We start from the raw sequence: 57671 nt of genomic DNA on the forward strand, positions 1-57671 counted from the left end.
GTGACTTTAAATGGAACGGCTGTTTCAATGGGAAATCCGCACATCGTTTTTTATTTAGAGGACATTGAAAAGGCACCGCTTGATACAATTGGGCCAATCATCGAAAAACACGACATGTTCCCAGAAGGCGTCAATGTAGAATTTGTAGAAGTGGTCAGTGAAACAGAACTGCATTTTCGTGTGTGGGAAAGAGGGTCTGGCATTACTCAAGCCTGCGGAACGGGAGCTTGCGCTGCGGCTGTATCCACGATTGTGAATGGACAGGCGAAAAAAGAAACGGACATGACGGTTCACTTAGCAGGCGGAGATCTCATCATTTGCTGGAAAGACAACGACCATGTGCTCATGACAGGGCCTGCTGAAACGATTTGTGACGGCACATTTTATCTGTAAACCATTTATTTGAGAAAAGGCACCATCACGTTTATAATTGAAAAGAAACATCCAGTCAAAAGGAGGGATGATCATGAGTACACCAGTAACCATTACAGAAGCTGCTGCACTGCAGATTAAAGATATGATGAAAGAACATGAAGAAGAAAATGCGTTCCTACGAGTGGGCGTAAAAGGCGGCGGATGCAGCGGTCTTTCATACGGCATGGGCTTTGACCATGAAGTTTCAGAGAAAGACACGCAGTTCGAACAGCAAGGCATCCAGGTCCTTGTCGACTCCGAAAGCCTTGATATCATGAACGGCACCATCATTGATTTCAAACAATCACTAATGGGCGGCGGTTTCACCATCGACAATCCGAACGCCATTGCTTCATGCGGATGCGGTTCTTCTTTCAGAACAGCAACGAATACCGGTACGCCGGAAGAGTGTTAACAACTGATCATGGATTAAGATAAGCCTTCTTGTTCGTTTGTTTTTATAAACAACACGATCGAGGAGGCTTTTTTGATGAGGAAAATCAACCAAAAAAAGACACTCATTCAGTGTCTCTTTCTCATATTGCTTCTTCTATTTTCAACAGTTCTTTATCCAGGACATCCACCAACTCTTGGGTGCTAAACACTTTATTGCCATCTTCCACATGGACTTCAATCACAATTTTAATATTTGCGAGTTTTTCATGGTACCTCACTTCAAAAGTGCCCATTTTTTTCGTTTCATTGTTTTTATTCATTTTTTGAACTTTGGAGAGTATCTGTTTGATTTCTTCATCACTCAAACCAGAATCTAAAATTGAAGTGGGCACATGCTTTAAAAAAGGTCCTAGTTGATCAACATCAATATTCAATCCTGCTGCGAACTGAGCATAATGTTTGTTATAGTCTTTTGCAAACAGTTCTACTGAGCCACTAATCATCAGTAATAAGCTCAAACTGATCAATAAACGCTTTAACATCTTTCTACCTATCCTTCATATGATCTTCTTTATTTCCTATATCGGTTGATCAGATGAAACCTTCATTGATGCCATTATCTCTTCAACAATTTATAAATCGCTCAATTTTGTTACAGCTTGCTCTCACAACTGGCTATTTCCACTTGAAAAGAGTATCATGAGAACCAAACATAAACTGTAGGTAGAAAAGAGGTTGCTGAGGTTTGAGTGAACAAATCAATTGCAGGAACTGTCATGAACTGATTCCGTATCGTTCCAAAACGTGTCCAGCTTGCGGGATTGAGAAGCCGCTTCCGAAAAAGGAACGTGTGAAGGATCGGGTGATTTTGGTTGTGGCAGGGATTGTTGTGGTGCTGCTTGCTGCAATGGTACTTGGAATGGCGAATGCCTATATTGGGGTTTTTAAATAAACGAAAAAGGAGTTCCGCTAGTGGGAACTCCTTTTTTTGATCCGCTTTTATTTGTTTTCAAATAAGCTTGTGGAATGAAGAGGCTGTACACGGGCTTTCGGGTCCATGTAGGCTTTCGCATTGTTGACAGCCGTTGGTGCTTCACCAAATCCGCTGGCAATCAATTTGACTTTTCCTTCATACGTACAGATGTCTCCTGCCGCATAGAAGCCTTCAATGTTTGTTTCCATTGTGGATTTCACGACGATCGAGTTCTTTTCGATTTCAAGACCCCATTGCTTAATTGGTCCAAGGGAGGAAACAAAACCGAAGTTGACGATCACGTCGTCCACATCAAGCACTTGTTTTTTGTCGCCTTTGACTTCCTCCAGCACAATCTGTTCAATGCGGTCTTCACCAATGAGCTCAGTTGGGACAAATGGCGTCACTACATTGACTTTCGAATTGTGCAGGTTTTCTACACTGTGCTCATGGGCGCGGAATTTATCACGGCGGTGAATAATGGATACTTCTTTTGCGATAGGTTCAAGCATCAGAGCCCAGTCCACTGCAGAGTCTCCGCCGCCAAGAACGGCCACACGTCTGCCGGCAAATTGGTTCAAATCATTAATGAAGTAATGCAGGTTGCTTCCTTCAAATGATTCTGCTGCACCTAGCTCAAGCTTTCTCGGTTGGAATGCACCGTTACCAGCTGTGATGATGATCGTTTTAGAATAATGAATCTCTTGATTTGTCACAAGTTTAAAAATGCCATCTGCCTGCTTTTCAACCGTTTCAACTGCTTGCTCTAAGCAAATGGTTTGATCAAATTTATCCATTTGTTCCTTTAAGTTATCAACTAATTCTTGTGCGCGGATTTTTGGAAAACCAGCCACATCATAAATGTATTTTTCAGGGTAAAGAGCGGATAGTTGACCGCCGAGCTGAGGAAGGCTTTCAATGATTTTCACACTTGCCTGTCTCATGCCTCCGTAAAACGCAGTAAACAATCCAACTGGGCCGCCCCCGATAACGGTAATGTCATATACCTTAGAATCTTCTTGCATTCCTTTAATCCTCCCAAATGAAAATTGTTATCACTATATCATATCATACCACATATCGTCGTTTGACTTGTTTTGAAAAACTTGTCGTTTTTTGATGCCGAAGCTTTGAAAAAGAGGAAAAAGCGAGAAAGACCGTTTATCATAAGGATTTTCAGTTTAAAGCCTTGAAAATTGGAGCAGAACTCGCTATTATTGTTAAGGGAACTAAATATTAATTTTTTATGAATTTTTGTCGGATACGGTCAAATGCTTTCGTTTTATGTAGGTGAAAGTTCAGATTTTCACATACTTATTTTTTTGTTTAAATTTCATAAAATGCCGGAAAGCGGTTGAGAATAGCAATATGTAATTCTTTATCCGTTTTACAGCAAATTTAAAAAAGGTGGATGTGATTCCAGTGAATAAACCGAAAATCGTTGTATTAGGTGCAGGTTATGGCGGATTAATGACTGTAACAAGATTAACAAAACAGCTTGGCACAAATGATGCGGACATTACTCTTGTGAACAAGCATAATTATCATTACGAAACAACATGGTTACATGAAGCAAGTGCAGGTACACTTCATCATGACCGCTGTCGTTATCAAATCAAAGATGTGATTAACAGTTCCCGTGTCAACTTTGTACAAGCAACAGTTGAAAGCATTAATAAGGAAGCAAAGAAAGTTGTGACATCAGATGGCGAACTTTCTTACGACTACCTTGTTGTTGCACTTGGTGCTGTTCCTGAAACATTTGGTATTGCAGGACTGAAAGAATATGCATTCTCAATCTCTAATATCAACTCTGCTCGTCAGCTTCGTGAGCACATTGAGCTTCAATTTGCGACGTATAATACGGAAGCTGAAAAACGTCCAGAGCGCTTGACAATCGTTATCGGCGGTGCAGGCTTCACAGGTATTGAGTTCCTTGGTGAGCTTGGAAACCGTGTGCCTGAGCTTTGCAAAGAGTATGATATTGATCAAAAAGACGTACGTATCATCTGTGTAGAAGCTGCACCAACAGCTCTTCCAGGATTCGATCCTGAATTGATCGACTATGCAATGAACTACCTTCAAGGTAAAGGTGTTGAGTTCAAAATTGGTACAGCAATCAAAGAATGTACGCCTGAAGGCATCATTGTTGGAAAAGACGATGATACAGAAGAAATCAAAGCTGAAACTGTTGTTTGGGCTGCTGGTGTACGCGGTAACCCAATCGTTGAAGAAGCTGGATTTGAAAACATGCGCGGCCGCGTAAAAGTGTCTCCAGATCTTCGTGTACCAGAAAATGATGATGTATTCATCATCGGTGACTGTTCATTGATCATCAATGAAGAAATCAACCGTCCATACCCACCAACTGCACAAATCGCGATGCAGCAAGGTGAAACAGTAGCGAAAAACCTTGCAGCACTAGTTAAAGGTGGTTCTCTTGAAAGCTTTAAGCCAGACATCAAAGGAACAGTTGCTTCTCTTGGTGAACACGACGCTGTAGGTGTTGCGTTTGGTAAAAAACTTCAAGGAACAAAAGCTTCTGCAATGAAGAAAATCATCGACAACCGTTCTTTATTCATGGTTGGCGGCCCAGGACTTGTTCTGAAAAAAGGAAAATTCAAGTTCTTCTAAACCTTAATAGACAAAAACGTGTATCCTCGTGATACACGTTTTTTTTATGACGTATGGCATATTTTCTTACTTGGTCATCGGCAGCAAAGTATGTTATGATGAATTATCAGAAAATTTAGATTAAGGGAGTGAGCAATATGAATGCACAAACAAAAGAAAAAAAATCCACCTGTCAATATTGTTCGGGGAAAGGGTATTTTCAGCTATTGCTCGGCGGATCTGAAACATGTGAGGAATGTAAAGGGACAGGAAAGAAGCTTTAATCCATCTGCTTTTTCCATTGATTGACTTCATCTCTATTTCCAAGTTAAACTAATGATGGGATATTTGGGGGTGGAGATGAAGTGATCAGTTTACCAGTCGTTATCATTTCAGTTATTTTATTTTTCGTGTTATTCTTCGGCATTGGCTTTTTGCTCAATATGCTGCTGAGAATGTCATGGATTATGGCTATTTTATATCCAATTGTATGCCTTTTCATTATCAATAATCAAAAGATGATCGCTTATGTCAGAGAACCGGGCATTGCTTTTTCAGGGATAGGAGAACGCATTGTCTCTCTCGCTGCGGCAGATATCATTATCTTGTTAAGCGGTCTGATTGGTGCAATTGCATCAGGTTTTGTCATCAATGCACTTCGAAAAAGAGGGTATCAAATGTTTTAACTCACTTGTAGACATGCAAGTGGGTTTTTTTGTTTCTCCTTTGCATAGTTTCCATTTTGTTTGGAAACAAATAGATGGGTAGAGGAGTGACAAATAAAGATGAAAACATGGATGAAACGATTGTTCATGACAGCCCTTTTCATGCTTGCTCTCTTGACAAGCTTTACGGGCATATCTGGAGTTGAACCAAGTGATTTAGCTGTCTGGGTGAAAGAGACTGATCCTGTTAAGCAAGTATCTTCTTTTTTCCAACAGCAAAAAAGGGAAACGATGGCACTCAAAAGTGATGACTTGCGGGCTGTTTCTCTCGAAGAAGCGTTTAATTGGAACGATTACCCGAAGCAAAAGGTTGTCGCCACAGGTTATACAGCAGGTGTGGAATCAACAGGTAAAACGAAGGAACACCATGCATATGGCATTACATATTCAGGCGTCAAAGTGAAACGTGACTTATATTCAACTGTGGCAGCAGACCCATCAGTCTTTCCGATTGGAACCGTGCTGTTTATCCCAAACTATGGCTACGGAGTGGTCGCAGATACGGGAAAAGCCATTAAAGGTCATAAGCTTGATTTATACTATGAAACCGTAGATGATGTGTATAGAGAATGGGGTAAAAAAGTGCTTGATGTGTATATCATCAAAAAGGGCGAAGGGACGTTAACGGAAAAAGACTTAAACCAGCTCAATGAAGCAGAATCAATGCAAGTGTTCCGTCAGCAGTTTCAAGCCAATAAAGAATAAAAAAGCTTTGGACAAGTTTTAGGTCCAAAGCTTTTTTCGCTTCTACATGAAGTAATAATCTAAGATGAGTGTCAGTAAGATCCCTGTTAAGCCGCCAAAGAAGACTTCAATCGGCTTATGACCAAGAAGCTCTTTTAATTTCTTTTGCTTTTCTTTTTCTTCCGCACTCGGGAAATTCTTTGCTTCAGAAACAAATCGGTTAAAATCTGTCACCAGCTTGTTAAGTACAGTCGCCTGTTCTCCTGCCTGTCTGCGCACACCTGTCGCATCGAACATGGTAATAATGGCAAAGATGGCGGAAATGGCAAAGATAGATGTATCTAGCCCGTGCTCTAAAGCCACTGCTGTTGAGAGTGCTGTTACGGCTGCGGAGTGTGAACTTGGCATTCCGCCTGTGCTTGTAATGAGCGACCAATCTAGTCGTCTAGAAATGATAAATTGAATCGGTACTTTTACAAATTGAGCAAAAAAGATGGCTGCAAGGCTGGCAAGCAGCGGAAAATTCATCAGTACGCTCATGAACAAGAAACATCCTCTCTGTAAGAAAAAATATGGTGCGAAATGATGGACTGTGTACCCTAGTAAGATGAAAAAATGATAGCAGTATCAAATGCTGCCAAGTCCATGTTCAATTATAACATTAAAGAAAGTAGATGTGGAACGAGGAGAATGCAGGCGGGCTGCACAAGTTTTCATCGCTTTTTTCATGATGCCCTTCCGCGTGTGAAAATATAAATGTTCATTAAGTAAAGACAGACTGGCAATGATCGTATAGGCACGTAAATTTTGATATAATAGAAGTTCCAATGTGAAAAATGGAGTTCATTGAAGGAGCGTGTGATAAATATGTTTTTCTCGACAAATGAATTGCAGCATAAAGATACACTGGTGATCGGACTTTTTCAAAAGAGCCAATTATCAGGAAAAGCAAAAGAAATGGATGAATTACTTGAAGGAAGAATCACTGAATTATTAAAAGAAGGCGATATTTCATCTAAACGAAATCAGCTTTCGAAGTTTTTCCCATCCCCTGAGACAGGCATCAAACGCATTTATTTTGTCGGACTTGGGAAGGAATCAGATTACACGTTTGAAGAGGCAAAAGAAGGGTTTGCCCATTTATTTAAAAAGCTCCATCAAGATAAAAAGCAAGCGGTTTCGGTCTTGCTGGACACGTTTATTGGAAAGGATCTGCCTGCCCAAGATGCAGCCCATGCCCTTTCTGAAAGCTGCCTTTTAGCTACATATGAATTACAAGATTTTAAACATAAAACAAATGAACCGGATCGCTTTATCGAGTTTGTTTATGCGACGACGGAGCATGATACAGCTGAAATTCAGGCGAGTCTGAAAGTGGGCGAGGTCTACGGACAGTCCGTCAATTCGGCCCGTACTCTTGTGAATATGCCGCCGAACATGCTCACATCCTCTGATCTGGCTTCGTACGCGGCAGAGCTTGCGTATAAATACGAATTTGAGATTGAAATTTTAGATAAAGAACAGATGGAAGAGCTCGGAATGGGCGGTATTTTAGCCGTCAATAGAGGCTCAACCGAACCGCCAAAGCTCATCGTATTGAAATATCAAGGCAAGGAAGAATGGACAGACGTCATCGGGCTTGTCGGTAAAGGTATCACGTATGATACTGGTGGCTATTCTTTAAAGCCAAGAGCCAGTATGGTTGGGATGAAAACAGATATGGGCGGTTCAGCCTCTGTTTTAGGCGCCATGGAAATCATTGGTGAACTGCGCCCAGAGCAAAATGTCATTGCTGTCATTGCCTCGACAGACAATATGATCTCAGCTGACGCCATGAAACCGGATGACGTCATTGTGTCACTTAGCGGTAAAACAATCGAAGTGCTGAACACGGATGCAGAAGGCCGTCTTGTTTTAGCAGATGGGGTGACATATGCGAAGCAGCACGGTGCCTCTGTCCTTGTAGACGTGGCCACATTAACAGGCGGGGTCATTGTGGCACTTGGAAATGAGACAACAGGCGTCATGACGAATAACGATGAACTATATGCTCAGTTTAAAGAGGCATCAGAAGAATGCGGTGAAATGATTTGGCAGCTGCCAATCACTGAAAAAGATAAAAAGCGCGTACGAAACAGCAAAATGGCGGATCTCAATAACTCACCAGGCCGCGATGGTCATGCGATCATGGCAGGAGCATTCATTGGTGAATTCGCTGAGGATACGCCTTGGGTTCACTTAGATATTGCAGGAACAGCAACAACAGAAAAGCCTTCATGCTTTGGGCCAACAGGGGCGACAGGTGTGATGGTGAGATCATTGGCCACATTTGTGGAACGATTTGAAGGAAAGAAATAAAGGATCAGGCTCTGCCAAATGGCGGGGCTTTTTTTATGTAGGACATACGCCATTTGACGAAGAAAATTTTCTATGGTAACATACGTTGGTACTTTAATTATCTACTACATTAGTAAACTAAAGGATTTCGGAGGTTTCACCATGAATGCAGTTGTTTTAGCGGTTGTTTTAATGTTGATATTAAGCTTGCTGCGGGTCAATGTCGTGATTGCGCTGGCACTCGGTGCTTTAGCTGGCGGACTTGCAGGTGGATTAGGCCTGGGAGGAACAGTGGAAGCCTTTACTGACGGGCTCGGAGGAAATGCGACAGTTGCCATTAGCTATGCACTTTTAGGGGCATTTGCTGCGGCGCTGACAAAAACGGGTCTTCCAGATGCCATGGTTGAAGGAGCAGTGAAGCTTTTAGGAAAAGAAGGCGACTCAAGAAGAAAAACATTATCAAAAGTACTGATCATTCTTGTGATTTTGATCGTATCTTGTTTTTCACAAAACGTCGTTCCTGTTCACATTGCCTTTATTCCGGTCTTAATTCCGCCATTATTAAAAGTGTTTAACGAGCTTCAAATTGACCGCAGACTGCTAGCGTGTGTCATGACCTTCGGACTCACTGCACCATATATTTTACTTCCAGTCGGTTTTGGACAGATTTTCCACGGAATGCTCCGTGATAATATGAAGGATGCAGGTCTAGCTGTGAATTTAGCAGATATTCCATATGCAATGCTGATCCCTGTTGGGGGGATGGTCCTAGGATTGATCGTCTCCCTTTTCGTGTATCGTAAGCCAAAAGTATATGAAGATCGCGACATTACAGATGTAGAGAAATCAGCGTATACGAAAAAAAGTCTATTCTTTGCTGGTCTTGCCATCCTCGTGTCATTGATTGTCCAGCTTTATCTGTCTCAAAGCCTTGGCGTGGAAGGTATGATCTTCGGTGCACTTGCAGGACTGCTTGTCTTGTTTGTGACCGGAATGATGAAACGCGATGAAGCAGATCAACTGATTACATCTGGAATGAATATGATGGCATTTATCGGTTTTGTCATGCTTGTTGCGGCTGGATTTGCCAACGTTTTAACCAAAACAGGAGACATTGAAACGCTTGTTAAAGCATCTTCACAATTTATCGGCAACAGCCAGAGCCTCGCGGCAATTTTAATGCTGCTTGTGGGTCTGCTTGTTACAATGGGGATCGGATCATCATTTGCAACGATTCCAATTATTACGACCATCTTTGTTCCACTTTGTTTACACCTAGGGTTTAGCCCAATGGCGACAATTGCAATTATCGGTTCAGCTGCGGCTGTTGGGGATGCAGGTTCTCCTGCAAGTGACAGTACGCTTGGACCGACATCTGGATTGAATATGGATGGACAGCATCACCACATTTGGGGTACTTGTGTTCCAACATTCGTATTTTATAATGTACCGCTTGTCCTGTTCGGCTGGATTGCGGCAATTATTCTTTAACATAAAAAGCTTGTAGAAAAACGTTGTTTTTTCTATAAGCTTTTTTGTGATGTTTTCTCCATTTTTTTGCTGTCCAAAGATGAAAAAATAATTAGGACAAAAGTATGAATTAAATGAATCTTTCTTCCTCTTTCTTACGTATATATGCTGATAAAAATGAAAAGGGGAAGATGAGAGATGTCATTTTTTAAAAAGCTAGCGGCAAGTGCTGGGATTGGTGCAGCGAAGGTAGATACCATTTTGGAGAAAAACGCTTATTATCCAGGTCAAGAGGTAAGGGGAACTGTCCATGCAAAGGGCGGGAAAATCTCTCAGGACATCCGCTATATCGATGTCAAGATTCAAACGCAATATGTGATTGTGCAAGATGATGAAGAGCGTAGAAAATATGTGAACATCTATTCTTTACGGGTGACGGATTCTTTCATCATCCAGCCTGGCGAAAAGCATGAATTTCCGTTTTCATTTATTCTTCCTATTGATACCCCGATGACTATCGGAAAAGTAGAAATTGCAGTGATGACAGACCTTGATATCCAAGGCGGAATCGATAAATCTGACTATGACCGTATTTTTGTTGAAGCACATCCTTGGGTGAAAAATATACTGGAAGCCACTAGAAATCTAGGCTTCCACTTGAACGAAGCGGACTGTGAACAAGCACCTTACTTCCAGCGTCGTCTGCCATTTGTTCAAGAATTTGAGTTTATTCCGACATCAGACTACTATCGCTATATGCTTGATGAGTTAGAGCTGATTTTTCTGATAGATGAGAATGGATTAGACGTTATTTTCGAAGTCGACCGCAGAGCAAGAGGCCTGCGAGGGTGGCTGGAGGAAATGTATAATGACGGAGAACAGCTTGTACGCTACCGCTTCAGTCAATCAGATCTTGAAGATGTAGAAGCGCTTGAAGGAATGCTAGAAGAAATCATAGATCAATACGCTGAGTAATGATGAAAAAAGAGCTTGAATGAAGACAGGCTCTTTTTTCTATGATCCACTTGAAGATGATGTCTGCACTTATGACGCAGCTTGTTGTTTTCGAAAGGATGTGGCTTTTGATACAGAGCGATAAATTTTAGGTGCCAGCATCGCAAGTAATATGGTCAATGCGTAGTCTTTCACCATAAACCAGATCATAAAGAACCATGTGGTTTGATAGGAAATGGGTGCATTCAGCCACACATTTAATGCGAGGTACGTATAAGTCGTTCCGATCACATACATGACGGTCGTACCTGCAATAGCTGCAAGCAAAAAGCGGCCAAAGCCAGGATTTTTTCTTTTTTCTAAAATGAATCCAGCTAGCCAGGCAGCAGGAATATACGATAATACAAAACCACCGCTTTTGCCTAAAATAACCCCAAAGCCCGCTGAGAACTGTGCGAATACAGGTGCACCAGCAATTCCAACTAAGGCATATACAATCATAGCCAATGCGCCAAGCCGTCTGCCGAGCAAGAGACCAGCAAGTACACAAAAAAACGGCTGCATTGTAAGTGGAATTCCGCCGACCTGCAAAAACGGCACAATGGATGTGATATTGGCTCCAATAGCCATGAGTGCAGCAAACATTCCGACTAGCACAAAATCAGCGGTTCTTGTTTTCTGTTGCATGATGTTTCCCCCTGTCTTATCTTACAAATAGATTAAGGGGATGAGAAGTATTTGTCAACCTGTTTTTATTATTGGTTAACAAAAAACCCACCCATGAAAAGGGCGGGTCTGTATTAAGCTTCTGTCATAGAAGACGCATCGATCGCTTGATGAACAGGCACATAATCATAGCCGAGATCACGAGCGACGGCTTCATATGTGATATGTCCGTTCATGACATTGACACCTTCTGCGATGGCTTTGTTTTCTTGAATGGCTTTTGCAGCGCTTTTATTAGCAATTTGCAGTGCGTAGGGAACGGTGACATTCGTTAAAGCAACAGTTGATGTCCGTGGAACTGCTCCAGGCATATTGGCAACTGCATAATGTAAAATACCGTGTTTTTCATAAGTAGGCTGATCATGTGTTGTGATATGATCTATTGTTTCGACAATGCCGCCTTGGTCAATCGCTACGTCTACTATGACGGAACCAGGCTTCATTTGCTTCACCATTTCTTCCGTCACAAGCGTTGGTGCTTTGGCACCTGGGATCAGCACCGCACAAATGAGAAGGTCTGCCTCACTGACTGAATCAGCAATGTTTACTGGGTTAGACATTAACGTTTTCATTTGATGACCAAATTGATCGTCCAGCTGACGCAAGCGTTCTGCGTTTACGTCAATAAGAGTGACATCTGCGCCAAGCCCAATCGCCATTTTCGCTGCGTTTGTTCCAACAACACCGCCGCCTATAATTGTGACCTTCCCTCTTGATACCCCTGGTACGCCTGCGAGCAAGATGCCTTTACCGCCTTTTGGCTTTTCTAAAAATTGTGCACCGATTTGAGCGGACATTCTGCCCGCCACTTCAGACATAGGTGTTAAGAGAGGGAGTGATGTTCCGTCCGTTACTGTTTCATAAGCAATAGCTGTGACGCCTTTTTGTTTTAATGCTTCAGCCAAGGAGGGCTCTGCGGCAAGATGCAGGTACGTAAATAAGATGAGTCCTTCTCTGAAATATGAATATTCCTCAGGTAATGGTTCTTTTACCTTCATGATCATATCAGAAGATGCCCACACATCTTTCGCTTGATCAAGAATTTCTGCACCAACAGACACATAATCGTCATCAGTGAATCCGCTTCCAAAACCAGCGTTTGTTTCAATTAAAATCTGATGTCCAGCTGAAAGTAATTGAGAAGCTGCTCCTGGTGTTAATGCCACTCGGTTTTCATTGTTCTTAATCTCTTTCGGAATGCCGATGATCATGTTTATTCCTCCCATGCTTATCTATTCATATTGTATGTCTAGTGTATCCTGAATGTTTAAAAAATGCTTCGGTTGAAATAAAAAATAAAAAAACGCCTCTTTGTGAAATTTCACAAATGGACGTTTTTTAGCTTCATATCAAGGTATATGGTCATTTTCTCATTCATGTTTTTTAAATCTATTTCTGCAATGTCTGTAATACGTTTTAATCTGTAATTCAATGTATTGATGTGGATGTTTAATTGCTTTGCGGCAATATTGGCATTGCTGTCACAGTCAATAAATCGTTCAAGGGTTTCGACTAGGTTGGAATGATGCCTCAGGTCGTAATCTTCCAGCTTTGATAAAGAATAACTGGAGTAAGATGAGCCCCTTCGTTTTTCAGCGAGGACATCTAAATATTGATAAATACCAAGTTCAGAAAAACTGTGTAAACGTTCGGTTTCAACAGGAAAGCGCTCTTTTGTTTTTAATACAGCCAGTGCTTCTTTATAGGAAGGCTGAATATAAGAGATGTTATCGTAAATTCCACCAATCGCTGCTTGAACGTGATGGATATGATACCGGTCAGACAGCTGCTGCAGCATGCCGCTCGTGAATTGTTTAATATCGTGCAGCGGGTGTTCCGTTTTGGGTGAGACAAGAATAATGAATTCGTGAAAATCAACAGTTGTTAACAGCACTTGGACTTGCTGCGTTGTTTCAAGCAGGTAAGATAGCTTTTTTTCTGTGTCTTCTGTGAGTTCGTCACGAAGGCGGAAGATGATGATGGCATACGTGTCTGGACATCTGATGCCAAGTCTTAAAAATAGGTCTAGCATCTCATCCTTTTCATGAATATGACCTGTGAGCATCTTCCAGAAAAGCTCCTGATTGCGTTCTTCTGTTTTCGTTTTGCGAATTTGTAAGTTAAGTAATTTGTTTTTAACAGCATGTGCTGCCATCTTCAGAAGGTCCATTTCTTCTTCTGAAAAAGGCTGTGTGGACTCAATCGCCCAGATAAAACCGAGTACTTCTTTGTCCTTCCAGATTGAAATGGCAACCCTGCTAGATAAACCCACCTCTGCAATTTGAGGGACACGAAGCGGTTCGTCTGTTTTAAGGAGTGTAGGAATGATACCGTCCTTCCAAAGCCGATTAATGACTTTTTCCGGTACACGGCGGGAGATAATGGTTGAAGTTCTGGCGGGATCAGTAAAATCATTATGAGTGCTATAGGCCAACAATCGATGATGCGTATCTTCTATAGTAATAGGGCAATTGAGCACATCACTAATTTGGTCTGCCACATCCTCTAAACGATCAAGACTATACTTGAATGGATCTGTCTTTTTTGTCATAAAAACCCCTGCTTTTTCGAATATTTCACGTACTTACATTATGAAGAGAAAGAGGTACGTAAATCAATAACAAAATGCCATAAATTTAAAAAAAGAGAAAGCCCAGAGAAGCAAGCACATCGATGCTGAATGAAGGCGAAAAAGAAATAGTACAATAATAACGTAGTAAAAAATCAATAGGCGGAAAGATTCAGTGAAGTGTGTCTACACTTATTAAGAATATATGACCAAAAAAATGTTAAATACTAGATAAAAAGCGAAAAAACAGTAATTCTATAGACTCATTTTGTAAAATAAAAACAGATTTGTTTGACTGTGTATCATTTCTGTTTTTATAATAATAACGTCAAAAAATAAGTGGATTAGCCCATTATATGGCGGCTATGCACGGGAGGTAATGAGGAATATGTCAGGAATTATTCGCGTAACCCCAGAAGAACTAAGAGCGACCGCTAAGCAATATGGTGTTGAAAGTCAAGAAGTGTTAAACCAAGTTGATCGTCTAAATAGAATGATCTCTGATTTAAAAGGAATGTGGGAAGGTGCTTCTAGTGAAGCATTTGCTGATCAATACGAGCAGTTAAAGCCTTCATTCATCAAAATGTCTGATCTACTAACAGATGTCAGCAATCAGCTTGATCAAACGGCAAATACACTTGAAAGCACTGACCAAGACATCGCAAGCCAAATCCGCGGCTAATCAAAGGGATTTCCTTTCTAAGTGTGAAAAGCAGAAAAAGCGCCGAGTGTGTCAATGGATGCCGGCGCTCTTTCTATTTTGTGAGGTGGAAATTTGTGTATATCGATATTACCATCGACTTAAAAAATTATGATGGCAGTGTGTTTGATTTGAGACTATCAAATTATTTACATATTAAACAAGTCATCCATATCGCCTGGCAGGCAAAACAAATCTCACTTCCTAAGCGAGAAGGCGGCTGGGTGCGAGTAGTCAATAAGAAAGCTGTGTTTTCAGGCGAATATAAGCTGTCAGACTGTGGAATCACCACAGGAGACAGGCTGGAAATACTATGAAAGGACTTTTGTAAATGGCAGATAAAAAGAGTTCCTATTTAGAAGAACAATTAGAAGCAGTTATGAAAAAAGAGGGTGGCGCCTACAGCTTCATTTTTCAAAGAGAGACAATTAAACTCTTAGACGGTTTAGAAGCGGCACCGATCAAAGACATCAATCCTTCATTCAAAAAAGAGATTCAATTAACTGAAGATGAGGTCATCATTTCTATTCAACCGCCTCCTGCCTATCAGGAATTTCGTTTCATCCATGCAAAGGATGAAAAAAGCAAATGGATTTTTTCATACCAGCTTGTCGATGCAGTTTGCAAACATGACGTGAAGCGGCTGCATCCTATTGTTTCTCCTGAAAACATTGTTTTTCATCAAGGCTTAGCTCCTGCATTTTTGCATTACGGGGTCAAAGAAAGCATCCCGCCATATGAAACGGATGACCATCGTTTATTAAAAGAAGTCAAAGCCGTCATTCTTCGAGTGGTGGACCATGAATATCAGTTTCAGGAATATGTGGCATACAGTGAGACGCTGAAATTATCTGAACTGGCAAAAGAAATCGTTGAAACGCAGTCGCTGGAAGAATTGTCTGCCCTCACTCAGCAAAAAATCGAAGCGATTGAAACGAAAGAGAAAACGCTATTAACCATTCCGAAAAAGAAATGGAAGATCGAACGATATATCGGGCTAGGTCTGCTTGTCCTATTAATCCCTGCTTTGGTGTACACCATATACACCTTCTTTTTTGCGATGCCGAAACACGAAGCGTATGTCGAGGCAAACAAATATTATCTCAACAAACAGTACAGCCAAGTGGTGGATACGTTAGAAAAATATTCAGCCAATCAAATGCCGGTCTCTCTTCAATATGAACTGGCCATTTCGTATGTACAAACGAATCAAGGCAACCTGTTACTCGATCAGCATAAAAAAGAAATCACAGATACATACACATTACAGACTGATCCTCAATATTTCCTTTTCTGGATTCATATTGGACAAGGCAATAGCAAGGAAGCACTTGATATTGCACGTGTACTTGGAGACGACCGGTACATATTCACGGCACTCGTCGCCTACCGCAATGACATTCAAAACGATGACAGTCTTACTGCAGAAGAAAAACAAAAACAGCTAGACCCGATTATTAAGGAAATGGCGAAATATGAAGAAAAAGAAACAACGGAGACAAGCACCAACGACTCCTCGGGCGCAAGCCAAACAGATGAAACAGCTGAACAAAAAGAGCAGTCAAAAGCCGATCAAGAGAAAAAAGAGAAAGAATCTGAAGCGAAAAAGAAAACCTCTCAGACGAAAAAAGATGAGAAAAAATAATTCTTTCGATACAACTGACAGTTGCTGCTGTCCCATGAGGAGGTGGAGCGTTTGAGTCTTCTTTGGGTTTTTTATGAGGAGGATTATCAAACCGTCCGTTTAGACGAGCAGTTCAATCGAGAAGCTGTGATTGGACCTGAAATAGAGCATACGGTGACAATCCCTACACTTTCGTTTGATGAAGGGGTCATCCGTTTATCTCCCGATGAACCGAATGATGGCTTTTCCATTTATCAGGGTGAAGGGAAGAAAGGCACATTACTTCTACATGAACCATATAAACTTGGATCACTTACACTTATGTTAATGGAAGCACATCATGACCAACACATTTATTACCTAGGAAATAGAGTCGAGCTGTCTTTTTCACGTGAGAACAAAGATGAGATCGATGTGTGGAAAGAACAAGCGCATTCCATGTTTCAAGATGCGAGCCAGTTTACTTTGGAGAAGATCGAAGGAACTTGGTATGTCATGCCTCAGGACGAGACGATTTATGTGAACGGGAAAAAAATCCATGGTCCAGAGAAGGTTTATACTGGAGATGAACTGTTCTGGAACTTTCTAACGGTGACATTGAAAGATGATGATTTATTGCAGGTGACTGCATATGAACCATTTCAAACACGTTTGGAAAAAACAAGAGCACCAAGCACAGAAACAAAACAAAAATATCCTTTATATAGACGAACACCTCGTTTAATTTATGACCTGCCAGATGACCGGGTATCCTTTAGCTTTCCTTCGCAGGAGAGTGAAAATAACAGCAGAGGGCTTTGGCTTGTTGTCCTTCCGCCGCTTGTGATGCTTCTTGTGATGGGGATTGTCGCTCTTGTCCAGCCACGCGGGATCTTTATCGTCGTGTCGATGGCGATGTTTATCATGACATTAATCACATCGTCCGTTCAATACTTTAAAGAGAAATCACAACGCAAAAGACGGGAAGAAAAACGGCAGCGAGTCTATTCTCTATACTTAGAAAATAAACGAAAAGAGCTGCAAGAGCTCTACGACCGCCAGCAATATATTTTGACGTATCATTATCCGTCATTTGAACAAATGAAGTACTTAACGTCAGAAATTAGCGGCCGAATTTGGGAAAAAACACTTGTGAGTGACGATTTCTTGCAGCTGCGTCTTGGGACGGGTGCAGTCCCATCAAGCTATGAATTATCGATGAGCGGCGGCGATATGGCCAATCGTGACATGGATGACTTAATGGAACAAACGCAGCACATGCAAAAGGTCTATCGTGAAGTGAAGGATGTACCCATTACATTTGGTCTTGCAGATGGCCCAACAGGCTTGATTGGAAAGCCAGCGATTGTGAAAAAGGAGCTTCATCAGCTTGTTGGACAGCTTGCTTTCTCGCACAGCTATCACGATTTGAGATTTGTCTTTATCTTTCATGAGCAGGAGTATGAGAATTGGGAATGGATGAAGTGGCTTCCGCATTTCCAGCTGCCTCATACATACGGCAAAGGGTTTATTTACAACGAACAAACACGCGATCAGCTGTTGTCCTCGATTTATGAAATTTTACGTGAACGTGATTTAGAAGAAGAAAAAGAGAAAAAAATCTTTACGCCTCACTTTGTGTTTATCGTGACAAATCACGAGCTTATTGCTGAACATGTGATTTTAGAATATTTAGAAGGCAGCCGGACAGACCTTGGCATCTCAATTATTTTTGCTGCTGAAACAAAGGAAAGCTTAGCTGAAAATATCTCGACGCTTGTCCGTTATATTAACGAAGAAGAAGGAGACATTCTCATTCAGCACAAGAAAGCCGTCCGAATTCCATTTCAGCTTGATACACATGAGCGCGGGGACAATGAGCTGTTTGCCAGAACGCTGAGAACATTAGATCATCAAGTTGGCATGACCAATTCGATTCCTGAAACGGTCTCCTTCCTTGACCTTTTTCATGCCAAACAGGTAGACGAGATTGGTATTCGTGAAAAATGGCTCACATCAGAAACGGCCAAATCACTATCTGTGCCAATCGGTTATAAAGGGAAAAATGACATTGTGGATCTGAATCTGCATGAAAAAGCACACGGTCCGCACGGCCTGTTGGCGGGAACAACAGGATCAGGGAAAAGTGAATTTTTACAGACGTACATTTTATCGCTCGCTGTACACTTTCACCCGCATGAAGTCGCTTTCCTGCTGATTGACTATAAAGGAGGCGGAATGGCGCAGCCGTTCCGAAATATTCCTCATTTACTTGGCACCATCACCAATATTGAAGGCAGCAAAAACTTTAGTGAAAGAGCGCTTGCCTCAATTAAAAGTGAATTGAAGAAAAGACAACGGTTGTTTGATCAATATCATGTGAATCACATCAATGATTATACGAAGCTCTATAAGGAGAAAAAGGCTGAACAGGCAATGCCTCATTTATTCTTAATCTCTGATGAGTTTGCTGAATTAAAAAGTGAAGAGCCGGACTTTATCAGGGAGCTTGTCAGTGCTGCACGTATCGGCCGAAGCCTCGGGGTCCATCTCATTTTGGCTACCCAAAAGCCAGGCGGGGTCATCGATGATCAGATTTGGAGTAACTCCCGCTTTAAGGTCGCACTAAAAGTACAAGATGCGTCAGACAGTAAGGAAATATTGAAAAATAGTGATGCGGCGTCCATTACCGTTACAGGCCGCGGCTACTTACAAGTGGGAAACAATGAAATTTATGAATTGTTCCAATCAGCTTGGAGCGGTGCGCCATATATGGAAGATGGCTACGGATCAGAAGATGACATTGCCATTGTGACAGATACTGGACTCATTCCGTTATCAGGGGTAAGTACAGAGCCGGCAGTGAAGAAAGAGACAGTATCGGAGATTTCTGCTGTTGTGGATGAAATTGAACGTATGCAGCAGGAGCTTGGGATTGAGAAGCTTCCAAGTCCATGGCTTCCACCGCTTGAAGAACGGATTCCAAAAACACGTTATGCGTCGAGTGAAGAGCATGTCTTCCATTTTGCGCTTGTCGATGAGCCAGATCAGCAAAGCCAGCATCCACTTTCTTATCAAATGATGGAAGATGGGAACATTGGCATCTTCGGTTCCTCCGGCTACGGCAAATCACTTGCTGCGACAACACTGCTCATGAGCTTTGCGGAGAGATATTCACCTGAAGAATGGCATGCGTATATTTATGACTTCGGAAACGGGACATTGCTTCCGTTAGCCAAGCTGCCGCACACGGCGGATTATTTCTTAATGGATCAAATGAGAAAGATTCAAAAGTCAATGACGCGTTTGCGGGAAGAGGTTGAATACCGCAAGCGGTTATTCAGGCAGCAAGAAATGAGTCATATCAAAATGTACAACGCCTTAAATGAGAAAAAGCTCCCGTTCATTTTCATCGTGATCGACAACTTTGACATTGTCAAAGACGAAATGCATGAACTTGAATCTGAATTTATCCAGCTGAGCCGTGATGGACAATCATTAGGAATTTACTTCTTGATTACAGCGACTCGGGTAAACGCAGTCCGCCAATCTCTTATGAATAACCTGAAAACAAAGGTTGTTCATTACTTAATGGATCAAGGAGAGGCGTATTCGATTATTGGCAGACCGAAATTCAGCTTAGAACCGATTCCAGGACGAGTCATTATCAATAAAGAAGAGCTTTACTTTGCGCAAATGTTCCTGCCAGTTGAAGGAGAGAACGATCTCGAACTGTTTGAGCATTTGAAAGAAGAGATACAGCTTCTTCATGATCGCTTTGAATCAGCTGAAAAACCAAAGCCTGTGCCAATGCTTCCTGATAAACTGACCATTTGGGAGCTGGAGAGTCGTTTAGAAGAACAAAAACAGCCGTATGACATTCCAGTCGGACTAGATGAGGAATCTGTTGCACCTGTTTACTTTGACTTGAAAAAGAATAAACACTGCCTCATCATCGGTCAAACGCAGCGAGGGAAAACAAATGTGACAAAACTGATTCTTGATCAGCTTTTAGCAGCAAGACCTGAGAAGCTGGCCGTGTTTGATTCGATTGATCGGGGTCTTTCCCATTATGCAAAGGAAGAGAATATCGATTACCTTGAAACAAAAGATGATATCACTGAATGGGCAGAGGAAATAGACCGTTTATTCAAGGTGCGGGAAGAGATGTACGTCGAAGCTGTACGCAGGGGAGAGACCGATCAGTTGTCGTTCCCTCAAATTGTGCTTGTGATTGATGGCATTACGCGTTTTCAGCAGACGATCGATCCGCGTCTTCAAGATCAATTGGCTGATTTCATGAAGTCATATGCACACCTAGGCTTTAGCCTGATCGCATCAGGGAATCATACCGAATTCAGTAAAGGCTATGATGCACTCACAAACGAAATTAAACAAGTTCGTCATGCCATGTTACTCATGAAAAAATCAGAGCAAAACATCATACCGCTTCCATATGCAAGACAAGAACCAGATATTCAGCCAGGGTTCGGGTATTTGGTTGAAAACGGGAAAGAGAAGAAAATCCAGGTTCCTTTATGTGCGGTAGAAAGGAAGAGTGTTCAATGACAGAGCAGCAAAAAAGCTCCATCAAAATCGTATCGACCATGATATTGATTCTTGTTCTGCCGGTTTTATTTTTCCACCTCATTGGAGATGACCCGGCAAAACAGAAAAAGAATGCCACACGTAATATTGCTGTGGTCAATGAAGATATGGGAGCGAGCGAAAGTGAAAACACCGCTCGTTTCGGACAGGATGTCGTGGCAGCATTATCAGAGCGTCCAGATTATACATGGACCGTAGTGAATCGCAGTGCGGCGGAAAATGGACTGAAAAACAGAAAGTATGACGCTGTCCTCTATATTCCGTCTGATTTCTCTAAAAATGTGCTCAGCTATGATAAAGACCACCCTGAAAAGGCATCCATTCAATTTTCTATTCAAGACCAGCTCAATTCAGTCAATAAAGAGAAAGTGCAAAGAGAGCTGGAAAATGCGCAAAAGAAAATGAATGAACAGATGTCAACGTTATACTGGAGTTTTGTATCACAGGAAATCGGCAATGTTAGAGAAGAGTTTGAGCATATTGTCGGCAAAGAAGTCGAATTCCAAAACACAATGTATAATTTCTATAAGCCGAACTCAAACAAACTATCAGATGCCGTTCAGCAGCAGAAGAAACAAATAGAAGAATTAAAAAATGCGATGACCGACTCACAGAAGCAGTATAAAGACGGTTTGAGTACAACAGAAGAAGCTAAGAACCAGTTAAAGGACTTTGTGAAAGCAGTCGATCAATACCAGCAGTATCAAGACAAACAAAAGGACCTCTTGATCAAAGCGCAATCGACAAGCAAAAAACAAATCCAGCAAGGGCTTAAACAGCTCGCTGATATTCAAAACCAAAATGCCCGCAGCTTTAGTGATCAAATGGGCGGGCTCAAAACAGACATCAACGGGGTACAAAGTCAGCTAAACACAACGGACAGCGCCATCCAATCTGTTCAAAAGTCAAGAGAGGACGCTATTCCTAAGCAATCAACGGGATTAACGGAACTTGTGAAGGCATCTCAGAAGGAACTGATTAAAAACTATGAAAAGCAGTACCTGGAATACTATAAAAATAAGATGGAAGCCTTGCAAAATAATTTAAAAGAAAAAAGGGAGCAGATTTTAGCTGAAACTGAAAAGCCAGAGGACTCCAGTAAGGATGGACCATCAGATCAAGATAATGAAAACCCTGAAGAGATTGGGATTAATTTAGATGAAGAGACAAATGAACTCTCGCAAATTTCAACAGAAATGAACGATCTCGCGGATCAATTAGCAGATCAGGAGACGCCGCCTACTACTGAAAATGGCAAAGAAGGTGGAGAGGGCGAAAATCCTGTTCAGCCAGATTCCGGCAGCACGAATTCATCTAAGGATGACCTTAAAGCACTCTCTACTCGTTTAGAAGAAGTGAAAAAGAAGATTCAAGAAAAAGCTGCCGCTCATAATGACGAATTGAAAGACAAAGTGAGTCAGATGAGTAAGGAGCTTAAGGACCTTTCTGATAAAATAGGTAAACTTGAAAAAAAGTTTCTATGGTTACAAGATCGATATAACGTCATTCCGAATGAAATCCAAAATCAAGAATCATCCATTGTAAGTAAAGTAAAAGAGCTGAAGCGCAGAAACTCACCAATTGGTGGAGCCTTTGCTGATGATCTTTTTGAGGAAAAGTTTGATACAAAATCAACAGACACTAAAAAGTTAATGGAGTATTCCAATCAACTCTCCCAACTAGATATGATGCTTGATGATTTTTACGAATCAACAAATAACTCTTCTCTACTAGACACAAAAGAAGAGAAAATCCAGTCCATCCTCTCCATCAAAAAAGAGGAAACAGAAAACTGGGATACGCTCAAAAAACAAATGCTGACGTCAAACGATGATGTGTCTACTTTTATTGATGAGATGCAGAAGTTTTCAGATGGCTATGCAGAATACATTTCGACTCAGCAGGCAAGCATGGAACAGGAATTAAATACAATCTCTGAAAGTGCGGACAATGTTGCGGAGCAAATGGCTGATCAAGGAGATGCAGTGTATACGGCAGACCTTGCAGGCAGTTCAATTGTTGTCAGTGCACAGGATTCAATTGGACAGGAAGTGCTTCGTCTTTCTGAAAATATGAGTTCGTTAACCGACCGCCAAAAAGGGGTGGCGGATTATACGAATAACATTGAAGAGAGTGTGACAACAGTTCAAGAAAAAGCGGATACGCTGAATGAAAACTGGAGTAAGAATGTCAACTCTACGAAGCTTGTTCAGCAAGATTTGAAAGGTATTTTAGGAAACACATTGAGTGATCAAGGCAACAGCAACTATGTGTATAACCACTTAGCCAATCCGCTGAAAATTAGCGGTGATGTGCCGGAAGAAAAAACGCAGACGGTACCGCCAGTGGTCATTTTGGTCATTGTGATGATCAGTAGTTTGTTAATTGGCTTTTTCAGCTCGTATTATGCGGCAGCTCCGATGCTGGTGAAAGGTGCACTGTTTGGCATCTTAAATCTATTAGTCGGACTCATGATCAGCTTGTTTGGACTGAACATTTACAAGCTTGCAGATGATCAAGCGATTCAGTGGTCCATTTTCACGATTTTACTATTAGTGGCTTGTTCCGCCTTTATTCGCACGGCGTTCCTTTTCGGCTCTATTGCCGGATGGATGGCAGCAACGGCGCTTATTTTCTTCTTTGTCGCACCATTAATTGATTTGGTGATGCCGAATTTCCATTTCACAAATCCAGTGACAGACGTGTACCTGTCCATCCAATATGGAAATGGAGATCACTTTGGAATGGGTGTTATAGGATTAGTGATTTTAACTGTCCTCTTCATGGCCATCCCGCTTGTGACAAAGCTATGGAAAGATAAAACGGAGGAACGTGATGTGACTCATGAGGCTTAATCTGTTCGTGAAAGGGGGGGCACTTGGTGTCATGTCCCTTTTTCTCCTCATTCCTGCTGCTTTCGCTGCTGGTGAAGATACGGATACAAATGTCAAGCCGAATGAATATCAGGAAAAAGAACTCAATATTAACTCAAGTATATTGAGGGATCAAACGAAATACGAACAAAGCAAAAAGACATCAACAGTCAAAACAGACATTCATTTTGCTGAACCGCCTAAAACTCCGGGAGGGTCTCTTTCTCCGCAGCTTTTCAGTGATCTAAAAGAGAACCCGCCCAAAACATCAGCTCACATGATGGAAGAGATGAATATCTCTTTTCGTGATGCCGCTGTATCAGCACCTTCTGGCGATGATCACAAGAAGCAGACATCAGCACTGCTTCCGATCATCTTTGGTTTCTTAATCGTCTTTGGCATTGTCGTGATGTTCATTCTGATTCCTAAGGTGAATGTGAAGGCTGAAAAGAAATAGCCTGTCTCTTTGAAAAGAGGCAGGCTTTTCTTATGCAGATTGCTTGATGTCATACCGTTCCACTACGTAAAATAGTGTTATCAAGGGAGGAGATTGTCATTCGAATTTCAATCGTTACAGGCGGATCAAAAGGATTTGGTCTAGCACTTGTGAACCGGCTGCTTTCACGCGGGGACCATGTGTATACGGCAGCAAGAAGTGCATCGCCGATTTACCATCCGGAGCTCACACATACACAGGTCGACCTGACAGATGAGAAAGCAGCAGCCAAATGGCTTCAAGATAGTCTCACGCCGCAAACACTGGCAGCTGCTGATGACATCTTATTCGTCAATAATGCAGGCATGGTGACACCTATCAAACGTGTGGGGCAAGGCGGACAGGATACGCTTCATCAGCATTATACGTTGAATCTTGTCATCCCTGTTTTGCTGAGCCATGTTTTTACCAAGCAGACTCAATCATATAGCGGAAAGAAAACGATCGTTCACCTTTCTTCTGGAGCGGCGAAAAACCCTTATAAAGGCTGGAGTGCGTATTGCAGCTCAAAGGCAGGACTTGATATGTTTATGAGGACTTTGCATGAGGAACAGCAGGACGAGGCGTATCCAATCAACACGTTTTCATTTTCCCCCGGCACCATTGATACAGATATGCAGGGGGAGATTCGGAAGTCATCAAAACAGGACTTCGAACAAATTGACCGTTTTCAGCAATTATATGAAACAGGCACGCTGAAGAGTCCAGATGAAGTCGCAGGTATTTTGCTCGATCTTTTAGCGGATGATCCAGCTGGCGGATGCGTATACGATGCACGTGAGTATGTGAAAAAGCAGTCATAACGACTGTAGCAGCGTGAAGACAAACCCTCGCATTCGGTGTCAGTCCTGCATGCCGGTGCTCACGAATCTCAAATTCGCTCCGCGCCAGCTAGACTTCAAGGGTTTTCATATCACACTGTAAAGAAGAAAAAAGCAGTCATCACGACTGCTTTTTTTCGTCTTGTACAAGCAAAACCAGCTGATTTGACATAAGCTAATCTTGAGACTCATAGAAAATATAACAGAACATTTGAGTTTCTTTTCAGAATATGTTAGGATGCTAAAAATATAGATAAGGAGGGGTTTCCATGAGAAAGGTTACATTAATGGATGTTTACACCCATCCAGTTGCTCAAAAGTATTTAAATCGTTCAGGAAAAGCCCATGCGATTGCTTGTGCTTATCACGCATTCAAGCTGGCGATGCAGGCGGGAATTAACCCAGATCTGGCTGTGAAAGCAGCACTCTTGCATGATATCGGCCACTATGAATGGTATACAGCCGGCGGAGAATGGGATTACGAGACATATAGAAGAAATGATATTCATGCCATTAAAGGTGCAGAGCGGGCACACAAACTGCTCATACGGCTCGGGGAGGAACCAAAAGCAGCCAAAGATATTGCACTTGCGATTCTGCTTCATACGGATTCATATTTGCCAGAGGGCGACCTCCATAAGGACACACTCCAGCAAATTGTGAAGAAAGCAGATGAAATGGATGAAGAGCCTGGCGGACACCACCATTACAGACAAATAGACGAATCATTGGCAATGAAAAAGATTGCCGATTTGGATCAGAAAGTGCAGCAGGCACTCCAGCCCATGAAACGCTCTGTTTAGTATGGAATGTCTCCATGAATCGTTCCGTGCTGATCGACATACAACGTGCGAATAACGGTACGGTTAAACGCAGATGTTCCTGACGTAGTGAGTCCGGTGTAATGCACCGTGACGGAATAAGCACCTTCTTTTTTCAATTGAATGGCTGATGAGGTACTTGTTTTCAGTGGATGATCCTTTTGTGCATCTTTAAAGTAATTGGTTTCCACTGATTTGCTTAACCGTTTAATCAGACCGCTTGAATGGGTTGATGCATCCCCTGACTTCGATGCAGCTGCTTTAATTTCTTCATTTAATGGTGAATCAAAGGATACAAGCAGCAGATAAGGAGCCTTTTTTCCTGAATTCGATCGAATCGTCCATTTTCCAGGAACGGGCTTATTGATTTGCACATGGTGTGAATATGCGCCTTCATATGGGAAAGATGCTTCCGATGTCTTAAGGTTTGTTAAGACGTCTCCATTTGGGGCGATGATTTCTGGCCGCGTCTCCTGCCTTTCATTTAACCACTGAATCGATAAGCCATTCGTTCCTTCCTCTACATAGAACGCTTCTGTTTTATCCTTTTCACTTTCTCCACCTTTCACATAAACATCTGTATTCAGCTCAGCAGAAACGGGCTCTTGTTCCTCTTTATTTTCATTTTCAGCGCTTGCGACATTTGCCAGAAGCTGATGCTGGAACACAGGAAACATACTTGTGCCGTTTTTGATTGAATGATGATCCCATTTTCCTGTTAAAATATTGTTTGCATACGATAGTCTTGTGCTGTTTACCGTGACGGCGCCATCATTTGCACCAAAGCTCTTTAAATACATGCCGCCTAAATACAGCACACCGCCAAATGTTCCCCATTCCGAGCCAGAGTAGGTGACATATTTATTGGGAAACGCCTCCAGCTGGTCGGTTTCACTTCGAAAAGCCGCCATCAGACCGGTTTGCAAAGAATAAAGCGCGTCGCTTTTTTGTCCAAGAATTTGCGCGAGCCAGCTTCCGCCCTTGCTATACGCTAGATCCGCAAGCGGTGTCCCGTTATGAGGAGAGCCGAGAGTAATGACCTTTTCCACATAGGGATGGGCTTTGAAATACACCAGTGCGGACTGTGTATCGACCCCGCCTTTACTATGACCAATCACAATGAGTTTTCTATCAAACGCATCATAGATTTCTTTGAGCTTTTCTGCTAATAGTTTGCCGTTCTTTTTCATGTCCTGATCTGGATGCAAATCTATGAATGCGCTTTCGTATCCGTTCAGAACAGCCTGCTTTGCCATATCGTTTCGATCGGACCAAGTGGAGGAGGAGCTGTTAATGCCATGAACAAAAACAAGTGGTGGTTTTGATTCGTCTTTTTGAACGGGCTCTTCTCCTTTAAACCACTTCCCCGGCGTCCCAGGTGGATCTCCAATTGTGCCTGCATACGCATAACTTGCAGAGGATAGAAAGAGCATGACAGCAACAATACAGATGAGTTTTTTCAAGACAATTCACCTCTTCGAATGATTTAAATTGTTGGCAGCACCAATCTATTATACTTCTAAAAAATGTAAAAACGCACTATTTGTAAAAATATGGTATTAATGTTGTGGGTTTGCCCTGAGTGACATTCACATGGGTTCATGCATACGCTGTGGGTAAATACACAAGTAAAGGGGCAGGTAGGATGGCACAACAAGGAAGTCCACAGCTTGTTTCATTAGTTGATCCATATGTTTATCAAACATTGCAGAAAGTGGTCGGTATGAGATTAATTGTGCAAACAGTGAAAGATACGGTGCGTGGGAAATTGAAGGAAGTTATGCCGGATCATATTGTGATTGAAGCGGGGGCGAAATCAGTTTTTTATGTGCGGATCCAGCAAATCGTGTCGGTGATGCCTGATCACAGTGAAAGAGTGTAACAAGCAGACGCATAGATGTCTGCTTTTTTTTCATGCTTATAGAATGTATATCTGGAAAAAGTGCATGATATACCAATTGTTCTTTTTTTTTCAAAAAATGAGGTTCTAAAACAAGAAGCAGTTGACAGAAGGTGGGTTGAATAGTAGTTTTTTAATAAGATCAATACGTAACAGGAGGAGCATCTTTGTTAAAATCTAAAGTTCATTTTTGGACATTCCAAATATTACTTGTTTTACTCATTGTCTATGTATCAACAAAGGTTTCGTTTTTATTTCAGCCGATTATTTTATTTGCATCAACACTGTTTGTCCCCATCTTACTGGCGGGTATTCTCTTTTTCATCTTTAATCCAATTGTTCGATTTTTGTCCAAGAAAATTCCTAGGACACTCGCTATCCTGATCATTTATCTCTTGTTCATTGGACTCATCACGTTCATCGTCAATGCTGCTGGACCGGTGATTGTCTCGCAGGTCGGTGGACTTGTCAAAAGCTTCCCTGGTTATGTGACGGACATGCAGAAGTTTATCAATGACTTTTCGCATTCTAAAACATTTACTTGGATGATGAACCAAGATTATGTGTCTGTCTCAAAATTTGAACAGACGATCGTTTCGACATTAAAAGATTTGCCGGAAAATATCGCTTCAAGTATGTCTGCTGTGTTTGGCGTGATTGCCAATATCGCCTTAGCCGTCATCACAGTTCCGTTCATTTTGTTTTATATGCTGAAAGACGGGCATAAGTTTCCGGACAAGCTCGTTCAATTTTTGCCAATGCCTTACCGTAAGGAAGGATTGAAGATTTTTAAAGAATTAAACGACACACTTGCGGCTTACATACAGGGGCAGATTGTTGTCTGTTTATTTGTTGGAGTGGCTTGTTTTATCGGATACTTATTAATTGGTGTGAAATATGCGCTTATTCTTGGCATTATCATTGCGGTCACAAATGTGATTCCGTACCTTGGACCATATCTTGGCGCGGCACCAGCTGTGCTGATTGCCTTTCTTGATTCGCCTGGAAAAGCAGTGGTGACAGTGATTGTGATTCTTGTCGTTCAGCAAATTGACGGAAATGTCATTTCTCCATTGATCATTGGGAAACGCCTTAACACACACCCTTTGACCATTATCCTGCTGTTAATTGGTGCAGGAAGCTTTGGGGGAATCCTTGGCATGATCTTTGCAGTCCCTGTCTATGCACTGCTCAAAGCGATCACCCTAAATATTGTCAGATTGGTTCAGCTGCGTCAGCGGTCTCGTAAAGAACAGCATTTAAACGTATAGGGCAGATGCACAACTTTTCCCTTTTTGCATAAGATGGTTGACATAAGCAGATAGGGGGAGATTCTGATGCCTGCAATCGTTGGACCTATTCATATCGAGTCATTAGGAGGAAACGGTGCAGCTACTTTCGGTGATGTACTGGCCATTGCCCCTTTGGCTGTAAACCACTCCACTGGCGGGGCGGGAGCCTTTAATTCAGGTGATTATATGTCTCTTACAAGTGATCCTAATGCGACGATGCTTTGGGACTTCACATTGTTTGACCAGCCTCAATCATTTAATGCATAGAAAGACAGCTGGTGATCAAATATCAGCTGTCTTTTTTTATTTGTGATACACGTATTGTTGAGCTGGGCAAATGATGTGGATAGAAAAGGTGGTGGACAATGCCAGCGATTGTTGGACCTATTCATATAGATCGTGTGTACGGAAATGGGGCGGCACATTTCGGCGGTGTTTTTCCCATTTCGCCAAAAAGTGTTGATTACTCCGCCGGTGGTTCAGGTACCTATCATGCAGGGGACCTCGTCCAATTTTTTAACAGTCCAAACGTCACATTTGTTTGGGATTTAAATCTTATTAGTCAGCAAAAGAGCTTCAATGCGTAGCCAGCTTTGAAAGGGATTTCCTTTTCAGAAGCTGTCTTTTTTTATGGTACAATGGATATGGATGTAAGAAGAAAAAAGAGGTGTGAACAGAGTCAAATGAAAATTAGAAAAGCACACATCACAAGCCGGCAACCAAAGACCTACAATGTATATTTACATGAAAATAAAAAAGAATATAAAACGCTTGTTGCCGTACCTGACATTGAATGGAGTATATCCATTGCGTACGAGGACGAAAAAGAGCAGCTGATCCATACGCTCGAGCAATCCTTAATGGAAAGAGCAGAAACAGACGAAGCCCGTGAGCTTGCACTAAAGATTGTGCACTGGGTCACAGAAATGTAAATTTTAAAACCAGGAGTGAAAACAGCGATGAAAGAAGAATCCGTAGACTTTTATTTGCAGCAAGGAATATTTGGACATGCTGAAACAAAACCCGATGAACGAAGAATGTTTCTCGGTTCATTAAGGGAACGAGCGCTTCTCGCCCTGACAAAGGGACAGGTATTACGAAATAAACCGTATCAAGAGGTCGAACAAGTATTAAAGTCCAACCGTCAGGCCACTGTTCTTTTAAATGGTGAGTTGTCCTATGCATCTTATTCTCAATATGTGAAAATGGCTAATGCCGCTGGATGTTCCTTTAAAGTGGTGAATCATTATGAGGCGCATTCTCCTTTTGGTCTTGTGATAGAGCTATCAAATGCGGTCAATCAAGAGCACATCTATATAGAAGATGAGCTGTTTCAGAAGGCTTTTTCTCACGAATCTGTTGAATAGGTTTCCCTAGTGAAATGAATAGGCTATAATGAGTCAAAAGAGCATATGGGAGAGATGCGGATGGGCAAAGCATTGGTTTGTATTGATTATACCGTTGATTTTGTTGCAGACGATGGAAAATTGACATGCGGAAAGCCTGGACAGGCGATTGAGCCTAAGATCACAGAGATCACTTCTTCGTTTATTGATGAAGGACACTTTGTCGTCTTTGCAGTCGATCATCATGAAGAGCAAGACCCTTATCATCCAGAGACAAAGTTATTTCCGCCCCATAATATTCGCGGGACAAAGGGAATTGAACTTTATGGCAAACTAAGTTCACTATTTCACACGTCAAAACATTTAAAACATGTCTACTATATGGAAAAAACAAGATACTCTGCTTTTGCAGGCACTCAATTAGAAATGAAACTGCGCGAACGCGGCATCACTGAACTTCATTTAGCCGGCGTATGTACCGATATTTGTGTACTTCATACAGCTGTTGATGCGTACAATAAAGGCTTCGAACTTGTGATTCACCAGAATGCTGTAGCGAGTTTTAATGAAGCGGGGCACGAGTGGGCACTTTCTCACTTTGAGCAGTCGCTTGGTGCGAAAGTGGTTAAGTAAGGGAAGGAGAATGGAAGTTGGAGCATCGGTTTATTGACGACAGTTTATCACTACATACAGATCTTTATCAAATTAACATGGCAGAAACGTATTGGAGAGACGGCATTCATGAGAAGAAGGCAGTTTTTGAACTCTTCTTCAGAAAGCTTCCATTTGACAATGGCTTCGCTGTATTTGCTGGTTTAGAGAAAGCGATTGAATATTTATCGGACTTCTCCTTCACCGAAAGTGATCTAGCGTATTTAAAAGATGAACTCGGTTATAAAAGCGATTTCATTGATTATTTAAGCGGGTTGTCCTTTACAGGAACACTTCATTCAATGCGGGAAGGCGAAATTGTCTTTGCAAATGAACCGATTATGCGCATCGAGGCAACGCTTGTAGAAGCGCAGCTAATCGAAACAGCCTTGCTGAATATCGTGAATTTCCAAACACTGATCGCAACAAAGGCGGCTCGGATTAAAGGAATCATTGAAGATGAGACAGCACTAGAATTCGGAACAAGACGTGCGCATGAAATGGATGCAGCGATGTGGGGAGCAAGAGCGGCACTCATCGGCGGCTTCCAGGCGACAAGTAATGTTCGTGCTGGGAAGCGCTTCAACATTCCAGTGTCAGGAACTCATGCCCATGCGCTTGTACAAGCATACCGCGATGAATATACGGCATTTAAAAAATATGCTGAAACCCATACAGACTGTGTCTTTTTAGTCGATACGTATGATACCGTGAGATCCGGTATTCCGAATGCCATTAAGGTAGCGAAAGAATTCGGAGACAAAATCAACTTTATTGGTGTCAGACTTGATAGCGGTGACCTTGCATACTTGTCTAAAAAAGCTAGAACGATGCTGGATGATGCAGGATTCCATGATGCAAAAGTCATTGCATCGAGCGATCTTGATGAACATACCATCATGAATTTAAAAGCACAGGGTGCCAAAATTGATGTGTGGGGTGTTGGGACAAAGCTGATCACAGCATTTGATCAGCCAGCTCTTGGTGCAGTGTATAAACTCGTATCTATTGAAGAAAATGGAAAAATGAACGATACCATTAAAATTTCGTCTAACCCAGAGAAAGTGACAACACCAGGACGTAAACGTGTGTACCGCATCATCAATCAATTGAATCATCATTCTGAGGGTGACTACATTGCGCTCGAAGAGGAAGATGTTCATAGTGAGGATAAACTGAAAATGTTCCACCCTGTGCATACATTTATCAGCAAATTTGTTACAAACTTTGTGGCTAAGGATCTTCATGTCCCTATTTTCGAACAAGGAAAACTTGTATATGACAATCCGGATATTCAAACGATTCAAGCCTATGTGCAGGATAGCCTCGGACTTTTCTGGGAGGAATATAAACGAATCAGCAAACCAGAAGAATATCCAGTCGATTTGAGTCAAAAATGCTGGGATAACAAGATGCAGTTTATCCATGACGTGAAAAATAAAATTAAAAAAGAGCTTTATGAAAGCTAATTGGAAGAAAAGGAGATCATCAAGCCGGGTGATCTCTTTTTTTATTTTTTGACCGATTCAAAGTGAACCATAAGCACAATCATTTGGTATACTGAAAGCACATCTTGTTTGTCATTGCATAAAGGAGGATTGGAGCAGTTGAGGGTGTTTGTTGCGAGACAGCCTATTTTTAACAGAAAAGAACAAGTCGTATCATATGAGCTGCTTTATAGAGATAGTGAAACCAATACATATAGCGCTGAAGACGGTGACCAAGCGACAACGGACCTCATTATAAATAGCTTTTTAAATATCGGTATCGAAACATTGACAGAGGGCAAACGATGCTACATTAATTTCACCGAAAGCTTACTTTCGTCTGATCTGCTCACCTATTTTGATCCGCATCAGCTTGTGATCGAGATATTAGAAAATGTACCGATTACCCCGGCACTTATTATGAGATGTAAGCAGTTAAAAAAATGGGGATATACGATTGCACTTGATGATTTTTTTCTAAGCGGAACACATTTTAGTGACAAGTTGCTTGACGAACTCCTCTATTGCATTGATATTTTAAAAATTGACTTTCTGAAGACCACATCGGAAGAACGAAGAAATATTCTACATACGTATAAAAAATATCGACTTCGCTTCCTTGCAGAAAAGGTGGAAACGCGAAGAGAGTATGAAGAAGCGCTAGAAGCCGGCTTCCATTTGTTTCAAGGGTATTTCTTTAGCGAGCCTCGTGTCATATCAGGACGAGCATTATCGACCAGCTTCCATGCGTACCACCAGCTCTTAAATGAGCTGAGCAAGGAACAGCCGAATATCCAGGTCGTGACCCATTTTATTGAAAGTGACCTTTCGCTGTCATATCAATTATTAAAAATGCTGAATTCAGGCGGCATGAGACGTCTTTATCAAATCAAAAGTATCCGGCAGGCGATTATCCTGCTTGGGTTTAATGAAATTCGGCGCTGGATCTTTATTCTTTCATTTAAAGAACTGAATGTCCAAGCCAACTCAAGCCAAAAAGAAATTATCAAAATGTCATTCATTCGGGCGAAAACGTGTGAACTGATTGCGAGTCGTACTGAACGAGAGCACCCAGCCTCTTATATGCTGACAGGTATGTTTTCTCTCATTGATACGCTTGTCAGGGCAGATATTACAGAACTTGTGAAAGAGCTGCCGCTTTCTGATGAAGTTGGCGAGGCACTGCTTGGCTATGAAAATGATTATTCATTTGTGCTAGATGTAGCCAAACGGATTGAACGAAATGAATGGGATGATGAGATGTTAAATGGGGAACTCCCGAAGCAAGAAGCCTACGGCTGTTATATAGAAGCCATTGAATGGTGTCATAAAATGTTTGAATCTTAAGAAAAGCCGCTCACGTCAGAGCGGCTTTTTTTGTTATGCCCACTGTAAAAGAAGAAAAAGTCTGCTAGAGGCGAGAGACAAGTAGATACGAATGCCTTCTGGACTAAAGCGGATGTCAATGCCACTTTTCACACCGATTTGCTTCAGCATTCGGATGACACTTGTCGAATCAGAGCGCTCAGCAGCCTCCATGATGCGCTGTGCAAATGAAAGCGAGCTGGAAATCTGCTGTGTAATGAGTGAAGCATCAGCAACAAGTCGGGCTGATTCTTTTGCGGCTCGTTGAAACGAGTGGGCATCTACTGGAGGAAAAGTCATAGGTGTGCGCGGGGATGCATGGCTCATTGCGGGGACCTGCAAAGCAGGATAAGGAACATAGTAAAACATATGGTCACCTCTTCTCTCATTGACGTGAAATTGGACGGATATCTGTTTTAAATGTATGTAGAAAATCAGAATAAAGAATCAAAATGATCTTTCTATCTTTATAAATCCAACATAAAAATAGGTACTTTTGCGGTCAATTTCGGTGAATGTCGCCAAAAAATTGCGGTGTCCACAATAGGGTCTGTCGTCTGACCTATAACACGCAAAACCGAGGATATGGAAGGGATCATACGTTCTGATGTGAGAAAAGTGTGACGAATGATGCCTATTCTTGTCGCAAAAATGACGCAGTTCCTTTGAAATTGAGATAAAAGTATGATTTGAAAAGTCAGAAAATGATGAAAAAAGACCTATTGAATTTTGCGGTATCACGCACACATTTTGTGCATACTTTTCGGTGAAAAAATACTCAATTACATTTACACTGTTAGTAGCAGATCAAATACTTATGACCCAATCACCATACACAAATACATTGATCTTCCAAAAAAGGAGAGTGGAATCGATGGAAAAGTATGAAATCGAAGAACTTAAACAATTATTATGGAAACTTGAAAACGAAATTAGAGAAACAACGGCTTCTCTTCATAACATTAACAAAAGCATTGATCAATACGACAAATATGAATATGTGAAAATTTCTTAAAGACTTGATAATCATCAAGTCTTTTTTTTATCCAAATACATACAAAAAAAGGATATATTATTATATAATTGTTAAATAGTGATGTCAGTGGACATTTGCTCATGTCTTTTTAGTAAAATAAAAGGCGGAAGGGTGAGGTACAAGAGCGAGTATGCTAAACTATCTAGAGAATACAAAAATCAAGCAGAATATGTCTGATTTTATTCAACATGCAGTCAGGCAGAAGGATTTACAACAACTGCTTCTAGAATTTACAGATAGAAAGAATGAATTTCCCTTTGGGCAATTGGCTTACAAGCATTATGAGGCATTTGGCGGACAAGACAAGCAAGCGATTACACAATTGTCAGCAGGGATTGAACTTCTCATCTTATCAGCCGATATATTAGATGATATTGAAGATCAGGACAATGATTCGTATCCTTGGATGAACGTCGACCAAGGAGTGGCCATCAATGCTTCTACGTATTTGTATACGCTGAGTACCCAATTCATCATATCAATAGGTGAAAATGATTCTCAACTAATTGAGAAACTGTTCCAACTCATCAAATGGTCAATGGAAGGACAACATGAGGATTTGCGTCATATGCATGAAACAGAAGAAGAGTGTGTAGAGGTGTTAAGGAAAAAATCAGGATCATTAACAGCTCTTTCTAGTGTACTGGGTGTTTATTTAGCGACGAGAAAAATCAACTCAACTGTGGAATCATATTCAATATGTTATGGTGTTGCTGAACAGATCAGTAACGATTTTTTTGCGTTATTTTCGAAAACAAACGGAGATTTTCTAAAAAAACAAACGCTGGCATTTAGCTATTTACAAAGAGGTTTTAACGATGCCAGTCAAGAGCTTCTTACGTTCTTTTCCGGTCGTTTAGATGAGTCAGAACAAAAGTCATTTCAGCTGAAGCAGAAATTACTTGAAGCTGGTTTGACTCAGTACATGGTATCAATGAGAGAGATTATGCTGTTAAAAATGAGGCAAGGGATTGAACAACTTGATTTACCTAAAACAAATAAGGAACAATTGTATGCATTTATGACAAAGGAGGGCAATGATTGAACATTCAAAATATCATTGCATATCTAATAAAAAACCCAGGTGTGGTCGATGAATTGATATCTGGAAATGCAAGCTTAATTCATGCTGATGCACAAACAACTGCAGCCATTATACAGGGGGTAAAAAAAGAATACATGAATGCAAAATACATCTGGGAGTATTAATTTAAAGTTCAAACCTGTATGATGATTTAATGATCTTTCTTAAGGATGTTTTAAAAATGAAGCTTACCTATACAAAATTGTCCACGTTTCTTGTATTTTTATCTTTTTTATTTGTGATCTATATTTCATATATCTATGTATTTGATATTTTTAATGGTGCACGTGTAGAAAAGAATGAAAACGGTCAAACGGAAGTTGTTGACGTTGAATATCTTTCTTTAGCTTATTCGTCGGGGTTAAAAGAAGGAGATATTATACTAAAGATAAACGGACAATCTAATTTAATTCAAGACCACATGATCAATGGTAAGCTTAGAAATGTACAAAGAATTGATATACAAAGAGGCAACCAAATCATATCACTTAAAAATAAGACGTTGATTGGTCGCGAAAGCTTATTTGTCTATTTAATCCCTCTTCTTCTATATTCAATATGCTTATTCTGTATCTTTTTTATTATTAAAATTAACAAAGAACCGCAACGAAAATCTGCATTTTTATTAATTTTATTCTTATTGTCAATTTGTATTGGGTATCTGAGTGCAGGTACGTCAGGAATTGGTGATAGATTTAGCCATTATGTTCTCTTATTGTGTTTATCAAGTGTGTCTATCTTATATATTCATTTTATCTATCAATATTTCAAGGAATTTGATGTGCATTTAACGAATCCAAAGCTCATCAGGTACTTATATTTGATCCCTATTTTTAACCTTGCCGTACATAGCGGGGTTTCGGTGTCATCTGAATTGAGAAAATATGTTCCTAGTATCAGTTTGCTGTTTTTTTTCGGAACAGTTTTAGTAGCTCTTTATTTAATAGTCAGAGGAATGAAGAAATATAAAAAAACAGCACATGGTTCAGTTTTAAAGTTTTTTGCCATTATGAATGTTTTGTCGTTCAGTCCATTCATTCTCTTTTTTGTTATTCCCTATGTGTTTTTTGATAAGTATTTGATTGATCCTTTTATTCTGACATCAATCGTTTTGTTAATTCCTTTTTCTCTCGTCTACCAATTCATGACGAACAAACTTTACAATATGGATTTTTTGATTAGCAGACTGAGGTACTATGGCTTTCTAGCCATCACACCGACCATTTTTGTTGTTGTCACGTTTTATATTCTGCAAAAACCAGAAGATTTGAAGTACACACTGAAGCTCGCATTAATCACCTACGCGCTCATGCTGGCTGTTTTCTATTTCAAAGAAATTCTAGATTTCCGTTTTCGTCTGAAGCGTTTTTCAGAGAAGCATAATTACCAGGACAGCGTGTTTAAATTTACGCAGCTTATTCGTGAGGCGTCATCACTTCATCAAGTGCTGTATCATTTGAAATACACCATTTTAGAAGTGCTTGTTGTTAATAAAGCCTTTGTGCTTGAAGTGAAGCCAGATGGACAGATTGAAGAGATTGATGAATCTTCAGGTGATAGCAATCTATGGAAAGAGTATGTGGATCAATTTCAGGATATTTTAGGGGAAGTCGGGAAAATCATTGAGCTTGATAAAGGGTTTATGATGAAAATTGGCGAGCGGGGCGGTCACTCGTTTATGATTTGCTGTTTATCCAATTTACAGACACCGAAATTGACGCGTGATGAGATTTCTTGGCTGAAAACATTGGCTTTTTATACAAGTGTCAGTTTAGAAAATGTCGTCAAGATCGAAGAATTGATGGAGCATCTTGAAGATTTGAAGCAGCGTGAAGCGAATCCTGCTTGGCTGAAAAAAGTCATGTTTGCGATGGAAGAAAAACAGCGCTCCGATTTAGCGAGGGATCTTCATGATTCCGTGCTGCAGGATTTGATATCGCTGAAAAGACAGTCAGAGATGTTTTTAACGAATTTCCAAAACGATCAATGCCCAACGTCTATTGAACAATCGCTTATCTCATGGAATGAACAAATGTCTAAGGTGATTCAAACCACGAGAGAAACATGTCATGAACTTCGGCCGCAGCTGCTGTACGATTTAGGTTTAGTCAAGGCGATGTCGAAGCTGACTTCTCAAATTCAGGAGGAAGCACCGTTTCATATCCGGCTGAATACAACACGCTTTGATAAAGAACTGGACATTGATATTGATTCACAGCTGAATATTTACCGAATTGTTCAGGAGCTGTTATCCAATGCCCTGAAGCACTCCCAAGCCACTCAAGTGTTAGTGATGCTGATTTGTATTAAAGATCAGGTTGTTCTTCACTACGAGGATGATGGAGTCGGTTTTGATGCAAGCCATCTTGATCAGCACACCATGAGCATGGGCCTCTCGGGAATCAGAGAACGAGTCAAGGCGTTAAATGGGAAGCTTCACATTCACACAGCCCCAGAAAAAGGACTGAAGGTGAAAATTGAAATGGAATTGTAACGATTTATTAAGGAATAAGACTTGGCATCTGCCAAGTCTTTTATATAAAATGGAAGTGAGTGATTTAAAGGGAGGAAGACATGAAGAAGATATTGGTCATTGATGATCATCCGGCTGTCATGGAAGGGACAAAAAGCATATTAGAATCAGATCAGCAGCTATCAGTCGATTGTTTAAGTCCTGATGCAGAAGCCGCCTTTTTAAAGACGCATGACTTTTCCATCTATGATGTGATTTTGATGGATTTAAATCTCGGGGATATCAATGGAATGGACATTGCGAAACAAATTCTAGAAACCAACCAGCAAGTGAAAATTATCATTTATACAGGGTATGAAGTAGATGATTATTTTGAAGAGGCCATTCGGGCTGGATTGCACGGTGCAATTAGTAAAACAGAGACAAAAGACAAAATTATTGAATACATACACCGCACATTGCAAGGAGAAGTTGTCATTCAGCTATCCTATTTAAAGAAATTAATTTCACAGCAGCAAGAAAAGCCAGAACAGGCGCAGCAGACCGATCATGAGCTGTTAACAGAGCGAGAGTGTTTGATCCTCAGAGAAGTGGAAAAAGGATACACGAACCAAGAGATTGCCGATGTGCTTCATTTGAGCAAACGCTCGATTGAATACAGCTTGACGTCCATCTTTAATAAGCTGAATGTTGGCTCTCGAACCGAAGCGGTGTTAATTGCAAAATCTGAAAGTGTGCTGTAAAAGTGTGAAGGGAGAGAACCCTGATGGAAGTGAGTGGATCAAATACACTGCTTGAGGCACTTGGGATTGAGATTGTAGAGTGTAATAAGTCACGATGCGTGGCGACAATGCCAGTCGATCACAGAACAAAACAGCCATTTGGACTGCTGCACGGAGGAGCATCTGCTGCTCTAGCAGAAACAGTGGCAAGCATGGGGGCTGCGGCTCATTTAGACTTAACTCAGCAAGTTTGCTCAGGGATTGAAATCAATGCCAATCATTTAAAATCTGTACGTGATGGAGTAGTGACAGCGACGGCTGTTCCTGTACATGTAGGGCGCCGTACAATGGTATTTCAAATTGATATTAAAGATGATCGGGACCGGCACATCTGTACGTCAAGATGCACACTTGCTGTCATTGATCGCATATAAAAAAGCTCCCGGTGCAGCGGAAGCTTTTTTTAGGTTGGATTGATCCATAAAATGTTTTTTTATAGAAATAAAAGAAGGACCTCACATGTGAGGTCCTTCTTTCGGTTTATAAGTACGAGTCTTCTTTTCGTTTAATCACGAAGTTACGAAAACCACCATAATCATCTTGTACACTTCGTTTGTCCATCTTGACTCCAGTATTGTAGGCGGCTCTTCCGATCAAGTGTGCACCGACCGGAGCTGTTAAAAAGATAAAGACAATCCCAAGTAGAATCTTCGCAGAAATAATGCCTGCAAGAAACCATTCGTGAAAGAATACCCCAACTAATATGAGGACAACACCAAGTGTCGATGCTTTTGATGCAGCATGCATTCGTGTATAAACATCTGGCAGGCGAAGAACGCCAATGGCTGAAATGAGACAAAGGATGGCGCCAAGCAGGATAAAGAAAATGACAATAGCTTTAGCGATGACGATCATTTTCAATCACTTCCCCTTTCTCAAGGAATTTGGAAAAAGCGACAGTGCCGATAAAGGCAAGGATACCGAGCAGTAAAATAATTTCAAAGAACGTTGTCGTTTTCAGCAAAATGGAAACGATGGCTGTCATCCCAATTAAATTGATTCCTATCGCATCAAGTGCACTTACACGATCAGGAATAGAGGGACCTTTGATAACCCGTATAACAAAAAGAAGGGTGGACAGTGCAAGAATGCCAAGTGACATTTGTAATATGAGCTCCATTACTTACCACTCACCTCCTGAATCGCTTTTTCAAATGAAACCCGGATATCGTGAATGGCTTTTTCTGCATCTTCAATATCCATCGCATGAATGTACAAAATTGAACGATCATCAGAAATATCAATGACGAGTGTACCTGGTGTCAATGTAATCATGTTAGCCAGTATGGTGATTTCCCAATCCGTTTTCAAGTCCGTACGAAAGGCGAAAATACCGGGCTTAATTGTGAGCTTTGGAGATAATACGGTCTTTAATACACTTAAATTGGCAAGAAGCAGCTCCCGAATAAAAATCAATACGAGCTTGAAAATCGCAAAAAGGGCATAGCCGTAAAAACGCTGCGGGAAAAATCGCCGAAACATAAAAATGGCGACCATCCCTAGTACAAAGCCTGATACAAAGTCTGCGGCTCTGTAAGTATCATTCATAAACATCCATGTAAAGGCGAGGAGAGCGTTTAGTAATATTTGAAAGGCCATGTTCATCTACTCCTTCAGCACAGCTTGAATATATTTTTCTGGTGTTGATAGCATTTCCGCTGCTTGATTGATATAAGGGGCAATGAACTCTGTCCCTAACCCAATGGCAAGCGACAAGATCACAAGCAGTACGCCAGGGTACACCATTCCTTTAATCGACGGTTTCCTTCTTCGCATATCTTGTTCCTCGCCCCAAAATGCGAGCATGAAGATTCTCATAATCGAATAAAGGACAAGAAGGCTGGACAGTAAGACAAGGATAGAAAAGGTCATGAGTCCAGCAGAAAAACCACCTTCTACAATCTTTAGCTTTCCAACAAAACCACTCAGCGGCGGAATTCCTGCCAGTGATAAAGCCGAAATGAAAAACATCCACCCTAGTAAAGGCTGAGATTGAATCAGCCCGCCCATCTTTTTCAAGTGGTTTGTGCCAGCGTACACGAAGAGTGCACCTGCCAGCATAAATAAAGCGCCTTTAATCACCATGTCATGAATGAGATAATAAATGGCCCCTTGGAGTGAGGCAGGTGTATTGGCTGCAATCCCAAACAAAATGACCCCCACGGCTGTGACAATGTTATAGATCACGATCTTTTGCACATCAGAATAAGCAATAGAGCCAATCACACCGAATATCACTGTTAGAGCGGCAAACCAAGCCATGAGTGTATGTGTAAACCCTGTATCATGTATAAAAATTAACGTAAAGACTCTGGCAATCGCATATAAGCCAACCTTTGTCAGCAGTGCGCCAAATAGAGCAGAAATAGCCGCTGGCGGTGCATGATATGATCCTGGCAGCCAGAAATAAAGCGGGAAGATCCCAGCTTTTAAGCCAAATACAATGAGGAACAGAATGGAAATGACAGTGATTAATCCTGTTTGCCCTGATTCAGCGATCTTCACACTTAAATCAGCCATATTCAGTGTACCAGTGACTGCATATAAACAAGCGACGCCGACGATAAATAAAGCCGATGAGATGATGTTAAACACAATGTATTTGAGTGATTCACGAAGCTGAGGCTTTGAACCGCCTAACACAATGAGCATGTAAGACGCCATTAGCAGTAACTCAAAAAATACAAACAGGTTGAAAATATCGCCTGTTAAAAAGGCCCCACTTACGCCAGCTAACAAAAACTGCACGCCAGAGTAATAGAACAGCCGCTCCTTTTCCTTCCCAATCGTTTGAAAGGAGAAAAGAACTGTCACTAGCCCAACGACGGAAGCGGTCAGCACAAGGAGCGCAGCAAACTGATCGGCCACAAGGGCAATCCCAAATGGTGCTTTCCAGCCTCCTAAATAGAGGGTTTGAATCCCATTTGTAAAAATGGTTTGGACTAAATACACATTACAGACAATGGCTGAGAGCGAAGCAAACACACTAAAGCCTCTTGACAGCATGATGTTCTTATTCATAAAGATCAATAGTGTAGCAGCTAATAATGGAATTAAAATAGGCAGGATCACGAGATTATTCATGCTGATCATTTCCTCTCATTTGATCCATGTCATCTGTTCGCAGCTCTTGGAAGGCACGGAAGGCCATGACAAGTAAAAAGGATGTCACACCAAAAGCAATGACAATGGCTGTTAAAATTAATGCTTGTGGTAATGGATCTACATAGGATGTGAGCCCCTCTTTTAAAATAGGAGGAGCTCCTTTTTTTAAGCCGCCCATTGTTAAAAGAAGCAAATGGACGCCGTGACTCAAAACAGCAGTACCGACGATGACCCGCAGAAGGCTTTTTGAAAGCATTAAATAGGTCGCCGCCATAAAAATTATACCGACGATAATAGACATTAGAAATTCCATTATTCCTTCTCTCCAATCGTTTGAATAATGGTCATGGTGACACCGACAACAACCAAATACACACCGATATCAAACAGTACGGCTGTCGCCAGTTCTGTTTTCCCTAAAAACGGCAGTTGGAAATAATCAAATGCATGGGATAGAAAAGGTGCACCGAATAGAAATGATCCCATACCCGTCAGGATCGCGACGAGCAGCCCGGTCGCTGCAACATAAATAAAGTTAAAGGGCAGAATACGTCTCACTGTTTTCAGATCATAGGCTAAAAGCAGAAGAACGACAGCCCCAGCACTCATCAGGCCGCCAATGAACCCCCCGCCAGGATTGTTATGTCCCGCAAGAAATAAGTGAAGGGAAAAAAGCAGGATGATGAATGCTGTGATTTTTGTTGTGACTTGTAAGAGCATATCATTCGTATCAATCTTCCTCATCGCCGCACGCCTCTCTTCCGTTTTCCTTGTGCCTTTAATAATCCATAAATACCGAGTGCCGCAATGGCAAGTACGGTAATTTCAAAGAGTGTATCAAAGCCCCTAAAATCAACAAGGATGACATTGACAATGTTGTCTCCGCCTGCAAGCTTGTAGCTGTTTTCAATAAAGTAAGACGCAATCGTATCAAGTGACTGATTGCTTGTTGAAGCGAAAGCAAGGCATGTCACAATGACACCAACACCTACTGAAATAATGAGATTGGTCATTTTAAATTTCCTTGTTTTTTGCTTCATGCTCAGCTTTGGCAAGTGATAGAAGCAAAGTAAAAACAGTGCCACAGAAATTGTTTCAATAATTAACTGGGTGAGGGCAAGGTCAGGTGCCCTGAAAATAACAAAAAATAGTGACAGCGTATACCCCATGACACCTAGCCCGATAATGGCTGTTAAGCGAGAACGAGCAAACACAGTCGTGAGGGTTGCTGCTATCATCACTAATGACAGAATGACCTCGTACGTGCCGATTGGAGCAGCATGCTCCATATTAAATGAGAAGGCATTCTGATAAAACATGACACTCCCAAGCACGATAATCATGAACCCAAACACATAGACAAGGTAATCACGAAGGAAACCGGTCATATAACTGTTCGTCAGGCGATTGGAGCCTTTTTCTAAACCGATTAGAGAACGATCGTATAAAGTGTTAAATGACCATTTTTCCTTAAATATGTTGTACATTGGACGCCATTTCGACAACGTCAAATATCCGATAATCCCTAAAGCTACAACACCTATTGTCATATAAAGCTCTGGCTGAAAGCCGTGCCATGCTTCAATTTTGACAACAAACCGTTTTCCTGGATCAATCGCATCGGGAATAATGGCTGCAATCGCAGGTTCAATGACAGAATAAGCTAGAATATTTGGGAAGAAGAAAAAGGTGACCACAAGTGCAGCAAGGATAATTGGCGGGATGAGCATACCAATCGGTGCTTCATGCGGCTTTTTTTCTAATTGATCTAACTGAAGATTGCCTCTAAATGTTTTAAAGAGAAGCATCATACTGTAAATGAACGTAAAAACACTAGCGAGCCAAGCAATCGCTGGGAAAATAGCGCCCCATGTCGAAATATCTGTAAAGTTAATCTCAGAAATACGTAGCATACTTGTGAAAAACAGCTCTTTACTTAAGAAGCCGTTAAATGGCGGGAGTCCAGCCATTGAGAATGTACCGATTAACGTAATCGTAAAGGTAATCGGCATGATGGTCATTAAACCGCCTAATTTCCGAATGTCACGAGTGCCTGTTTCGTGATCAATGATACCAGCCGCCATAAAGAGACTGCCTTTAAACGTGGCATGATTAATTAAATGGAAGATCGCAGCGAGAACGGCCGCGCCGAAAAAGGCGGAGTTGTTTTCATGGATTGCAGCTGCTCCTACACCCAGCATAAGCATAATCATCCCGAGCTGACTAACGGTAGAAAAGGCAAGAATGGCTTTTAAATCGTTTTGACGAACGGCGTGGAATGATCCCCAAAATAATGTCACAAGTCCAACGATGGATATGGTCCAAAACCACACCTCTGAAATAGCAAAGATTGGACTGAAGCGGGCAACAAGATAAATACCAGCTTTCACCATCGTAGCAGAATGCAGATAACTGCTCACAGGGGTAGGTGCTTCCATTGCATCAGGCAGCCAGATATAAAATGGGAACTGCGCTGATTTCGTAAAGGCACCAAGTAAGATCAGAATCATGGCAGGGATAAAGTAAGGTGATGCCATAATGAGCTGAAGCTGATTGACTGCTTCACGAATACTAAATGAATCAGTAATCAAATAGAGGAGGATAAAACCACCGAGCATAGCTAATCCGCCAAAAACGGTAATCAGCAGTGATTTGGTTGCTCCATATCTAGAGCGTTCCCGCTTATACCAATACCCAATTAAGAGGAAGGAAGAAATACTCGTCAGCTCCCAAAACAAGTAAAGAACCACCATGTTGTCAGATAGAACGACACCGAGCATAGCGGTCATAAACATTAACAAATACGTATAGAAAGAGCCAAGCTGTTCTTTTTCTTTTGATAAGTAGAAAATACTGTACAAGACGACAAGTGCGCCAATACCTGTAATCAATAGCGCAAATAACAAACTAAGACCGTCTACATACACAGTGAAATTCATTCCTAGAGAAGGAATCCATTCGACCTGTGAAAATAACGTTCGTCCATTTGATGTCATCGTAATCATCTGGACAAAATAGCTAAATAATAGAATAGGCAAGATAAGAACAAACCACCCTGTATGTATACGCTTTACGTATTTAAAAAGAAAAGGCACAACAAACGCAAGCAAAAAAGGCGATAGGATGGCGAAGTGAATAAGCTGCAAGAAAATAAACCTCCTTCAATCAATATAAATTCACGTTCTAAAGAACTGGTAAATAAAATTATAGCGTAAATACAGACATAGTGCATTGGTTTGAACTGATTTACAGCAAACTGTATTTGTTTTGAGTTCTTTTGACCACAAAAAATATTTTATCAAAAATGAAACTCATTGTATATTGTTTTGTATTTCGTACATGCTTTTCTTAAAGGAGCTGATTACATGAAACTAAAAGCGGGCATCAGCTTAAGCATATTCTGCACGATTTTAGGAGGAGCATTCTTCATAGAACGAAATGATCAAAAAAGGTGGCAGGCGGAAAGTGAATGGCCGTTGTTTTCAGAACATCTTCTCTATATGACCTATCAAGAGGCAAGACAATATCCATTCCAGCCAAGAGAATATATACGCGTGGTCTCTGCCGAAGAATAAAACCCTTATAGGAGAAAAGAAATATAAAAAAAGCATGTGCCCGTAATAGAGCCCATGCTTTTTATTGTTTGATTAAGTAAACATTCTAAGTAAGATTGTTGCGCAGATCACAGTTGCTGCTCCGCCAAGACGTGTAGATACTTGTGCGAAAGGCATCAGACCCATTCTTCCAGAAGCTGAAAGGATCGCAACGTCACCAGTACCGCCAAGTCCGCTGTGACAGCCTGTCACAATCGCAGATTCTACTGGGTACATGTTCATCAATTTCCCAACGAAGTAACCTGAACCAACCATTCCAAGAACGACAGCGATACATACACAAACAAATGGAATAGAAATCACTGTTGCAACATCATCAAGTGGAATGTATAGAATCCCTAGACCGACCATAAGCGGCCATGTAAAGCTTCTTGATACAAACTTGTAGAACTGCTGTGAGCCATCTTGCAGATGCTGAGGCATCACGTTTAAGTATTTGATTAAAGCGGCAAGAACAATCATTAAGATTGGACCTGGAATATGAACAAAGCTTTCTAACAAACCACCAAAAATGAACGTTGTACAAGCAACGAGTACACCAGCACCCATTAACCCGAAATCAACTTTTGGATCCATATCAGGCTGTTCAAAAATTTCATTTGCCTCTTTTGATTTTACAAGACGGCCATTCCCGTTTAGTTCAGGACGTTTTTCACCAAGCTTCTTCATTGCGCCAGCACAGATAATGGCAATGACGTTTCCAATGACGGCAGCAGGAATTAATTGAGAAATTAATGACTCTGCTGATACACCAAGAATTTGTGAATAAGCAATAGATAATGGCAAAATTCCTTCACCAACACCACCGGCAATAATCGGAACAATAATAAAAAAGAACGAATGATGCGGTGTGTAACCAACTAAAAGACCAACAAGAATTCCAGCAGTCACAGCTGCAATTGTACCTGCAACAAGAGGAACAAACATACGAATAAGGCCTTGTACTAATACAGTTCGCTGCATCCCAAGAATACTACCTACTACAAGAGCAGAAATATAGAAGTAAAGGAAGTTCGACGTTTTCATAAGAGACGTAACCGCTTCCAACGAGTTCGGATTCAGAACATGAAAAAAGACCAGGAACGATGGTACGAATAAAGAAAGAATCGCCGGTCCACCAATATCTTTTAAGATCGGAATACGTTGTCCTATATCTCCAAGGAAAATCCCCAAAATCATAATAACAGCGAAACCACCAAGCATATTTGCTGGAATTTTATTAAAATAAGCGGCAGTTAAAATAATCGCTGCAAGTACTAAATACACAGGTAAGTCAATAACACCAATTTTCCAAGACATGATCTTACGGAAAACGCTTTTATTATTGTCAGAATCGTCTGTAATCGATTTCAATTGTTGTGTATTAGCCACATAAACACCCCCAAATGCTATTTGTCTCAATTGTAGAAGATTCTGTGACACTCATCTATTTATTAAACTAAATTAAGTGTAATAAAAGTAAAATAAACAGGAGTTTTTATGTTTTTATCATACAAAAATCCCCTGAAGGTAGTTTATCCTTCAGGGGATTGATCATACATCGTATTTATCGTTTTCCTTTTAAATAAGGGGTCCCAAGTGCTTTCGGTGCATCTGCCCGGCCGATGAAGCCAGTGAGCGCTAGGATGGTAAGCACATATGGTGCAATGAGCATATACACGTTCGGTATATCTTGGAAGAGCGGCAGGAGAGAGCCAATGATGCTTAAACTTTGAGCAAATCCAAAGAATAAAGCAGCGCCCATTGCGCCGAATGGGTGCCATTTACCGAAGACAAGCGCAGCTAGTGCGATGAAGCCTTGTCCAGTAATGGTAGCATGTGAGAAATCAAGTGCGATGGTCGACGCATAAACAGCTCCGCCAAGACCACCAAACAGTCCACTAATAAAGACGCCGATATAGCGCATCCGGTACACTGTGATTCCCATTGTATCAGCAGCCATTGGATGTTCTCCGACTGCACGAAGACGAAGACCAAACGGCATTTTAAATAAAACAAACCAAGCAACAACCGCAAGCGCTAATGCCAGTATGGACGTATAATAAACATCTTTAAAGAATATATCGCCAATTATCGGAATGTCACTTAAAAGGGGAATATCACCTTTATAGAAAGGCTCTGTAATTTTATCTGTTTGTGCTTTCCCGTAAATGAGTTTCACGACAAACAGTGTAGCGCCAAGTGCCAGCATGTTAATAGCAACACCACTGACCGTTTGATCAGCCCGGAATGTAATGGTCGCAACTGCATGAATCAAAGAGAACAATCCGCCAATTGCCATACCGACGAGGAGCCCAAGCCACGGGGTCAAGGCCCCAAACGTATCAGCATAAAATAAGTTAAAGATAATACTAGAAAATGCTCCGACGACCATCAAACCTTCAAGACCGATATTCACAACACCTGATCTTTCTGAAAAGACGCCTCCAAGAGCGGTTAAAATAAGTGGTGCAGCATAGACAAGTGTTGCTGGGACGATGATTTCAAGAATTTGCAGAAATCCCACTTATTTTCCCCCCTTTTTCTTCATTTGGTTCATCACAAGACGGATAATATAGCTTGAGGCGACGAAAAGAATAATGATCGCTATGACAATATCAACGACCTCAGTCGGTACGCCAGATTCAAGCGGCATATTTAAAGCACCGACCTTCAATCCACCAAGCAGCAGCGCAGCAAGAACAACACCAACAGCAGTATTTCCACCTAATAAAGCGACGGCGATTCCATCAAAACCTACACCGGTAAAAGAGCCTTTAATTGAAGCATATTCAAATGTACCAAGACCTTCCATTGCGCCTGCAAGACCTGCAAAAGCACCTGAAATGAGCATCGCATAAATGATATTGCGGCGAACGTTCATACCGGCATAATGGGAGGCCTGCTGGTTCATTCCAACAGCCCGCAATTCAAAGCCTTTAGAGGTTTTTTGAATAATGACCCACATCACGACCGCAGCAATAATGGCAACAAAAATACCATTATGCATCCGGGAGAAATCGGTGATTTGTTCAAAGAAACCAGAGCGAAGCGAGGCAGTGGCATCGATTTTTTCTGTTTTATCTTTATTATTTGTTAAGACATTTGAGATCAGATAATTTGTAACATGAAGGGCAATGTAGTTCATCATGATCGTGACAATCACTTCATGAACATAAAAACGAGCCTTTAAAAACCCAGGAATAAAGCCCCATAATGCACCAGCAGCAGCTGCGGTGATGAGGGCAAGCGGCAGATGGATATACATAGGTGCATGGACAGTTGTACCGATCCATACAGCAGCTACCCAGCCAATCAGCATTTGACCTTCTACACCGATATTAAAGAGACCAGTCCGAAATGCAAAAGCAACAGCAAGTCCTGATAAAATGTAAGGTGTAACTTGTCTGATGGTTTCTCCCATATAATAGGTTTCACCGAAGACGCCATTCCAAAGGGCGCCATAGCCTTCGATGACACTATAACCGCTTGCCAGCATAATAATGGCCCCAACAAAAAGACCAAGTACAATGGCTATAAGCGGAATTAGCAGATTTGTTAAGCGATTAGACATTTGCTTCGTTCCCCACTTCCTGTTGCGTACTTCCAGCCATTAATAGACCAAGCTCTTGCTCTGTTGTTTCTTTTGGATCAACGATGGCAATAATGCTGCCTTCGAAAATAACAGCGATCTTATCACTGACATTGATAATTTCATCAAGCTCAAAGGAGATGAGCAGGACGGCTTTCCCTGAGTCCCTTTGCTCAATCAGACGCTTATGAACAAATTCAATTGCACCAACATCAAGTCCTCGTGTCGGCTGAGCGGCAATTAATAAATCAGGATTGCGGTCAACTTCTCGGCCAATAATGGCTTTTTGCTGGTTCCCGCCTGACAGGGCGCGTGCCTCTGTATATTCACTCGGTGTTCTTACGTCATACTCAGCAATGATTCGTTTTGCTTTTTGGTAAATATTTTTCATATTCATCAAGCCAAATTTTGAGTATGGGCGCTGATAATACGTTTGTAAGGAAATATTTTCTCCAATTGAAAAATCAAGCACCAGTCCGTGTTTATGACGGTCTTGAGGAATATGTCCAATTCCAGATTCGGTCACCTTCCGAGGCGGAAGGTTTTGAATGGCTTTCCCGTTTAGCATGATCGTGCCAGACTCTGATTTTTTTAGACCAGTAATGGCTTCAATTAATTCAGATTGACCATTGCCGTCTACTCCAGCAATTCCGACAATTTCGCCAGCCTTCACTGAGAGGTTGAGATGTTTGACTGCCTCAATTCCTCGCGCGTCTTTTACCGTAAGGTCTTGAATTTGAAGCACTTCCTCAGCAGGGGAGGCGTCTTTTTTGTCTGTTTTAAATGAAACTTCACGACCGACCATGAGGCTCGCAAGTTCATCTTTATTTGTGCTTTCCACATCAAGTGTACGAATGCCTTGGCCTTTTCGGATAATGGTCACACGGTGACAGGCATCCATAATTTCTTTCAGCTTATGGGTAATTAAAATAATGGATTTGCCTTCATTGATTAAGTTTTTCATAATTTGTATGAGTTCTTTGATTTCTTGAGGTGTTAAGACGGCTGTTGGTTCGTCGAAGATCAAAATGTCAGCGCCGCGGTAAAGTGTTTTTAAGATTTCTGCACGCTGCTGCATGCCGACAGAGATGTCAGATACTTTTGCGGCAGGGTCTATTTTTAAACCATAGCGGTCAGAAAGCTCTTGTACTTGCTGTATGGCTTGTTCTTTGTCGATCTTTCCAAACTTCTTAGGCTCTTTTCCTAAGATGATGTTTTCAGCGACGGTGAATGTATCGACAAGCATAAAGTGTTGATGCACCATACCGATGCCTAAATCACTTGCATCATTTGGGCTAGAAATGGTTACAGGTTTTCCGTGAACCTTGATTTCACCTTTTTCAGGCTGGTAAAGACCGAAAAGCACGTTCATAAGTGTTGATTTTCCAGCGCCGTTTTCACCAAGCAGCGCATGAATTTCGCCCTTTTTCAGCTGCAGCGTAATGTTGTCGTTTGCTACAATGCCAGGGAATTCTTTGCGTATATTCAACATTTCAATGACATAATCCACAGGTTTAACCGCTCCTTTTTTAGGGTGCTGATGAAGATAAAAACTAGCAAAAGAAAAGCTGCAAAACGAGGCTGCAGCTTTTCTTTTACCACCTTTTACGAATAAAGAGGAGGTAAAGGAGAGGCAAGGGGATAAGGCGCGCTTATCCCGATGCTCAAATTAAGCTTTAAAATCTTTTAGTTCATCACGTGTTGCAGGGATTTTGACTTCACCCTTGATGATTTTTTGTTTCCATTCTTCTACTTTCTTCAATACATCTTTGTCAAGGTTGTCCTGAGATGGAGAAATGTCAACAGCGCCTTCTTTCAGACCGTATGTGATCACTTCGCCGCCAGGGAATTTACCTTCTTTTGCTTTCGTCGTTAAGTCTTGTACCGCTGTGTCTACTTTCTTAATCATAGAAGTAAGAGTGACACTTTGTTTTGTTCCAGGTACTTTTCCTTCGTCATACTGGTCTTTATCTACACCAATAACCCAAACTTTACGGTTAGGATCAGCTTTTTTCAGGTTTTTTGCTTCTGTGAAGACACCAGTTCCAGTACCGCCAGCTGCGTGATAAATGATGTCGACGCCAGATTTGTACATGCTTTCAGCTGTTGCTTTACCGATGTCTGCTTTATCGAATGCACCAGCATATTTCACTTCCACTTTTGCTTTCGGGTTAGCTGCTTCAACGCCTGCGCGGAATCCAACTTCGAATTTTCTGATTAATTCAGAGTCAACGCCGCCAACAAAACCGATTTTGTTCGATTTTGTAGAAAGAGCAGCCGCAACACCTACAAGGAATGATCCTTCATTTTCGTTAAACATAATGCTGGCTACGTTGTCTTTTTTCACAACTGCATCAACAATACCAAAGTGATTATTTTTACGTTGATCTGCGATTTCACTAATAGAATCTTGCATTAAGAAACCAATTCCATAAATCAGGTCGAATTTCTCACGAGCAAGTGTGTTTAAGTTCGTTGTATAGTCAGCGTCTGATTTAGATTGTAAGTAATCAAAGCCGTTTTTACCTTTTTTTAAATTGTTGTCTTTCCCAAAAGCTTGTAAACCTTCCCAAGCTGATTGGTTAAACGATTTGTCATCGACACCACCGACATCAGTTACCATTGCAACAGTGAATTGATCTTTATCTTTTTTGCTTTCACCGCTGTTTGAGCCAGAGTTGCCGCATGCTCCAAGGATGGTTCCTGCTGCTACGACTAAGGACAATGCTAGTCCAATTTTGCGCTTCTTCAAAACATAACCCCCTATAAAATTTAAAAGTTTCAGAAAAGTCTCGCGAAAAAAGACCGTTCTACCTCTTCTCACCCTTCTGAATAGGGTATTTTATCCTGCTTTCTCCTGAAACTTATGGAGGGAAGGAGAGAAGATGTAAGACATCAGACTTATATCTCGTTGAACTAATCAATCATAATTTATCATTTCCAATCGAATAAATAAATAGAAATTTGTTTTATTTTTAAAAAAATGTTAAAAGGCTAAATTCGATGTCTTTTTATCTGCTGAAATATGATATAATGCCGCTTTTGTGATGTGCTCTACTACAGTGGAACCGCTGATATCAAGGGGTTTGTGACATCGTGTGCCATAAAAAAACATCTGGCCTCTGTAAAAGGTCAGATGTGTCAAATTATAGATATTGCTGAATCAAATTCATATTTGTTGTACTGAGTTTATATTGGAAAACAGGACGTCCAATTGTCCCGTATGCCATTTCGACATCAACTACTTCGATGTCCTCAAGGAATTTCAAGTATTTTCTAATGGAGACTTGAGAGATTTCTGTATGATTCGCTAGGTCTTCGGTCGTGAAAGCTTGATGATCGAATGATTGAATACTTGTCCAGATGAGTTTGAGTGTGCTTTTGGTCAGGCCTTTTGGCAGAAGGACTTTTTCTGTCTCTGCTTTTTTATGAAAGAGCTTCGCATCTAAATCATTTTGCGAGATGCTGTTCATCGTTTGGTACAAGGCGTGTTTACGTTTATACTCTGAGAGCGCTGATTGGAAACGTTCAAACTCAAATGGCTTGATTAAATAATCAACGGCCCCGTTTCGCATCGTTTGCTGGATCACGTCGACTTCATTGGCAGCTGAAATGACAATGACATCAACAGAATGATTTTGCTTGCGTATTTCTGATAATAGGACCAGTCCATTTTGTCCAGGCATATAAATATCGAGCAGTACAAGGTGAATGGCTTCTGTTTTTAAGATGTCCAGTGCCTGCTGAAAAGAGGTGGCAATCCCTTTTAATTCAAAGCCGTCGATTTGGGTCAGGTAGCGTTTGTTCAGCTCCCCAACCATTGGGTCATCTTCTACTATTAACACATTAATCATGTGAATCCTCCTTTTGTTTATACGGAATGCGGAGACTAAAGGTCGTTCCTTCTCCTTTTTCACTCGTGACAATCAGGTGTCCGTTCAATTTTTTGATGCTTTGGTCAACAAAGTAGAGACCGAATCCTCTGTCTTCTCCTTTAGTTGAAAAGCCTTGATCAAACATGATGTCTTGTTCATCTTTTGTGAGACCAACACCTGTGTCCGTAATCTCAATATGAAGCTGCTCCTGGACGTATCGGAATGAGATTGAGATGTTTTTCGTCTCAGTATGAGAAACAGCATCGAGTGCGTTATTTAACAGGTTGCCAATCACGGTAATGAGATCATGCGTCACTGCTGGGTCCTCTGAATTTGGGACTTGTGTGCTGCATATGACTTCTAAGGTCGCGCCTTGTTCCCTGATGTAGCTTTGTTTTCCTAGTAAAAATCCTGCTAAAACAGAGTTTTTCACATGGTTGATGATTTCATTTGTTTCCGTTTGCTGATATATCGCAATATCTTTGATATAGGTGCCAAGGTCATCGTAGTTTTTGAGCTGAACCAATCCTAAAATGACATGAAGCTTGTTCATAAATTCATGTGACTGGGCACGGAGGGCATTTGCATACATTTTGACCCCGCTCAGCTGCTCAGCCAAGTGTTTGACTTCTGTTTTGTCACGGAAGGTGGCGATTGCCCCGACAATCTCGCCTTTTACCGTAATCGGGACCTCGTTAAAGACAAGCTCCAGTCCGTTCATTCTCACGTCGCGGTCAAGCAGCGGCTTGCGTGTTTCAATGACTTGCTTTAAACCGCTTGAAGGGAGGAGAGCCTGAACATCTTGTTCTCTAGGGTCAACCATAATGCCCATATTATGAAAGAGCCGTTTGGCTTCAGCATTGGCTAGCTTGATTTTACCGTGCTGATCGACGGCAAGAATCCCTTCTTTTGTTGATTCTAGCATGGCGCTTCGTTCTTTTAATAGTGTGGCGATCTCATCTGGCTCTAGTCCAAACATAATCTTCTTCACTTTTCGTGCCACAATGAGTGCTCCGATGATACCAGAAAGAAGACTGAGCGATATGACGAAGTAGAGCGGAAGTAAGCTTTGATGAATAATCAAGTCAATTTCCTTTAACGTAATCCCTACTGCCACAGCCCCGAGCTGCTTTCCATCTTGATCATAAACAGGAACAAAAGCACGCATGGATCTGCCAAGTGTTCCAGAAGCCGTACTAATATGTTCTTTACCCTGTAATGCTGGTTTTTCATCACCGCCAGCAAACCGCTTCCCGATCTTCTGCGGATTTGGATGGGTTTTTCGAATACCGTTCATATCCATCACGACAACGAATTCGGTTTTGGTGATTCGCTGAACACTTGTTGTATATTGACGCAATGCTGAATATGATCGATTTTCTTCTAATGATTTCGCTGTGATCGGAGCCTCTGCGACCATTTTGGCAGTGGAGAGGGCGATGTCACGTTCCTGCTGATGAATGTTCTTAGCTGTTTCCGACCAGATCGTAAAGAATGTGATACAAAGGGAGATCAGGACAACGATACAAACAAAAATCGTCAGCCGTGTTTGCAGTCTTAATGTTTTTTTCACGAGTATACCCCTAACGCACGATTTTTTCGTAATAGTAATACTTTAACGGGAAAATGTAAGTTTGTGAAGGAATGTACGTGCAAAATCACAAATTTGATTTTGCTGCCAGTTTACTTTGAAAGCATCTTGTCAATCCGTTTTAAGTGAGCCATAATAAATGTGAGCTTATGAGAAAGGATCTATTTATGAAAAATACATATTTGACTGGATATTTTCCGCTGATTTCGATTTTACTATTCAGCTCTGCTTTTTCGATTTTCACAGTAGGTATCACGACTGATTTCTTGACTCAAGCAGGTATTTTAAAAGGAATGCTGGAATTTTTCTCGGAACAGGGCATCAGGCTTGCTCTTTTTGCTGCTTTTGCACTTGTTTATTTTATGATTTTATCTGCCTTGAAACTGATTGCAGATACGGTGTTAGAGCTGGCACTACTCTTTTTCGCGAAAGATCCTGAAGGGGAGAACTTAAAGAAAATTCGGATTGCATCCGTTGTTTATTTATTTGCCAGCTTGCTTTCATTTCTGTTGACGCAGCAGCTGATTCTGCTTGTCGGACTGTTTGTTTTAGCAAGTCTTGTCTATTTTATCTGGGTTGTGGTTCGCATTTATCAATCGCTTTCCATGCTGAATTTAATTGGATTTATGATGTTTATTCTTCTGTTTTGGGCAACGTTTTTAATCGGCATTTTGTACTTATTTATTAAGCTTTATAACAGTGTTATGGCGAGTCTGCCTTCTTAAACAGACAAAGAAAGCATCCTCCACCATCGGAGGATGCTCAGCGTGTAGACAAACCCTCGCATTCGGTGTCAGGGCTGCGTTCCGGTGCTCACGAATGTTCAATTCGCTCCGCTCCGGTACTCGTCCTTCCTAGACTGCAAAGGTTTTCAGGTCACGCTGAAAAGAAGACAAAGGGCTAAAATAAAAATCATTTTAGCCCTTTGTCAACAATGTGAGCATCCTCCACCATCGGAGGATGCTTTTTTATGAAAGAAACCGTTTTTGAATATCGGGTGTAGGCATCATACAAGATGTTTTTTGACCAAACCATTTGTAGCGATTTTTCGCCATCCGCTCATAAAACCAATCACGGATAGGGCGGGGAATGGCAATGAGTAAATAACTCCATTTGTAGATCCCTTTTAAATGCCGCGTGGCTTTTAAGATGCCTGTCGACTTCGTATAAAGGGTGCCTTTTTCAATATAAATGAATGAATTGAACTCATCTAAAGGCAAACCGTTTTCTTTTAAAATGCGCTGCCCTGTATCTGATTGTAATGAAGCAAACATCATTCGCTCATCTGGATCACGCTTAATCACAAACTGAACAGCACCGCTGCACACGTTGCAGACACCGTCAAATAAAATTAAATGGGGTGGATGTGTTGAATGCATCGCAATCAAACCTCCTGTTTATCTGGCGTATTGCATCGTATTTTTCCAAATACGTAAGTGCGGGCTGGAGCTGTAAATCGATTCAACCGTTCCTCTATCTCTTCCAACCCATACACCCATTGTATATTGATCTGTCAGTCCAACAAACCAAATGTCTTTGTAGTCATTGGATGTCCCTGTTTTACCACCAATGTAAGGGGAACTGAAATTCGCTTTTTTCCCTGTTCCGCTTTTTACAACGGAGGCAAGCAGTTTACGCATTGTGTCATTTGTACGCTGAGAATACACTTGCTTCGGTGACTCTTTCCACTTGTAAAGGGTCTTACCGTTTAAGTCTGTTACCTTTGTGATCGAATGACTTTGTGTGTAACTGCCTTGATTGCCAAAGACGGTATACGCATCTGTTATTTCTAGCGGCGAGAACCCCTTCGTAAATCCGCCAAGTGCAGAAGGAAGGCGATAATCATCCGCTACGATATGTTCGAATGAGAATTTCTCTAAATAGCTGAAGCCTTTTTTGACACCGACTGTATCCAGCATTCGGATCGCAGGTGTATTGTAAGAGTTCTTAAAGGCTGTTTCAAGTGTGACAGTTCCATACGTTTTATGATTATAGTTCTGCGGACAGTATCCGCTGCTGCAAAACTTGCCGGCACTGATTTTGCTTGAAGCTGTTGCACCGGTTTGGTCGATGTAAGGACCATAGTCTAAAAGCGGCTTAATTGCAGAACCAGGCTGTCTTTGCGCTTGATAGGCGTAGTTGAAATCAAACTTCTTATAGTTTTTTCCGCCAGCAAGTGCGACAATTTGATGCGTTTCATGATTAATGACCGCTGATCCGCCTTCTACACCTTGGTAAGGGAGTTGCGCATTGAGCTGATAGACGGCTCGTTGCTGTAAGGAAGGATCAAGTGCCGTATAAATTTTGACACCATCCTGAAGCAGGGCACTAACTTTTTCAGATAATTCTTTTTGAATGGCTTTTTTTGCTCCATCTGTTTTGGCTTTCTTCAAGCGGTTTGTAAAGCCTTCCTGATCTGACACAAGATCGGTGAATTCCTCATTGGTATATGTCACATAGTCAGGGTAAAGGTTTTTCTTTTCACTTAAGGACAGGCTGATTTTTTCTTTGACGGCTTTTTTGTATTGCTTTTTGGTGATGACACCGTCTTTCTTTAAAATACCAAGCAGTCGTTCTTGGCGTTTCTTCGTGTGCTTGAATTGTTTCAATGGGTCATACAGTGTTGGGTTGTTTGGAATCGCAGAGATAAATGCCATCTGTGCAAGCGTTAAAGAACTAAGCGGCTTATCAAAATAGTAATTAGCCGCAGAACCGA

At 41.3% G+C, this 57671-nt stretch carries 59 protein-coding genes (2 of these 59 cut by a window edge); 35 read left to right on the forward strand and 24 right to left on the reverse strand.

Features of this window, described 5'->3' with window-relative positions; translation table 11 throughout:
- On the forward strand, nucleotides 1–393 hold the end of the coding sequence (gene dapF / locus C6Y01_RS11305) for a diaminopimelate epimerase (RefSeq protein ID WP_106038217.1). 462 nt of this gene lie to the left of the window's left edge; only the last 393 of its 855 coding nucleotides appear in the window; its start codon lies beyond the left edge, outside the window; its stop codon occupies nucleotides 391–393.
- A 73-nt stretch (nucleotides 394–466) separates the two neighbouring features.
- The gene (gene erpA / locus C6Y01_RS11310; RefSeq protein ID WP_012011138.1) at nucleotides 467–829 is read left to right on the forward strand and encodes an iron-sulfur cluster insertion protein ErpA; all 363 of its coding nucleotides are present in this window, start codon (nucleotides 467–469) and stop codon (nucleotides 827–829) included.
- 121 nt (nucleotides 830–950) lie between these two features.
- Here erpA and C6Y01_RS11315 read toward each other — a convergent pair whose 3' ends face one another.
- A complete protein-coding gene (locus tag C6Y01_RS11315; protein WP_106038218.1) occupies nucleotides 951–1352 on the reverse strand; it encodes a hypothetical protein in 402 nt (133 codons plus the stop codon).
- A gap of 203 nt (nucleotides 1353–1555) precedes the next feature.
- On the opposite strand from C6Y01_RS11315, the gene C6Y01_RS11320 reads away from it, so the two are divergent.
- Nucleotides 1556–1762 carry a hypothetical protein gene (locus tag C6Y01_RS11320; protein WP_012011136.1) on the forward strand — a complete coding sequence of 69 codons (207 nt, stop codon included), beginning with the start codon at nucleotides 1556–1558 and terminating at the stop codon, nucleotides 1760–1762.
- Nucleotides 1763–1809: 47 nt separating this feature from the next.
- Here C6Y01_RS11320 and yumC read toward each other — a convergent pair whose 3' ends face one another.
- Nucleotides 1810–2808: a ferredoxin--NADP reductase 2 gene (gene yumC / locus C6Y01_RS11325; RefSeq protein WP_034659862.1), complete on the reverse strand. Its 999-nt coding sequence runs from the start codon at nucleotides 2806–2808 to the stop codon at nucleotides 1810–1812.
- A gap of 391 nt (nucleotides 2809–3199) precedes the next feature.
- On the opposite strand from yumC, the gene C6Y01_RS11330 reads away from it, so the two are divergent.
- From C6Y01_RS11330 to C6Y01_RS11340, 4 genes are all read left to right on the forward strand, one after another.
- The gene (locus C6Y01_RS11330) at nucleotides 3200–4417 is read left to right on the forward strand and encodes an NAD(P)/FAD-dependent oxidoreductase (RefSeq protein ID WP_189318699.1); all 1218 of its coding nucleotides are present in this window, start codon (nucleotides 3200–3202) and stop codon (nucleotides 4415–4417) included.
- Between the two features lie 137 nt (nucleotides 4418–4554).
- On the forward strand, nucleotides 4555–4680 hold the full coding sequence (locus C6Y01_RS18945; protein ID WP_159049984.1) for a YuiA family protein: 126 nt from the start codon (nucleotides 4555–4557) through the stop codon (nucleotides 4678–4680).
- 81 nt (nucleotides 4681–4761) lie between these two features.
- On the forward strand, nucleotides 4762–5082 hold the full coding sequence (locus C6Y01_RS11335) for a YuiB family protein (RefSeq protein ID WP_034659859.1): 321 nt from the start codon (nucleotides 4762–4764) through the stop codon (nucleotides 5080–5082).
- A 99-nt stretch (nucleotides 5083–5181) separates the two neighbouring features.
- Nucleotides 5182–5826: a 3D domain-containing protein gene (locus C6Y01_RS11340; RefSeq protein ID WP_034659858.1), complete on the forward strand. Its 645-nt coding sequence runs from the start codon at nucleotides 5182–5184 to the stop codon at nucleotides 5824–5826.
- A gap of 42 nt (nucleotides 5827–5868) precedes the next feature.
- Here C6Y01_RS11340 and C6Y01_RS11345 read toward each other — a convergent pair whose 3' ends face one another.
- Entirely contained in the window at nucleotides 5869–6345 is a 477-nt protein-coding gene (locus C6Y01_RS11345) for a divergent PAP2 family protein (RefSeq protein WP_034659857.1), read from the reverse strand.
- A gap of 327 nt (nucleotides 6346–6672) precedes the next feature.
- On the opposite strand from C6Y01_RS11345, the gene C6Y01_RS11350 reads away from it, so the two are divergent.
- The 3 genes from C6Y01_RS11350 to C6Y01_RS11360 all read left to right on the forward strand — a co-directional run bounded on the left by C6Y01_RS11350 (nucleotide 6673) and on the right by C6Y01_RS11360 (nucleotide 10587).
- On the forward strand, nucleotides 6673–8163 hold the full coding sequence (locus C6Y01_RS11350) for a leucyl aminopeptidase (protein ID WP_095285826.1): 1491 nt from the start codon (nucleotides 6673–6675) through the stop codon (nucleotides 8161–8163).
- Nucleotides 8164–8304: 141 nt separating this feature from the next.
- On the forward strand, nucleotides 8305–9633 hold the full coding sequence (locus C6Y01_RS11355; RefSeq protein ID WP_034659853.1) for a Na+/H+ antiporter family protein: 1329 nt from the start codon (nucleotides 8305–8307) through the stop codon (nucleotides 9631–9633).
- A 177-nt stretch (nucleotides 9634–9810) separates the two neighbouring features.
- Nucleotides 9811–10587: a sporulation protein gene (locus tag C6Y01_RS11360; protein ID WP_095285827.1), complete on the forward strand. Its 777-nt coding sequence runs from the start codon at nucleotides 9811–9813 to the stop codon at nucleotides 10585–10587.
- A 69-nt stretch (nucleotides 10588–10656) separates the two neighbouring features.
- On the opposite strand, the gene C6Y01_RS11365 is transcribed toward C6Y01_RS11360, so the two are convergent.
- The 3 genes from C6Y01_RS11365 to adeR all read right to left on the reverse strand — a co-directional run bounded on the left by C6Y01_RS11365 (nucleotide 10657) and on the right by adeR (nucleotide 13843).
- Nucleotides 10657–11253, reverse strand: coding sequence for a biotin transporter BioY (locus C6Y01_RS11365; protein WP_003212636.1), 597 nt, complete (start codon nucleotides 11251–11253; stop codon nucleotides 10657–10659).
- 113 nt (nucleotides 11254–11366) lie between these two features.
- A complete protein-coding gene (ald, locus tag C6Y01_RS11370) occupies nucleotides 11367–12503 on the reverse strand; it encodes an alanine dehydrogenase (protein WP_034659850.1) in 1137 nt (378 codons plus the stop codon).
- A gap of 110 nt (nucleotides 12504–12613) precedes the next feature.
- A complete protein-coding gene (adeR, locus tag C6Y01_RS11375; RefSeq protein WP_034659848.1) occupies nucleotides 12614–13843 on the reverse strand; it encodes a sporulation transcriptional activator AdeR in 1230 nt (409 codons plus the stop codon).
- A gap of 406 nt (nucleotides 13844–14249) precedes the next feature.
- On the opposite strand from adeR, the gene C6Y01_RS11380 reads away from it, so the two are divergent.
- The 8 genes from C6Y01_RS11380 (at nucleotide 14250) to C6Y01_RS11415 (ending at nucleotide 25765) form a co-directional block, all read left to right on the forward strand.
- Nucleotides 14250–14543: a WXG100 family type VII secretion target gene (locus C6Y01_RS11380; protein WP_003213769.1), complete on the forward strand. Its 294-nt coding sequence runs from the start codon at nucleotides 14250–14252 to the stop codon at nucleotides 14541–14543.
- Between the two features lie 95 nt (nucleotides 14544–14638).
- On the forward strand, nucleotides 14639–14878 hold the full coding sequence (gene yukD / locus C6Y01_RS11385) for an ESX secretion system protein YukD (protein WP_003213579.1): 240 nt from the start codon (nucleotides 14639–14641) through the stop codon (nucleotides 14876–14878).
- Between the two features lie 14 nt (nucleotides 14879–14892).
- Nucleotides 14893–16206: a type VII secretion protein EssB gene (gene essB, locus C6Y01_RS11390; protein WP_034659846.1), complete on the forward strand. Its 1314-nt coding sequence runs from the start codon at nucleotides 14893–14895 to the stop codon at nucleotides 16204–16206.
- 51 nt (nucleotides 16207–16257) lie between these two features.
- Nucleotides 16258–20733: a type VII secretion protein EssC gene (essC, locus tag C6Y01_RS11395; RefSeq protein ID WP_106038220.1), complete on the forward strand. Its 4476-nt coding sequence runs from the start codon at nucleotides 16258–16260 to the stop codon at nucleotides 20731–20733.
- Nucleotides 20730–23627, forward strand: a complete 2898-nt coding sequence (gene esaA / locus C6Y01_RS11400) for a type VII secretion protein EsaA (protein ID WP_106038221.1) — start codon at nucleotides 20730–20732, stop codon at nucleotides 23625–23627. Before essC ends, esaA begins: the two co-directional genes overlap by 4 nt.
- Entirely contained in the window at nucleotides 23617–24102 is a 486-nt protein-coding gene (gene essA, locus C6Y01_RS11405) for a type VII secretion protein EssA (RefSeq protein ID WP_106038222.1), read from the forward strand. The genes esaA and essA overlap by 11 nt, the downstream gene beginning before the upstream one ends.
- Nucleotides 24103–24200: 98 nt before the next feature.
- Nucleotides 24201–24944: a (S)-benzoin forming benzil reductase gene (locus tag C6Y01_RS11410; RefSeq protein WP_034660685.1), complete on the forward strand. Its 744-nt coding sequence runs from the start codon at nucleotides 24201–24203 to the stop codon at nucleotides 24942–24944.
- A 287-nt stretch (nucleotides 24945–25231) separates the two neighbouring features.
- Nucleotides 25232–25765: an HD domain-containing protein gene (locus tag C6Y01_RS11415; protein WP_060597222.1), complete on the forward strand. Its 534-nt coding sequence runs from the start codon at nucleotides 25232–25234 to the stop codon at nucleotides 25763–25765.
- Here C6Y01_RS11415 and C6Y01_RS11420 read toward each other — a convergent pair.
- Nucleotides 25762–27246: an esterase/lipase family protein gene (locus tag C6Y01_RS11420; protein WP_106038223.1), complete on the reverse strand. Its 1485-nt coding sequence runs from the start codon at nucleotides 27244–27246 to the stop codon at nucleotides 25762–25764. The two genes, C6Y01_RS11415 and C6Y01_RS11420, sit on opposite strands and share 4 nt — an antisense overlap.
- A 182-nt stretch (nucleotides 27247–27428) precedes the next feature.
- Between C6Y01_RS11420 and C6Y01_RS11425 the strand changes: the two genes are divergently transcribed.
- The 9 genes from C6Y01_RS11425 (at nucleotide 27429) to C6Y01_RS11465 (ending at nucleotide 33806) form a co-directional block, all read left to right on the forward strand.
- A complete protein-coding gene (locus C6Y01_RS11425; RefSeq protein WP_003213721.1) occupies nucleotides 27429–27665 on the forward strand; it encodes a YuzF family protein in 237 nt (78 codons plus the stop codon).
- 185 nt (nucleotides 27666–27850) lie between these two features.
- On the forward strand, nucleotides 27851–28954 hold the full coding sequence (locus C6Y01_RS11430; protein ID WP_034659839.1) for an AI-2E family transporter: 1104 nt from the start codon (nucleotides 27851–27853) through the stop codon (nucleotides 28952–28954).
- 66 nt (nucleotides 28955–29020) lie between these two features.
- Nucleotides 29021–29242, forward strand: coding sequence for a spore germination protein (locus C6Y01_RS11435; protein WP_034659837.1), 222 nt, complete (start codon nucleotides 29021–29023; stop codon nucleotides 29240–29242).
- Nucleotides 29243–29340: 98 nt separating this feature from the next.
- Nucleotides 29341–29562, forward strand: a complete 222-nt coding sequence (locus C6Y01_RS11440) for a spore germination protein (protein ID WP_095285833.1) — start codon at nucleotides 29341–29343, stop codon at nucleotides 29560–29562.
- A gap of 96 nt (nucleotides 29563–29658) precedes the next feature.
- Nucleotides 29659–29907 (forward strand): YueH family protein, encoded by a 249-nt coding sequence (locus C6Y01_RS11445; protein ID WP_034660684.1) that lies wholly within the window; start codon nucleotides 29659–29661, stop codon nucleotides 29905–29907.
- Between the two features lie 27 nt (nucleotides 29908–29934).
- The gene (locus C6Y01_RS11450) at nucleotides 29935–30342 is read left to right on the forward strand and encodes a YueI family protein (protein WP_034659833.1); all 408 of its coding nucleotides are present in this window, start codon (nucleotides 29935–29937) and stop codon (nucleotides 30340–30342) included.
- Between the two features lie 60 nt (nucleotides 30343–30402).
- The gene (locus C6Y01_RS11455) at nucleotides 30403–30954 is read left to right on the forward strand and encodes a cysteine hydrolase family protein (protein WP_095285834.1); all 552 of its coding nucleotides are present in this window, start codon (nucleotides 30403–30405) and stop codon (nucleotides 30952–30954) included.
- A 17-nt stretch (nucleotides 30955–30971) separates the two neighbouring features.
- Complete coding sequence (locus tag C6Y01_RS11460; protein WP_034659831.1) at nucleotides 30972–32441, forward strand: nicotinate phosphoribosyltransferase; 1470 nt, start codon at nucleotides 30972–30974, stop codon at nucleotides 32439–32441.
- A 138-nt stretch (nucleotides 32442–32579) separates the two neighbouring features.
- On the forward strand, nucleotides 32580–33806 hold the full coding sequence (locus C6Y01_RS11465; protein ID WP_106036552.1) for an EAL and HDOD domain-containing protein: 1227 nt from the start codon (nucleotides 32580–32582) through the stop codon (nucleotides 33804–33806).
- Between the two features lie 33 nt (nucleotides 33807–33839).
- Here the strand turns inward: C6Y01_RS11465 and C6Y01_RS11470 are convergent, their stop codons facing one another.
- Nucleotides 33840–34193 carry a YuzC family spore coat inner layer protein gene (locus tag C6Y01_RS11470; protein ID WP_095285836.1) on the reverse strand — a complete coding sequence of 118 codons (354 nt, stop codon included), beginning with the start codon at nucleotides 34191–34193 and terminating at the stop codon, nucleotides 33840–33842.
- A 505-nt stretch (nucleotides 34194–34698) separates the two neighbouring features.
- On the opposite strand from C6Y01_RS11470, the gene degQ reads away from it, so the two are divergent.
- The 6 genes from degQ (at nucleotide 34699) to C6Y01_RS11500 (ending at nucleotide 39573) form a co-directional block, all read left to right on the forward strand.
- The gene (gene degQ / locus C6Y01_RS11475) at nucleotides 34699–34839 is read left to right on the forward strand and encodes a degradation enzyme regulation protein DegQ (protein WP_003213123.1); all 141 of its coding nucleotides are present in this window, start codon (nucleotides 34699–34701) and stop codon (nucleotides 34837–34839) included.
- 151 nt (nucleotides 34840–34990) lie between these two features.
- Nucleotides 34991–35905: a polyprenyl synthetase family protein gene (locus C6Y01_RS11480; RefSeq protein WP_034659828.1), complete on the forward strand. Its 915-nt coding sequence runs from the start codon at nucleotides 34991–34993 to the stop codon at nucleotides 35903–35905.
- A complete protein-coding gene (gene comX, locus C6Y01_RS11485) occupies nucleotides 35902–36069 on the forward strand; it encodes a competence pheromone ComX (RefSeq protein WP_081311380.1) in 168 nt (55 codons plus the stop codon). The genes C6Y01_RS11480 and comX overlap by 4 nt, the downstream gene beginning before the upstream one ends.
- A 56-nt stretch (nucleotides 36070–36125) precedes the next feature.
- Nucleotides 36126–38438, forward strand: a complete 2313-nt coding sequence (locus tag C6Y01_RS11490; protein WP_095285837.1) for an ATP-binding protein — start codon at nucleotides 36126–36128, stop codon at nucleotides 38436–38438.
- A gap of 80 nt (nucleotides 38439–38518) precedes the next feature.
- Nucleotides 38519–39160, forward strand: coding sequence for a two-component system response regulator ComA (gene comA / locus C6Y01_RS11495; protein ID WP_058013793.1), 642 nt, complete (start codon nucleotides 38519–38521; stop codon nucleotides 39158–39160).
- 23 nt (nucleotides 39161–39183) lie between these two features.
- The gene (locus C6Y01_RS11500; RefSeq protein WP_034659822.1) at nucleotides 39184–39573 is read left to right on the forward strand and encodes a hotdog fold thioesterase; all 390 of its coding nucleotides are present in this window, start codon (nucleotides 39184–39186) and stop codon (nucleotides 39571–39573) included.
- A 106-nt stretch (nucleotides 39574–39679) separates the two neighbouring features.
- Here the strand turns inward: C6Y01_RS11500 and mnhG are convergent, their stop codons facing one another.
- From mnhG to C6Y01_RS11535, 7 genes are read right to left on the reverse strand one after another with little or no spacing between them, the layout of a single operon-like run.
- Nucleotides 39680–40054 (reverse strand): monovalent cation/H(+) antiporter subunit G, encoded by a 375-nt coding sequence (mnhG, locus tag C6Y01_RS11505; RefSeq protein WP_003213369.1) that lies wholly within the window; start codon nucleotides 40052–40054, stop codon nucleotides 39680–39682.
- On the reverse strand, nucleotides 40038–40319 hold the full coding sequence (locus tag C6Y01_RS11510; protein WP_008345849.1) for a Na(+)/H(+) antiporter subunit F1: 282 nt from the start codon (nucleotides 40317–40319) through the stop codon (nucleotides 40038–40040). The genes mnhG and C6Y01_RS11510 overlap by 17 nt, the downstream gene beginning before the upstream one ends.
- A complete protein-coding gene (locus tag C6Y01_RS11515; RefSeq protein WP_034659819.1) occupies nucleotides 40319–40798 on the reverse strand; it encodes a Na+/H+ antiporter subunit E in 480 nt (159 codons plus the stop codon). Before C6Y01_RS11515 ends, C6Y01_RS11510 begins: the two co-directional genes overlap by 1 nt.
- 6 nt (nucleotides 40799–40804) lie before the next feature.
- A complete protein-coding gene (locus C6Y01_RS11520; protein WP_106038224.1) occupies nucleotides 40805–42283 on the reverse strand; it encodes a Na+/H+ antiporter subunit D in 1479 nt (492 codons plus the stop codon).
- Nucleotides 42276–42617 (reverse strand): Na(+)/H(+) antiporter subunit C, encoded by a 342-nt coding sequence (locus C6Y01_RS11525; protein ID WP_003213576.1) that lies wholly within the window; start codon nucleotides 42615–42617, stop codon nucleotides 42276–42278. The genes C6Y01_RS11520 and C6Y01_RS11525 overlap by 8 nt, the downstream gene beginning before the upstream one ends.
- Nucleotides 42617–43048, reverse strand: a complete 432-nt coding sequence (locus C6Y01_RS11530) for a Na(+)/H(+) antiporter subunit B (protein WP_034317176.1) — start codon at nucleotides 43046–43048, stop codon at nucleotides 42617–42619. Before C6Y01_RS11530 ends, C6Y01_RS11525 begins: the two co-directional genes overlap by 1 nt.
- The gene (locus C6Y01_RS11535; RefSeq protein WP_106038225.1) at nucleotides 43045–45450 is read right to left on the reverse strand and encodes a Na+/H+ antiporter subunit A; all 2406 of its coding nucleotides are present in this window, start codon (nucleotides 45448–45450) and stop codon (nucleotides 43045–43047) included. Before C6Y01_RS11535 ends, C6Y01_RS11530 begins: the two co-directional genes overlap by 4 nt.
- Before the next feature lie 219 nt (nucleotides 45451–45669).
- Between C6Y01_RS11535 and C6Y01_RS11540 the strand changes: the two genes are divergently transcribed.
- On the forward strand, nucleotides 45670–45879 hold the full coding sequence (locus tag C6Y01_RS11540) for a hypothetical protein (protein WP_012011099.1): 210 nt from the start codon (nucleotides 45670–45672) through the stop codon (nucleotides 45877–45879).
- Nucleotides 45880–45951: 72 nt separating this feature from the next.
- On the opposite strand, the gene C6Y01_RS11545 is transcribed toward C6Y01_RS11540, so the two are convergent.
- The 7 genes from C6Y01_RS11545 to malK all read right to left on the reverse strand — a co-directional run bounded on the left by C6Y01_RS11545 (nucleotide 45952) and on the right by malK (nucleotide 54937).
- The gene (locus C6Y01_RS11545; RefSeq protein ID WP_003213451.1) at nucleotides 45952–47289 is read right to left on the reverse strand and encodes a 2-hydroxycarboxylate transporter family protein; all 1338 of its coding nucleotides are present in this window, start codon (nucleotides 47287–47289) and stop codon (nucleotides 45952–45954) included.
- A 175-nt stretch (nucleotides 47290–47464) separates the two neighbouring features.
- Entirely contained in the window at nucleotides 47465–48424 is a 960-nt protein-coding gene (locus tag C6Y01_RS11550; protein ID WP_106038226.1) for an ABC transporter permease, read from the reverse strand.
- Nucleotides 48425–49471, reverse strand: a complete 1047-nt coding sequence (locus tag C6Y01_RS11555; RefSeq protein WP_003212654.1) for an ABC transporter permease — start codon at nucleotides 49469–49471, stop codon at nucleotides 48425–48427.
- On the reverse strand, nucleotides 49464–50999 hold the full coding sequence (locus tag C6Y01_RS11560; protein ID WP_034659811.1) for an ABC transporter ATP-binding protein: 1536 nt from the start codon (nucleotides 50997–50999) through the stop codon (nucleotides 49464–49466). Before C6Y01_RS11560 ends, C6Y01_RS11555 begins: the two co-directional genes overlap by 8 nt.
- A 159-nt stretch (nucleotides 51000–51158) precedes the next feature.
- On the reverse strand, nucleotides 51159–52241 hold the full coding sequence (locus tag C6Y01_RS11565) for a BMP family lipoprotein (protein ID WP_034659810.1): 1083 nt from the start codon (nucleotides 52239–52241) through the stop codon (nucleotides 51159–51161).
- Between the two features lie 394 nt (nucleotides 52242–52635).
- Complete coding sequence (locus C6Y01_RS11570) at nucleotides 52636–53343, reverse strand: response regulator (RefSeq protein ID WP_106038227.1); 708 nt, start codon at nucleotides 53341–53343, stop codon at nucleotides 52636–52638.
- On the reverse strand, nucleotides 53336–54937 hold the full coding sequence (gene malK, locus C6Y01_RS11575; RefSeq protein ID WP_095285840.1) for a malate sensor histidine kinase MalK: 1602 nt from the start codon (nucleotides 54935–54937) through the stop codon (nucleotides 53336–53338). The genes C6Y01_RS11570 and malK overlap by 8 nt, the downstream gene beginning before the upstream one ends.
- Before the next feature lie 185 nt (nucleotides 54938–55122).
- Between malK and C6Y01_RS11580 the strand changes: the two genes are divergently transcribed.
- Complete coding sequence (locus C6Y01_RS11580) at nucleotides 55123–55680, forward strand: YufK family protein (protein ID WP_106038228.1); 558 nt, start codon at nucleotides 55123–55125, stop codon at nucleotides 55678–55680.
- A 243-nt stretch (nucleotides 55681–55923) separates the two neighbouring features.
- Here C6Y01_RS11580 and C6Y01_RS11590 read toward each other — a convergent pair whose 3' ends face one another.
- Together C6Y01_RS11590 and C6Y01_RS11595 are read right to left on the reverse strand one after the other, a co-directional pair.
- Nucleotides 55924–56334 carry a thiol-disulfide oxidoreductase DCC family protein gene (locus C6Y01_RS11590; RefSeq protein ID WP_034659802.1) on the reverse strand — a complete coding sequence of 137 codons (411 nt, stop codon included), beginning with the start codon at nucleotides 56332–56334 and terminating at the stop codon, nucleotides 55924–55926.
- 18 nt (nucleotides 56335–56352) lie between these two features.
- Nucleotides 56353–57671, reverse strand: the 3' portion of a protein-coding gene (locus tag C6Y01_RS11595) for a transglycosylase domain-containing protein (RefSeq protein ID WP_106038229.1). 583 nt of this gene lie beyond the right edge of the window; the window shows 1319 of its 1902 coding nt (coding positions 584–1902); its start codon lies beyond the right edge, outside the window — the gene reads right to left on this strand; the stop codon is at nucleotides 56353–56355.

This window comes from Bacillus sp. NMCC46 (genome assembly GCF_002998465.1).
Lineage (GTDB): Bacteria > Bacillota > Bacilli > Bacillales > Bacillaceae > Bacillus.

Bases quoted from the DNA above. Each gene is read 5' to 3' on its own strand.
- C6Y01_RS11510 (WP_008345849.1), bottom strand. From the start codon at position 40,319: ATGGAGCTCATATTACAAATGTCACTTGGCATTCTTGCACTGTCCACC.
- C6Y01_RS18945 (WP_159049984.1), top strand. From the start codon at position 4,555: ATGAATGCACAAACAAAAGAAAAAAAATCCACCTGTCAATATTGTTCG.
- C6Y01_RS11345 (WP_034659857.1), bottom strand. From the start codon at position 6,345: ATGAGCGTACTGATGAATTTTCCGCTGCTTGCCAGCCTTGCAGCCATC.
- C6Y01_RS11415 (WP_060597222.1), top strand. From the start codon at position 25,232: ATGAGAAAGGTTACATTAATGGATGTTTACACCCATCCAGTTGCTCAA.
- C6Y01_RS11590 (WP_034659802.1), bottom strand. From the start codon at position 56,334: ATGCATTCAACACATCCACCCCATTTAATTTTATTTGACGGTGTCTGC.
- C6Y01_RS11450 (WP_034659833.1), top strand. From the start codon at position 29,935: ATGAAAGAAGAATCCGTAGACTTTTATTTGCAGCAAGGAATATTTGGA.
- C6Y01_RS11540 (WP_012011099.1), top strand. From the start codon at position 45,670: ATGAAACTAAAAGCGGGCATCAGCTTAAGCATATTCTGCACGATTTTA.
- erpA (WP_012011138.1), top strand. From the start codon at position 467: ATGAGTACACCAGTAACCATTACAGAAGCTGCTGCACTGCAGATTAAA.
- C6Y01_RS11480 (WP_034659828.1), top strand. From the start codon at position 34,991: ATGCTAAACTATCTAGAGAATACAAAAATCAAGCAGAATATGTCTGAT.
- C6Y01_RS11315 (WP_106038218.1), bottom strand. From the start codon at position 1,352: ATGTTAAAGCGTTTATTGATCAGTTTGAGCTTATTACTGATGATTAGT.
- C6Y01_RS11350 (WP_095285826.1), top strand. From the start codon at position 6,673: ATGTTTTTCTCGACAAATGAATTGCAGCATAAAGATACACTGGTGATC.
- C6Y01_RS11425 (WP_003213721.1), top strand. From the start codon at position 27,429: ATGGCACAACAAGGAAGTCCACAGCTTGTTTCATTAGTTGATCCATAT.
- essA (WP_106038222.1), top strand. From the start codon at position 23,617: ATGAGGCTTAATCTGTTCGTGAAAGGGGGGGCACTTGGTGTCATGTCC.
- ald (WP_034659850.1), bottom strand. From the start codon at position 12,503: ATGATCATCGGCATTCCGAAAGAGATTAAGAACAATGAAAACCGAGTG.
- C6Y01_RS11470 (WP_095285836.1), bottom strand. From the start codon at position 34,193: ATGTTTTACTATGTTCCTTATCCTGCTTTGCAGGTCCCCGCAATGAGC.
- comA (WP_058013793.1), top strand. From the start codon at position 38,519: ATGAAGAAGATATTGGTCATTGATGATCATCCGGCTGTCATGGAAGGG.
- C6Y01_RS11360 (WP_095285827.1), top strand. From the start codon at position 9,811: ATGTCATTTTTTAAAAAGCTAGCGGCAAGTGCTGGGATTGGTGCAGCG.
- C6Y01_RS11530 (WP_034317176.1), bottom strand. From the start codon at position 43,048: ATGAGGAAGATTGATACGAATGATATGCTCTTACAAGTCACAACAAAA.
- C6Y01_RS11555 (WP_003212654.1), bottom strand. From the start codon at position 49,471: ATGTCTAATCGCTTAACAAATCTGCTAATTCCGCTTATAGCCATTGTA.
- C6Y01_RS11515 (WP_034659819.1), bottom strand. From the start codon at position 40,798: ATGGCCTTTCAAATATTACTAAACGCTCTCCTCGCCTTTACATGGATG.
- C6Y01_RS11520 (WP_106038224.1), bottom strand. From the start codon at position 42,283: ATGAATAATCTCGTGATCCTGCCTATTTTAATTCCATTATTAGCTGCT.
- yumC (WP_034659862.1), bottom strand. From the start codon at position 2,808: ATGCAAGAAGATTCTAAGGTATATGACATTACCGTTATCGGGGGCGGC.
- essB (WP_034659846.1), top strand. From the start codon at position 14,893: ATGGCAGATAAAAAGAGTTCCTATTTAGAAGAACAATTAGAAGCAGTT.
- degQ (WP_003213123.1), top strand. From the start codon at position 34,699: ATGGAAAAGTATGAAATCGAAGAACTTAAACAATTATTATGGAAACTT.
- esaA (WP_106038221.1), top strand. From the start codon at position 20,730: ATGACAGAGCAGCAAAAAAGCTCCATCAAAATCGTATCGACCATGATA.
- C6Y01_RS11340 (WP_034659858.1), top strand. From the start codon at position 5,182: ATGAAAACATGGATGAAACGATTGTTCATGACAGCCCTTTTCATGCTT.
- C6Y01_RS11380 (WP_003213769.1), top strand. From the start codon at position 14,250: ATGTCAGGAATTATTCGCGTAACCCCAGAAGAACTAAGAGCGACCGCT.
- C6Y01_RS11355 (WP_034659853.1), top strand. From the start codon at position 8,305: ATGAATGCAGTTGTTTTAGCGGTTGTTTTAATGTTGATATTAAGCTTG.
- C6Y01_RS11490 (WP_095285837.1), top strand. From the start codon at position 36,126: ATGAAGCTTACCTATACAAAATTGTCCACGTTTCTTGTATTTTTATCT.
- C6Y01_RS11525 (WP_003213576.1), bottom strand. From the start codon at position 42,617: ATGGAATTTCTAATGTCTATTATCGTCGGTATAATTTTTATGGCGGCG.
- C6Y01_RS11455 (WP_095285834.1), top strand. From the start codon at position 30,403: ATGGGCAAAGCATTGGTTTGTATTGATTATACCGTTGATTTTGTTGCA.
- adeR (WP_034659848.1), bottom strand. From the start codon at position 13,843: ATGACAAAAAAGACAGATCCATTCAAGTATAGTCTTGATCGTTTAGAG.
- C6Y01_RS11500 (WP_034659822.1), top strand. From the start codon at position 39,184: ATGGAAGTGAGTGGATCAAATACACTGCTTGAGGCACTTGGGATTGAG.
- C6Y01_RS11445 (WP_034660684.1), top strand. From the start codon at position 29,659: ATGAAAATTAGAAAAGCACACATCACAAGCCGGCAACCAAAGACCTAC.
- C6Y01_RS11435 (WP_034659837.1), top strand. From the start codon at position 29,021: ATGCCTGCAATCGTTGGACCTATTCATATCGAGTCATTAGGAGGAAAC.
- mnhG (WP_003213369.1), bottom strand. From the start codon at position 40,054: ATGATCGTCATCGCTAAAGCTATTGTCATTTTCTTTATCCTGCTTGGC.
- C6Y01_RS11580 (WP_106038228.1), top strand. From the start codon at position 55,123: ATGAAAAATACATATTTGACTGGATATTTTCCGCTGATTTCGATTTTA.
- C6Y01_RS11570 (WP_106038227.1), bottom strand. From the start codon at position 53,343: ATGATTAATGTGTTAATAGTAGAAGATGACCCAATGGTTGGGGAGCTG.
- C6Y01_RS11440 (WP_095285833.1), top strand. From the start codon at position 29,341: ATGCCAGCGATTGTTGGACCTATTCATATAGATCGTGTGTACGGAAAT.
- C6Y01_RS11365 (WP_003212636.1), bottom strand. From the start codon at position 11,253: ATGCAACAGAAAACAAGAACCGCTGATTTTGTGCTAGTCGGAATGTTT.